The sequence below is a fragment of the Amphibacillus marinus genome (assembly GCF_900110345.1).
In the GTDB taxonomy this organism is placed as follows: Bacteria; Bacillota; Bacilli; order Bacillales; family Amphibacillaceae; genus Amphibacillus_D; species Amphibacillus_D marinus.
Window position 1 is genome coordinate 57,672 of the sequence record NZ_FODJ01000012.1, and the last position, 56,559, is coordinate 114,230.

The window sequence follows — 56,559 nt, forward strand, 5'->3', positions numbered from 1 at the left end:
AAGACAAAGACAACAAAGCAAAAGATCATCACGATCTTTGCTCTGGGATCGAGACGATGAACGACCGAGTTTGCCGGAACATATTGCCCGATAATAATACTACTCATCCGTCGGTTCCTCCTTCCTCAGGAGCTTGTTAATCTCTTCAGCCAGCTCTTGCTCAGTTTGGCCTTGATAGCTCAGATTTTGCTTAAACAGCTCATTGAAATCCTGAATAAATTGAATCACTTCTGGCACATCAAGCTGAACCTTCTGGAGCGCTTCATTTTGAACAAAAATCTCGCTTGGTTTGCCTTCCATATATTTTTCACCATGATCCAGAATAATAACATGATCAGCGTATTTAAGCGCGTCCTCCATACTATGGGTAACAAGGATGGTTGTTAGACCTTTCCGCTTATGTAAATCAAGAAACATGTCCATTACTTCCTGTTGCCCACGCGGGTCTAGCCCGGCGGTTGGTTCATCCAGCACAAGCACTTTCGGGTCCATCGCGAGTACACCTGCAATCGCAACACGACGCATTTGACCCCCACTCAGATCAAAGGGTGAACGCTCGAGTAAATCAGGTGAAAGATTAACGGCTTTTAACACGTCAGGAATGCGCCTTTCAATCTCCTCATCACTTACACCGAAATTTCTTGGACCAAAGGCAATATCTTTCTTAATCGTTTCTTCAAATAATTGGTGTTCGGGATATTGAAAAACAACCCCGACCTGCCTGCGTAAATCCTTGATATTTGCCGTTTTAGCGCCTGCTTGATGCTGAAAGCCACCAATCTTGATAGCACCAGCGGTTGGCCTTAACAGACCATTTAGATGCTGTATCAAGGTGGACTTACCTGAACCCGTGTGTCCGACAATCGCCACATAAGATCCCGATTTAATTGAGAATGAAAGGTTTTTTAAGGCTTGGTGAGAGAATGGGCTATTTGGTTGATAAGTATAACTTACTTCGTTGAATTGTATGTCCATAATGCATCCAATAGCTCCTTCTGATTTAATGGCTCCTGCGACCATGCTTGGTCAACCAGCTGCAATTGATTAGCTAGCTTAGCAACGAACGGTACGTCTAAGCCAATTTCTCTTAGTACATTTTCCCGGGTAAACAGATCACGTGGCTCGGTTTCTAACCAGACCTGCCCCTCATTCATAACAATGACCCGATCAGCTTGGATAATCTCATTTAAATCATGTGTGATGGTGACAAGATTAAGGTCATGCTCAGCTCTAACATCATTTACCGTCGCCATGATCTCTTTGCGCCCCTTTGGATCAAGCATCGCCGTTGCCTCATCTAAAATAATCACATCTGGCTGAATGACCAGTACGCCCGCAATGGCAACACGTTGCTTTTGCCCGCCTGAAAGACGATGTGGCTCATGCAATGTATATTCGGACATGCGCACTGATTTAAGACTATTCGCTATGCGCTCAACCATTACCTCGCGTGGTTCGCCCCGATTTTCTAAACCAAAGGCAACATCATCCCTTACTGTGGTCCCAACAAATTGGTTATCTGGGTTTTGAAATACCATCCCGACCTTTTTCCGTACATCCCAAACTGTCTCTGCATTGACTGTTATCCCATGAACAACAATTTCGCCTTGATCGGGAAATAATAAGCCATTAATTAGCTTCGCGATTGTTGATTTACCAGACCCGTTATGACCAATAATCGCTACCCATTGGTCGGAGTCAATGGTGAAACTAACATCCTTCAACACCCACGGTTCATCATCCGCATAACGGAATGATACATTATTAAACACTATTTGCTGCCTAGACATCATTATTCCCCCATCAAGCGACATTTTATTTCCCAGGAAATGAATGCTCTGAAATAAAATAGCTTTAGTACTTATCTAAATGCTTATTTTACCACATCTTATTGTAATTCAACAGGAAACAACGTCTTAATATCATCAGATTATTCTCCACTTCTAGATAGCTCTCCCAAAATGGCGTATTGCCTTTTGTTTTCTTGACGATTATCCGTACCTAAGTCTTGTTGCTCCTTCAAAAAAGCAACATTGTTTATGCGTTATGTTCCTATAAAGTTACAGAAAGCTTTTAACGACAGTGTAATATAGCTACTAGAAACGATAGACTATGCCCCTTCATAAGAATAGCTCAAAATTAAAGTAATCCGTTTCCTTGACTTAAAGTTATCTATATAGGTTAAAATGGTAGAGTGCGATCCGTAGAGGTACGAGGAGGGGTGACTTGAAAGCATTAAAAGGTTTGTTAGTTCTACTTATTATTACGGGGCTGTTATGGTACGTCTATGAAGAGGATTATCATAATAGTGGTATGGCAGGTGTATGGGGAGAAGTGAAACAAGACGCTCAAAATATTCGTAACAGTGAACCTGTCCAAGCCTCTATTACTTTTATATCAAATTCAATGGCATTTATGACTGATTTCCTTTCCGGATCCTCTAGTGAGGAATACGAAGCACCAAGCATCCCTAGTCCAGATTTAGCTGAACCGAATAATCAATCGTTCTCAGTTCACAATATTGAAATAACCGATAGTATAGAGGATGTAGAAGAAGTAGTTGGTGAACTACCTGCTAGGGTTATCCAAAATGAATACGAAACAGAGTGGCACATCTATCATCAACAGTATCAGAATTTTTTCATGGTTGCCTATGACGATAATGATCAGGTCTTTGGTTTGTATACGAATCAAGACTTACTAAGGTCAAATGAAGGGATATCTATTGAAGCAACCAAGTCTGAGGTTAGAGCAGTATATGGTGACCCTATTGACTTTATTCAGAAAGGAAATATTCGTTATCAAGTGAATAACGATCAAGAATATGACACTTTCAAACTAGATAACAACTATGTGACGTTCTTCTATGATCTACATCAAAACGAACAGATCACTGCTGTACAAATTATTTCTAAAGAAATGGAGCATCGTAAACAGGGATTTTTTGGCGAGAAGAGTGATGAACTGGTTGAGGGTTTAGCCTATCAATTATTCGATTTAACTAATGCTACCCGTGCTAAATTTGAACTACCACTGCTCGATTGGCATCAACCTGCTCAGACTACCGTCCGTCAGCATAGTTTAGATATGGCCGAGAACAATTATTTTAGCCATACCAACTTAGCAGGCCTTTCGCCGTTCGACAGACTAGCTCGTGATGACGTTTCTTATAAAATGGCAGGCGAAAATATAGCAACAGGGCAGCCTAGCAGTGTTTATGCGCATCATGGTTTAATGAATTCTGAAGGACACCGCCAAAATATTCTCAATAGTGATTTTCGCTTAATGACTGTCGGCGTTGCCGTCAGACAAGATGGCCAGCCTTTTTATACAGAAAATTATATTACCCAATAATTGAGCGGGAATGACGGTGCAGTCATTCCCCGTAATCTCAATCGCAATACCCTACTGTGATTACACAATTTCTCCATTTGACTATTCAAATATCGCATGTGGTTATTCAGCACTCGTATTTCGACAATTAGCAGAATTATTAATTATAATCATATAGACCAACAAATTGCGAGATAATATCTTTTTCGCTATCAGCAATTAATAAATTAAAACCAGAGATATGCTCTTCAATCAGTTCCACATCGCTTCTCGCTAAGTCTATCAGTTGAGTAAAAGTAACCTGATATTTTGTATTATAGTCTGATGGTTTTTCAGCAATAATTGCATCACTATGTGTTTCCCTAAGCGTTTCTACAACATTTTCATGATACTCAAGGATAAAATGCATCTCTTGATTACCAGTTGTTAGTATCTCATAAATTTCTGTGTCAATCTCATAATTCATATCAAAAAAGAGCTGACTCTTTTCTTTTGAATAATTCATATTAAAATTTGTAATAATGAATTTGGGCGGTACCAGTTTTTCCTCTAATGAAATAGTTTGGAGTGTTAATTCTTCGTTCCCCTGATTTGTGTTTAACTGATCCTTACCCTCAATTTCATTTAGGTCACTTCCATTGTTTGAATTACAGCCAGTTAAAACTAAACTAATTAGAAATAGTGTTATCACAATACGCTTTCTCATTATCTTCTCCTTTAGAAAGGTAAATAAGCTAGTAAGCCCTCCTCAGTGATTGTTATTCAATAAATTAAGTTAACAAGACCAAGCTTAGGACATGATCACGGTGTAATGAGGTCACGCTTAACACTTCCTTTGCAATTAATGCACTAATTCTATATGTAAGAATATTAAAAGTAAATAAGTTTCAATCGACAAATACTTACAAATGCAGATGACTCTTTTCTTTCGTAAATATGTAAAAACGATATAGAGCCGATACGTATTATAATCTATCTAATGCATTTAAAATTATTTTTTTGCATTTAGACAACAAAAAAAGGGCTTGGATTCACCTCTATAGAGAGACTTGATCCTGCCCTTCATTCTATTTAATTATTAAGTTAGACTAACTCAATAATCGCCATCTTAGCTCCGTCACCACGACGTGGTCCAAGCTTTAAGACACGTGTGTAACCACCTTGGCGGTCTTCATAACGTGTAGCGATATCGTTGAAAAGTTTTTGAACTGCATCTTCTGTTTCGCTAGCTTCTTTTCTGTAAAGAAATGCTGCTGCTTGACGGCGAGCATGAAGGTCACCACGTTTACCTAGTGTAATCATTTTCTCAACTGAAGAACGTAAGTCCTTAGCTTTTGCTTCAGTTGTTTCTAAGCGTTCATGAATAATCAAGTCAGTTGCAAGGTTTCTTAACAATGCGTTACGAGCATCTGTTGTTCTTCCTAGTTTTCTAGCCATCGATTATCCCTCCTTTTCCATAAATCTCTCAAGGTATGCACGACTAATCTTCTTTACGTAAACCAAGTCCTAAATCAATAAGCTTGTGCTTTACTTCTTCAAGCGATTTGCGACCTAGATTACGTACTTTCATCATGTCGTCTTCTGATTTATTTGCTAGCTCTTGTACGGTATTAATACCAGCACGCTTTAAGCAATTATAAGAGCGTACAGATAAATCAAGTTCTTCTATTGTCATTTCTAATACTTTTTCTTTTTGGTCTTCTTCTTTCTCAATCATGATTTCAGCATTTTGTGCTTCATCAGTTAGACCAACAAAGATGTTTAAGTGCTCAGTAAAAATTTTCGCACCTAAAGAAGCAGCTTCTTCTGGGCGAATACTTCCATCTGTCCAAACATCAAAGGTTAGTTTATCAAAGTTTGTCATTTGACCTACACGTGTATTCTCCACTTGGAAGGTAGCACGTGATACTGGTGTGAAGATCGAATCAACTGGAATAACACCAATTGGTTGATCATCATGATTATTAGCGTCGGCTGGACGGTAACCACGACCACGCTCAGCAGTCATTTTCATACGTAATGTAGCGTTGCTTCCTAATGTGGCGATATGTAAATCCGGATTAAGGATCTCCACATCACTATCATAAGTAATATCCGCAGCGGTAACAACACCCTCACCTTGAACATCAATTTCTAGCGTTTTCTCTTCTTCGGAATAGATTTTCAACGCTAGTTTCTTAAGGTTCAAAATAATGTTGGTTACATCTTCAACAACGCCTTTAATTGTCGAGAACTCATGAAGTGCGCCATCAATTTGTACAGATGTTACAGCAGCACCAGGAAGTGAGGATAATAGAATACGACGCAAGGAGTTTCCTAGTGTAGTCCCATATCCACGTTCTAGTGGTTCTACTACGAACTTTCCAAAAGTAGCATCATCATTGATTTCTACAATTTCGATCTTCGGCTTTTCAATTTCGATCATTTATAAACCCTCCTTTGAACGTCGAAACCCCGGCTAGACTCTTGTCTAACCGAAATTCCTCAGGTAGGCAGTTCCCGTTCTGCACTATCTTCTATTCGTATAATTATTGTCTGTCTGTTTCGATGCTGGTTCTAGAATGGTTAACATAAGGCCTTGAATCACTCTACCTTAAAACGTTCTACTTTAAGCGATCATCATCCATTATAGACATGCTGACAAATTCTATACGGATAAAATTATACACGACGACGTTTTGGTGGGCGACAGCCATTGTGAGGAACTGGTGTCACATCAACAATAGCAGTAACTTCTAAGCCAGTTGCCTGTAGTGAACGAATCGCAGCTTCACGACCAGCACCAGGACCTTTTACCGTTACTTCTAATGTTTTCAAACCATGCTCTTGTGCACTTTTAGCTGCTGCTTCCGCGGCCATTTGCGCTGCAAAAGGCGTTGATTTACGTGAACCCTTGAAACCAAGTGATCCAGCACTGCTCCAGCTAATCGCATTACCTTGAACATCAGTAATGGTTACAATTGTATTGTTAAATGTTGAGCGGATATGTGCAATACCCGTGTCTATATTCTTTTTCACACGTTTTTTACGTGTATTCGTTTTACGAGCCATTAGAATCATAAACCTCCTTTAATGCTTATTTCTTTTTATTAGCGATTGTTTTACTTGGGCCTTTACGTGTCCGCGCGTTGTTCTTGGTTTTTTGACCACGAACTGGTAAACCGCGACGGTGACGCAAGCCTCTGTATGAACCAATCTCAATTAAGCGTTTAATGTTAAGTGATACTTCACGACGAAGATCACCTTCAGTATTGTACTGATCAACTGCTGTACGAATGCGACCTAATTCATCTTCCGTTAAGTCACGCACACGTGTATCTTCAGAAACTCCAGCTTCTTTAAGAATTTCCTGAGCACTTGCCTTACCAATACCGTAGATATACGTTAAAGAAATAACTACACGCTTCTCACGTGGAACATCAATACCTGCTATACGTGCCATGTTAGCCATGCACCTCCTTATTGATTAGCCTTGTTTTTGTTTATGCTTAGGGTTTTCGCAAATTACCATAACTTTACCGTTACGACGAATAACCTTACATTTTTCGCATATTGGTTTTACAGATGGTCTTACCTTCATCATCCATACCTCCTCTGTTATCGGAGCTTATCATTATTTATAACGGTACGTAATACGACCTCTTGTTAAATCATAAGGAGAAAGTTCAACCGTTACTTTGTCTCCAGGCAGAATTCGAATGAAGTGCATACGAATTTTCCCTGAAACATGTGCGAGTACGGTGTGACCATTCTCTAATTCAACTTTGAACATTGCATTCGGTAACGTGTCAGTAACAGTACCTTCTACTTCAATTGCATCGTCTTTCGCCATCGAGTTGATCTCCCTTCTTTAAATTAGTCACTACTTCATTGACAAATTTAGATATAGCAAAACGCAGCTTACCATTTGTAACGCGACCAGTTTCTAGAAGGCTATTTTGAACTTCTGGAGAAATATATGGCGTCGGGTTAATATGATTGAAGCTTTTTTGCTTCGGTTGATCATACTTCCGTTTCTCTCCATCTGCAAGCAGAACAAAACGATCATCGACAATTCTTATAACGATGGCATATTGGCCTGCTTCTCGTCCTTGCAAGATTTGAACAACTTGACCTATCGCGGGACGCGAATCCTTATCATTCAAACATGATCACCTTCATTTAAGCTTTTGTTATCTATCAGCATAACCAAAAAACGTTTAATAAAATCATTTTTTACAAGCTTATATTATACCATGTTTGGTGACAACAGTCCAATCATCCGCAAATAGCTCATGTTTATCCATCATTGCTAGGTACGATACACGACGCCTCATTAACGGGTTACCCAGTTAATTAATTACGTGATCTATTGGAAAGGTGTTCACCTTGTTTTGCTTTAGTGAGACTTGCATGAGATCTAGCCTCGCCACAACCATACGCGATGGTTGCTATATCATTGGTGCAAATACTACCACGAAAAGAAAAACAGCAAAGCTTTCTTAATCGTGGCAAAACTTCGCACAATATTAAATTATTCTAAAGTTTGAAGCTTCTGATCAATATCTTCAAACACTTGCTTAATATCTTGATCACCGTCTACTTTGACAAGGTAGCCTTTATCATGATAGAAATCAAGTAACGGCTGTGCTTGCTTGACGTTAACTTCTAGACGTTTCGAAACTGTTTCTGGACGATCATCTTCACGTTGAATTAATTCTGCACCATCATGATCACATTTTCCTTCAACCTTAGGTGGGTTAAAAATGACATGGTAGGTTGCACCGCAGTCTGGACAAATGCGCCGTCCGGTTAATCGGTCGACTAATTTCTCCTGTGGAACGTCAACATGTAAAACAAATTGTAGTGGTGCATTTAATTCCTGTAACAGGCCTTCTAATGCATCTGCTTGCGCAATTGTTCTTGGGAAACCATCTAACAAGTAGCCATTTTGACAATCTGATTTACTTAATCGTTCGCGTACAATTCCAATTGTTACTTCGTCAGGAACAAGTTCGCCTTGATCCATAAACGATTTTGCCTTTTTACCAAGCTCAGTTCCATCCTTGATTGCGGAACGGAACATATCACCAGTTGAAATATGAGGGATCTGATATTTTTCTACAATCTTTTCAGCCTGAGTACCTTTTCCGGCACCAGGAAGACCCATAAGAATTAAGTTCACTGCAATTCCCCTCGCTCTCAGTTCATTTCAGTCTAACTGTCATCAAATGAATTATTTGATGAAACCTTTATAATGACGTTTAACGAGCTGACTTTCTAGCTGTTTCATCGTCTGTAATGCAACACCAACAACGATCAAGATACTCGTACCACCAATCTGAACCGATTGGGGCAGATTCGCAATGCTACCCAATAGAATTGGGAGAACCGCTACCGCAGCTAAGAATAACGCTCCTACAAAAGTCAGGCGATTTAATACGCGAGTTAAGTAAGTTTCGGTTTTCTTACCTGGACGAATACCTGGAATGTAACCACCTTGCTTCTGTAAATTCTCCGCCATTTGTTCAGGATTTGATTGAACAAATGTATAGAAGAATGAGAAAGCAATAATAAGTGCTACATAAATAACCATGCCAATTGGTTGGGTATAATCAAAAATTGCTTCAATGGTATTGGCAAAGCCACCGTCAAAGAATCCAGCTACCGTTCTTGGTGCCATAATGAACGAAACCGAGAAGATAACAGGGATAACACCAGCTGTATTTACCTTTAATGGTAAATGCGTAGATTGACCACCAACTGTTGAACGATTAACTAATCGCTTTGCATATTGAACAGGGATTTTTCGCGTTGCCTGTTGAATGAATATAACCCCAACTGTGACCGCTAAGACGACAAGTATAATTAACGTAACGATTACAACATTGATAAATAATTCATCACCAACATTGCCACCGAAATATTGCTCATATACTTGGTTAATTGTATTAGGGATGGCAGCGACAATACCTGCAAAGATAATAACTGAAATACCGTTCCCAACACCGTGTGCCGTAATTTGTTCACCTAACCACATTAAGAAAGCCGTTCCCGCTGTCAAAACAATTGCGATGATAATATACTTATCCACGCCAGGATCGGTAATTAGCATGCCGCCAGCCATGGCATTAAAGCCAATTGACATCATGGTCGCTTGAACAAGCGCCAAACCAATTGTAGCATAACGTGTGACTTGAGCTAATTTACGACGTCCTACTTCACCTTGTTTTTTCCACTCGGCAAATTTAGGCACAATGTCCATCTGCAATAACTGCATGATAATTGAGGCGGTAATGTAGGGCATGATTCCCATTGCAAGAATGGAGAAATTCTGTAATGCCCCACCTCCAAATGTGTTCAGAAATCCAAACACATTTTGTTGATCATTCATAAAGCCAATTGCGGTCCGATCAGTAAACGGTACTGGAATGTACGTCCCAATTCGGAAGACAATTAGCATGAGTAATGTAAAAACAATTTTGTTTCGGATGTCCTTTACACGAAAAAAGTTGGAGATTGTCTGGAACATTAGATCACCTCAGTTTGACCGCCCGCTGCCTCAATTGCTTCTTTAGCTGAAGCAGAGAACTTGTGAGCTTTTACAGTAAGTTTCTTTTCAATCGAACCATTGCCAAGAACTTTAATGCCGGCTTTTAACTTGCTAACAAGACCTGTTTCAAGTAAAAGCTCAGGTGTTACTTCTGTACCTTCTTCAAATTTGTTTAATGCTGAAAGGTTGATAACAGCAAATTCTTTACGGTGAATATTTGTAAAACCACGTTTCGGTAATCGTTGGAATAGAGGCATTTGTCCACCTTCGAAGCCTAAACGAACACCACCACCTGAACGTGAATTTTGACCACCGTGGCCACGTCCAGCTGTCTTACCGTTACCAGACGACATTCCACGACCGACACGATTTCGCTCCTTACGAGCTTGTGCTGGTTTCAATTCATGAAGTTTCATGCGAGCACCTCCTCTTTGCGCTAATGTAATTATAATTCTTTAACCGTTACTAAGTGTGACACTTTGTTAATGATACCTCTTACCGCAGGTGTATCTTCACGGACAACGGTTTGATTCATTTTGTTTAAGCCTAATGCTTTAACAGTCTGCTTTTGCGTTTCTGGTCTACCAATAACACTGCGCGTGAGGGTAATTTCTAACTGATTAGCCATTTGATTTCCCTCCTTATCCTAACAGTTCTTCTACTGATTTACCGCGTAATTTTGCAACTTCTTCAGCAGGCTTTAATTCTTTTAAGCCTTGAACCGTTGCACGTACCATGTTAATTGGGTTGTTTGATCCTAATGACTTAGACAGAATATCACCAACACCAGCTAATTCAAGTACAGCACGAACTGGACCGCCAGCGATAACTCCTGTACCTTCTACAGCTGGTTTAATTAAGATGCTACCAGCACCGAAGCGACCTGTAACTTGGTGTGGAACTGTTGTTCCAACAAGTGGTACTTCGATTAAATTCTTCTTAGCGTCATCGATGGCCTTTTTAATCGCATCTGGAACCTCTTGAGCTTTTCCAGTACCGAAACCAACGTGACCATTCTTATCTCCTACGACAACTAAGGCAGCAAAACGGAAGCGACGTCCACCTTTAACTACTTTAGCGACACGGTTAATTGTAACTACGCGTTCTTCTAAATCTAACTTATTCGGGTCGATATGTGTACGCAATCTATGTCCCTCCTTTTACAATTAAAATTCAAGACCTGCCTCACGGGCAGCATCTGCTAATGCTTTAACACGTCCGTGATAGAGGTAACCTCCACGGTCGAACACCACATTCTTGTGGCCATTATCTATTGCACGCTTTGCGATTAATGCTCCAACAACTTTAGCTGCTTCAGTATTTCCAGTGCCTTCTGCGCTGAATTCCTTGTCAACTGTTGATGCGCTTGCTAATGTAACACCATTTACATCATCAATTAATTGTGCGTAAATGTGCTTGCTTGAACGGAATACGTTAAGACGTGGGCGCTCTGCAGTTCCGAAAAGGTTCTTACGGACGCGTAAATGTCTCTTCTTACGTACCACATTTTTATCTGGCTTTGTGATCATCTAGGTCACTCCTTTCTATTCCCCAACTATGCTTGCTTAGTTAAAGATTAACCTACCTTACTTCGCAGTCTTACCTTCTTTACGACGAACATGTTCGCCCTCATAACGGATACCTTTACCTTTGTAAGGCTCTGGTTTACGGATTGCACGGATATTAGCAGCAATAGCACCTACTAATTCTTTATCAATTCCTTTTACCACTACTTTTGTGTTAGCTGGTACTTCAATTTCAATACCTGCTGGTTGTTCGATTTCGACAGGATGTGAATAACCTGCACTAACAATAAGCTTATTACCTTGTTTTTGAGCACGGTAACCAACACCTTGGATTTCGAGTGCTTTTTCATAGCCTTTGTGTACACCTTCAACCATATTTGCGATCAGGCTGCGCGTTGTACCGTGTAAAGCTTTGTGTAATTTATTATCAGACGGTCTAGAAACCGTTACTTCATTACCATCGATGTTAACTGTCATGTCCACGTGAAGTTGACGTGTTAATTCACCTTTCGGCCCTTTAACTGTCACTTTGTTGTTATCATTCTTGATCTCAACACCTTCAGGGATTTCAATAACCTTAAGACCTATACGTGACATCTACATGGCACCTCCTATCTTAATTAAAAATGATTACCAAACGTAAGCAAGAACTTCGCCACCAATAGCTTGTTCGCGTGCTTCTTTGTCCGATAGAATACCTTTAGAAGTTGATACGATTGCGATTCCTAAGCCGTTAAGTACACGTGGTAACTCGCCAGCTTTCGCATATACACGTAATCCTGGTTTACTAATACGTTTTAATCCAGTAATAACACGCTCTTCGTTCACACCATACTTCAAGAAAATACGTAGTACACCTTGTTTATTATCTTCAACGAATTCATAATCGCGAACAAAGCCCTCACGCTTTAAAATATCTGCAATCTCCTTCTTAACTGTTGATGCAGGAAGCTCTAGCTTCTCATGGCGGACCATATTTGCGTTACGAATGCGTGTTAACATATCTGCAATTGGATCTGTCATAACCATTAAATATTACCTCCTTCCCTAATCGGGGTTTACCAGCTTGCTTTTTTGACACCAGGAATCTGACCTTTATAGGCAAGTTCTCGGAAACAAATACGGCAAAGTTTAAATTTACGTATTACAGAGTGTGGACGACCACAACGCTCACAACGTGTGTATTCTTGGACTTTATGTTTTGGTGTCCGTTTTTGCTTTGCAATCATAGATTTTTTAGCCACTATTTTCCCTCCTTGTTTAGCTCTCGCTTATTTTTGGAAAGGCATACCAAGTTGTGTTAATAATTCACGAGCTTCTTCATCAGTGTTAGCAGTTGTAACGATGACGATATCCATACCGCGAACCTTAGTTACTTGGTCGTAATCTACTTCTGGGAAAATCAATTGTTCTTTCACGCCTAATGTATAGTTTCCACGTCCATCAAAGGCTTTGTTTGAAATACCACGGAAATCACGTACACGTGGAAGCGATACATCAACAAGCTTTTGTAAGAATTCATACATACGCTCACCACGAAGGGTTACTTTCGCACCAATTGGCATACCCTCACGTAAACGGAAGCCCGCAATTGATTTCTTAGCCTTCGTAATCAGTGGTTGTTGACCAGAGATAAGCTTCAATTCATCTACAGCACTGTCTAATGCTTTAGAATTTTGAACAGCATCACCAACACCCATATTAATAACAATTTTCTCTACTTTAGGTACTTGCATTACTGAATCATAATTAAATTTTTCTACTAATGATGACACGATGTCATTTTGGTATTTACTCTTTAGAGCGTTCATCTGAGTAGCCCTCCTTTCGTCGCTAATTATTTATCTAACGCTTCACCGGATTTTTTAGCGATACGAACTTTCTTTCCGTCACGTTCTTCAAAACCTACGCGAGTTGGCTCGCCAGATTTCGGATCAATCGGTAATACATTAGAAACATGGATTGGCGCTTCTTGTTCAAGAATACCGCCCTGTGGATTATCTTGAGAAGGCTTCTGGTGTTTCTTAACGATATTAATGCCCTCAACAAGTACACGATCTTTTTTAGGGTAAGCGGCAAGAATGACTCCCTGCTTACCTTTATCTTTTCCAGATAAAACTTGTACTTTGTCACCTTTTTTTACATGCATGCTAGACGCACCTCCTTACAAGGCTTTTCAATTCATACGATATTTTTAAGCGCTAAATGTCTTAGCTGCTTTACACTCTCAAAAAGTAAAACTAGAGTACCTCTGGAGCTAATGAAACAATCTTCATAAACTTAGCATCACGTAATTCACGCGCTACCGGACCAAAGATACGGGTTCCTCTTGGGCTTTTATCGTCACGGATAATAACCGCTGCATTTTCATCAAAGCGAATATATGAACCATCTTTACGACGAACACCAGTTTTGGTGCGTACGATAACAGCTTTAACAACTTCACCTTTTTTGACAACGCCACCAGGTGTTGCTTGTTTCACCGTACATACAATTACGTCACCGATATTAGCAGTTTTACGACCACTTCCGCCTAGAACTTTAATCGTTAAGACTTCACGTGCGCCAGAATTGTCTGCTACTTTTAAACGACTCTCTTGCTGAATCATACTGTTGTTACCTCCCTTCGGAATCAATCCGAGCGAACTTTGCTTTTAAATTAAATAATTACTGCTTCTTCCACTACTTCAACAAGACGGAAGCGTTTTGTTGCTGATAATGGACGAGTTTCCATAATAGATACGATATCACCTGTTTTAGCTGTGTTGTTTTCGTCATGTGCCTTGAATTTCTTAGAGTACTTAACACGCTTACCATATAACGGGTGGAATTTATACGTTTCAACTAATACTGTAATCGTTTTGTCCATTTTGTCAGATACAACGCGACCAGTATAAAGCTTACGGTTATTACGTTCTGTCATTTGAGGCTAACCTCCTCTCGAGTTTACTAGTTATTAACGCTAAGCTCTCTTTCACGAACGACAGTTTTCATACGGGCGATGGATTTACGAACTTCACGAAGACGTGCAGTGTTTTCCAATTGACCTGTAGCTAACTGAAAACGTAGATTGAAAAGCTCTTCTTTTAATGACTTAACTTTCTGTTCAATTTCGGCAGTGGTTAGTTCTCTGATTTCATTAGCCTTCATTGATTTCACCACCAATTTCTTCACGTTTTACAAACTTAGTTTTCACTGGAAGCTTGTGTGATGCAAGACGAAGTGCCTCTCTCGCTACTTCCTCTGGAACTCCAGCGATTTCAAACATAATCTTTCCTGGTTTGACAACGGCTACCCATCCTTCAGGAGCACCTTTACCAGAACCCATCCGAACTTCTAAAGGTTTCTTTGTAAATGGTTTATCAGGGAAGATTTTAATCCAAACTTTCCCACCACGCTTCATGTAACGCGTCATAGCGATACGCGCAGACTCAATTTGACGACTGGTAATCCAAGCAGCTTCTAGAGCTTGCAATCCGAATTCACCGAATGCAACTTCTGTGCCACCTTTTGCTTTACCTTTTAAACTAGTACGGTGTTGCTTACGATGTTTTACACGTTTAGGCATTAACATAATATGTGCCCCCTTCCTTACTTTTTGTTTTTAGTTGGAAGGACTTCTCCACGGTAGATCCACACTTTAACACCAAGTTTACCGTAAGTAGTATCTGCTTCAGCAGTACCATAATCGATATCAGCGCGAAGTGTGTGTAGTGGTACAGTTCCTTCACTATAGCTTTCCGAACGTGCCATATCCGCGCCACCAAGACGACCAGATACTTGTGTACGAATACCTTTTGCTCCTGCACGCATTGCTCGTTGAATAACTTGCTTTTGCGCACGACGGAATGAAATACGTCCTTCTAATTGACGTGCAATATTTTCTGCTACTAATTTAGCATCAATATCAGGCTTTTTAATTTCCACAATGTTAATGTGAACTTTTTTGCCAGTTAATTCATTCAATGATTTACGAAGTGCTTCAACTTCTGAACCACCTTTACCAATAACCATACCTGGCTTAGCAGTTGAAATTGAGATGTTAACACGGTTTGCAGCGCGCTCGATTTCTACTTTAGAAACAGCAGCGTCTTTTAAGCGTGTCTCGATATAATCACGAATCTTAATATCTTCATGTAATAAGTCTGCATAATCTTTGCCCGCGTACCATTTTGAATCCCAGTCACGGATAACGCCGACTCGGAGTCCTATCGGATTGACTTTTTGACCCACAGATTATCCCTCCTTCTTTTCTGATACAACTACAGTAATGTGACTTGTTCTTTTGTTAATTTGGCTAGCACGACCTTGTGCACGTGGGCGGAAACGTTTAAGTGTTACGCCTTCGTTCACAAATGCTTCTGAAACGTAAAGGTTCTCTACGTCCATCTCATAGTTGTGCTCTGCATTTGCGATCGCAGAGTTTAATACTTTCTCAACAACTGGGCTTGCACCGCGTTGTGTATGCTTTAAAATAGCAATTGCTTCTCCAACATTCTTGCCTCGAATTAAATCTACGACTAAACGAACTTTACGAGGAGCAATTCTAACAGTATTTGCAACAGCTTTAGCTTGCATCAAGAGTGCCTCCTCTCCTATTAGCGTTTTGTTTTCTTGTCATCGCCCGCATGCCCTTTGAATGTGCGTGTCGGTGCGAATTCACCTAATTTATGTCCAACCATATCTTCTGTTACATAAACCGGAACGTGTTTACGTCCGTCATAAACAGCGATAGTGTGTCCTACAAAGTTAGGGAAAATAGTAGAACGACGTGACCAAGATTTCACAACCTGTTTCTTGTCGTCTGAATTTAACTTCTCAATCTTGCTCATTAAATGATCATCTACAAAAGGTCCCTTTTTTAAGCTACGACCCATACATAAGCCTCCCTTCGTGATTGGCGGACGGGTGTATATGCCCGTCGTTCAATCCCGTTATTTTTTACGCTTACGAACGATAAATTTATCAGATGCTTTATTACGTTTACGTGTTTTCTTACCAAGTGTTGGTTTACCCCATGGTGACATTGGTGATTTACGACCAATTGGCGCGCGACCTTCACCACCACCGTGTGGGTGATCATTAGGGTTCATTACGGAACCACGAACTGTTGGACGGATACCTTTCCAACGAGAACGACCAGCTTTACCGACACGAATCAATTCATGCTCTAAGTTACCAACCTGACCGATTGTAGCGCGACAAGTCCCTAGAACAAGGCGAACCTCACCTGAAGCTAAACGTACAAGTACGTATTTCTCTTCACGGCCTAAGATTTGAGCTTGTGAACCTGCAGAACGAGCAAGCTGTCCTCCGCGACCTGGTTTTAATTCGATGTTATGAATGATGGTACCAACTGGGATACTCATAAGTTGTAAAGCGTTACCCACTTTAATATCAGAGCCTTCTCCAGAGAAGATTTCCTGACCTACTTGAATGCCTTTTGGAGCAAGGATGTAGCGTTTTTCTCCATCAGCATAGTGAATTAAAGCAATGTTTGCTGAACGGTTTGGATCATACTCTATTGTAGCAACGCGACCTGGTATACCATCTTTGTCACGTTTGAAATCAATCACACGGTATTGGCGCTTATGCCCACCGCCTTGATGACGAACCGTTAACTTACCTTGGTTGTTACGACCACCACGTTTAGATAGTGGTTGTAGAAGTGATTTCTCAGGCTTGTTTGTTGTTAATTCAGCAAAGTCAGAGCCTGACATATTACGTCTACCGTTAGAAGTTGGTTTATACTTCTTAATCGCCATCTTGTTTCCCTCCTTCTCTTGTTACGTTTTATTCTACACCTTCAAAGAAATCTAGTTCTTTACTGTCTTCAGATAACTGAACAATCGCTTTTTTGCGATTTGGACGGTAGCCACTATGACGACCCATACGCTTGAGTTTACCTTTAATGTTTGAAGTGTTGATTTTGACAACTTTCACACCAAAGATTTCTTCAACTGCAGACTTAATCTCAGTTTTGTTTGCTTTCGTGTTAACTTCAAATGTGTATTTTTTATCAACCATTTGGTCGGCAGAGTGTTCCGTAATAATTGGGCGCTTAATGATATCGCGTGGATCTTTCATTATGCAAGCACCTCCCCTGCTTTTTCCGCTGCATCTTTCGTGATGATCAGCTTGTCATGAGTAAGTAAATCAAGTACGTTGATTAGACTTACAGATAGTACTTTTACGTTTGGTAAGTTACTTGCACTCTTTGCAACAACTTCGTCTTTATCAGCTGTAACAATAAGTACTTTTTCCGTTACCTTTAACGCAGATAAAAGCGTAACAACTTCTTTTGTTTTTGGTTTTTCAATTGCTAAACCTTCTAAAACAACTAAGCTATCTTCTTTCACTTTAGAAGAAAGTGCTGATTTAAGTGCTAATCGACGAACTTTCTTTGGTAACTTATAGCTATAGCTACGTGGTGTTGGACCAAACACAACGCCACCACCAACCCATTGTGGTGATCGGATTGAACCTTGACGGGCACGACCTGTACCTTTTTGACGCCATGGTTTACGGCCTCCGCCGCTTACTGCTGAACGATTTTTAACAGCGTGTGTTCCTTGACGGCGTGATGCTTGTTGCATAACTACAGCGTCGTGTAACACAGGCTCATTTGGCTCAATGCCAAATACTGCATCGTTTAATTCTACATCCCCTACTTGAGAACCGCTTTGGTTAAATAGTGCTACTTTAGGCATGACATATCCTCCCTTCGAATTATATTAGTTAGCCTTTATTGCACTCGTAATTTTCACGAATGATTTTTTTGATCCTGGCACGTTACCTTTAATTAATAAAAGATTACGCTCTGCATCAACTTTAACAACTTCAAGGTTTTGAACAGTAGTTGTCTCACTACCCATGTGTCCAGGTAATTTCTTACCTTTCATTACACGCGCTGGTTCAGCTGCTGCTCCCATTGAACCTGGCCCTCTGTGGTAATGTGAACCGTGACTCATTGGACCACGTTGTTGATTGTGGCGCTTAATTGAACCTTGGAACCCTTTACCCTTTGAAGTACCTGTTGCATCAATAACATCTCCAGCTTGGAAAACCTCTACGCTTAGCTCTTGACCGACTTCATACTCGTCAAGGTTTACGTTACGGAATTCACGAATGAAGCGCTTAGGAGTAGTGCTCGCTTTTGCAGCATGTCCTTTTGATGGTTTGTTAGCATTTACTTCTTTTTGATCAGCAAATCCAACTTGAATCGCTTCATACCCGTCGTTTTCTAGTGTTCTTTTTTGAAGAACAACGTTTGGTTCAGCTTGAACAACTGTTACTGGGATTAATTCGCCTGTTTCAGTGAAAATCTGTGTCATGCCGACTTTACGACCTAAGATTCCTTTCGTCATCCGTTACACCTCCTAAAAAATTTAAATTATAGTTTGATTTCAATATCTACACCAGATGGTAAGTCAAGACGCATAAGTGCATCAACTGTTTGTGGTGTAGGACTTACAATATCAATTAGACGCTTGTGAGTACGCATTTCAAACTGCTCACGAGAGTCTTTGTATTTGTGTACCGCACGTAATACTGTATAGATCGACTTTTCAGTTGGTAACGGAATTGGACCCGAAACCCCTGCTCCTGAACGCTTTGCAGTGCTCACGATTTTTTCAGCTGACTGATCAAGAATACGGTGATCATAAGCCTTTAAACGAATTCTAATCTTTTCTTTTGCCATTATTTTCCCTCCTTCTCGCCCATTTTATAATAGACATTCTCCGCGAAAATTTCTTTAGCCACCGAACCCATGGCAAAGGGGCCGTGTGTGCCAACAACCTTCCGCATCATCGCCTTTAAATGACCAACATTTCATATTATATATAAAATAGCCTTTCATTGCAAGGTTTATTAGAAAAAAATCGCGTTTTTTTTAGGATGATTCTTTTCACGACAAAAATCGTGATAATTATACGGATAATCAATTAATTCAACTGGTCAATGCAGCTAATTAATACTGCTATCCTTAAACCAACTTAGAAGTTGATCAATAATTTGATCCTGTTGCTCCTGAGCCGTAATGGTAGCATCATTATCTCCCTTTTGCGGACCGTATAAACCAAATTGCGCATGGTTTCCACCAGATATCTGATTGAATTGTGCTTGCTCCGAAAGTAACGCCTCACGTTCTAGCACCTTTTCTGGCGTTGATAACCCATCTAGCTCAGCGTAGATTGAAAGCATTGGTAGATCAAGAGCTGAGAAATCATTTGTTGGATAGGAGGCAAGAAAGAATAGCCCTGCAATCTGGTTTAAGTGCTCGAAGGTATAGCTCGCTGCTGCAACCCCACCTAACGAGTGCCCACCAAGATACCAGTTCTCAATAGCCGGGTATTCTTCAATGATCTCATTAGCTTTGTTAATATCCAATATCGCAAAATTTAGTCTCACTTCAGGAATAACAACTAAATAACCCTGATCGCTAAGCTTGAGGGCAAGGTAACTATAAGCTTCCGGCTCTACCTTGGCACCCGGATACAAGATGATCCCTTCTATACTCTGTTCCTCTGGTTCAAAAACAACCCAATCATTGACTCTAGGAATAGCTTCGACATGTTGATGAAGGAACTCACTTGCTTGGTAGGTTTGTTGGGACCAGACGTAAAAGCCAAGTAGACTTACAATTAACATTACTATTACGGGGATAATGCCATATTTAATAATTTTCTTCCACACTAAACATCATCCTTCTCAATTATCTACATGTTGCTGCCTAGTTATTATATTATATAGAAGGAATAGCATTCAAATACTTTAGGGGATTTTATTTAGCAAGCTTTATCTCATTAAAATAACCGCTAACTGTTAAATTAGCGGTTATTACATATTTATAGAGTTAAAGAAAATAAGCTTTTTAACATCCCGTTAGTCACTATTAGCAAAACCTTCGCTTAGTGTAAATTCATAATAAAAAATTTCTCCATCAATCTCAAATGCAAAATAAATCTTTTCCCCTTTGGATTCTAGATATTCCCTTGCATCATCTTGAAGGTTTTCTGGATGTTGAACTAATATTGAGGCTGTGTGCTCCCAATCGAAGTTTTTTTCGAAAATTCTCTTGTCTGATTCAAAACTATTGCGACTAAGATAATACTGCTCTAACTCTTCAGGTAAAAAACCTATATATTTAAAATCTATATCCATATTAGTTAGATTTTTAATTAGAAAGGTGAACTCTAATCTCCTCTCGAAATCATTTTCGTCTTCAATTTGATAATCTGTAATTTCAATGCTTAACTTGTCAAACAATGGATTTTCTTCGCCCTCAAGTTTCTCGATTTCTTCAATAACTTGCTCATAAGCTAAATCCTCAAAGTCAATTGCGTTTGCACTTTTATTTGAACAAGCGGTAAGTAACAATACTATCCCTAATAACAAACATAATTTTCTATGCATATTAACCCCCTACAACTAATAGCTCTCCGAATACTTTCCTGTGCCATTTCTCCATCGACCTTGGATAATCTCAGCTAGCCTCTTTTTATTCATGTAATTAGGAGCCTTGGAAATGACACTTGGTTTATCTTTTAATTTTGAATAATCGTAATCGGCAACCTTAACTTTATCACTTCCTTTAGGAATATAAGAGACAACCACATGTTCATACCAATAACGACTAAGGCTATAGCCATAATCTTGCCAGCGACCTCCATTATAGACGTATAACCAATGGTAGAAGTAACGATCTGAATATTGTGTGCTAACAGTTACACTTTTACCAGTGCCACTACCTATATCCTTCTTTACTTTTTTTAGTGAATTCCAAATCGAATTACCAGTCTGAATCCACGATCCAACAACAGGTATTTTAGTCGCAATAGTAATTGATGCGCTTTTAAACGTTTCCATTGACTTAAAATCTCTTGTTCTTCTATCTCTCAATCCATTTAGTTTAGTGAGCTCATCACTAATCTTTGTAGCTCCATTACCCGGGTTAACTGCAAACGGTCTAATTAGCCCTTCTTCTACTTCTGGAAAGAAAATTTCAGTATTAATAACTGTTGTCTCTGAAGGAGAGTGTGGTGGCTCTATATATTGAAATGTATCAATATTACTTCCCTGTGCAGATACAATAGGTGAATAATTAAAAATTAGTAAAGTAAAAAGCAATACAACTACAAATAATTTTTTAAATGTCCCCAATAAAATCACTCCTAATATACTAGCATAACAATAAAAAAAGTAAACAATTTTTGTAATTTTTTTGTTTTTTATTCTTTTTTTTACCAATAAGTTAAAAAAGTTTTGACATTATGATGTTTCAACTAAACACTTAAACTTATTAGGATGCTCAGCAAGCAATGAGACATCTTCAGAAATCACAATAAGCTTATCTTTTGCAGTATTTTATATAAAATAACAGCCTTGTAAGATAACGAAAAACTATCGTTTCATCTCAACAACTCGTCACATGATACTTTTTTTGTGATCAAGATCAGTTAAAGTAAACCAAAAAAAATCCGATCCCCAAACGGGAATCGGATTTTCACTTAAAGCATTTGTATGCTATAAATTATTTTTCAATTTTAGCAACAACGCCAGCGCCTACTGTACGGCCACCCTCACGGATTGAGAACTTAGTTCCATCTTCAATCGCGATTGGAGAGATCAAGTCTACAGTCATCTCAACGTTATCACCAGGCATAACCATTTCTACGCCTTCAGGAAGCTTGATAATACCAGTTACGTCAGTTGTACGGAAGTAGAACTGAGGACGGTAGTTATCGAAGAATGGCGTATGACGGCCACCTTCTTCTTTAGATAAAACATAAACTTCTGCTTTGAAAGTCGTGTGTGGAGTAATTGTACCTGGCTTAGCAAGTACTTGTCCACGGTTGATATCTTCACGAGATACACCACGTAGAAGCGCTCCAATGTTATCGCCAGCTTCAGCATAGTCAAGAAGCTTACGGAACATTTCAACACCTGTTACAGTTGTTTTGCTTGGCTCTTCAGTAAGACCGATGATCTCAATTTCGTCACCAACTTTAACAACACCACGCTCAACACGTCCTGTAGCAACTGTACCACGACCAGTGATTGAGAATACATCCTCAACTGGCATCATGAATGCTTTTTCAATGTCACGGTCTGGACGAGGAATATACTCATCTACCGCATCCATTAATTCATAGATTGCATTTACATATTGCTCTTCGCCTTCAAGTGCTTTAAGAGCTGAACCTTTGATTACTGGTACATCATCACCTGGGAAGTCATACTCAGAAAGAAGGTCACGAACTTCCATTTCTACTAATTCAAGAAGCTCTTCGTCATCTACCATATCACATTTGTTTAAGAATACAACAATTGCAGGTACACCTACTTGACGAGAAAGTAAGATGTGCTCACGTGTTTGTGGCATTGGACCATCAGCAGCAGATACTACTAAGATCGCGCCGTCCATTTGTGCAGCACCAGTGATCATGTTTTTAACATAGTCAGCGTGACCTGGGCAGTCAACGTGTGCATAGTGACGTGTATCCGTTTCGTACTCAACGTGTGCAGTTGAGATCGTAATCCCACGCTCACGCTCTTCTGGCGCACCATCAATTTGATCGTATGCCATTGCTACACCAGTACCAGATTTCTTGTGTAGTACTGTTGTAATTGCTGCAGTTAAAGTTGTTTTACCGTGGTCAACGTGGCCAATTGTTCCAACGTTAACGTGGTCTTTGGACCGGTCGAATTTCTCTTTACCCATTATATAGTTCCTCCTTTAAATAAATAAAAGTAATTTTTTATATGACATGTATGTGTGCTTAGAAGCCAGTTACAACTAACTAAGCTCACAATACAAGTTATACTTTAATTTCAACAAAAAATCAATTATGCACCAGCATTTTTCTTAATAATTTCTTCAGAAACGCTCTTTGGTACTTCTTCATAATGATCAAACACCATTGTATAAGTACCGCGACCTTGCGTATTAGAACGCAATGCAGTTGCATAACCAAACATTTCAGCAAGTGGAACGAACGCTTTAACAACTTGTGCATTTCCACGAGCTTCCATACCATCAACGCGACCACGACGAGCAGTAACGTCTCCCATAATATCTCCCATATATTCTTCAGGGATAACAACCTCTACCTTCATCATTGGCTCAAGTAGAACTGGGCTACATTTGCTTTTCGCATTTTTAAGCGCCATTGAAGCCGCTACTCTAAACGCTGTCTCATTCGAGTCAACATCATGATAGCTACCATCATAAAGTGTTGCTTTTACGTCGATTAATGGGTATCCCGCAATAACACCGTTTTCCATTGATTCCTTAATACCAGCTTCAACAGATGGAATATATTCACGAGGTACAGTTCCCCCAACAATCTTGTTAATAAATTCGTAACCTGCACCTTCTTCGTTAGGTTCGAATTTAACCCAAACGTGACCATATTGTCCACGACCACCTGATTGGCGAACGAATTTACCTTCGACTTCAGCAGATCCGCGGAATGTCTCACGATAAGATACTTGTGGAGCACCAACGTTAGCTTCAACTTTAAATTCACGTCTCATCCGATCAACAATGATATCAAGGTGAAGCTCACCCATACCAGAGATAATCGTTTGACCCGTTTCAGGGTTTGTTTCAGTTCTAAAGGTTGGATCCTCTTCAGCTAATTTACCTAACGCAACTGACATTTTATCTTGGTCAGCTTTTGATTTTGGCTCAATAGCTACAGAGATTACTGGTTCTGGGAAATCCATTGACTCAAGGATTACGAGATTTTTCTCATCACATAAAGTATCCCCTGTTCCAGTGTCTTTCAAACCTACAGCACCAGCGATGTCTCCTGCGTATACTTGGTCAATCTCTTCACGAGAATTGGCATGCATTTGTAGGATACGACCGACACGCTCACGTTTACCTTTTGTTGAATTCTGGACGTAAGAGCCAGAGCTCAATGTACCAGAGTAAACACGGAAAAAGGTTAATTTACCAACAAATGGATCAGTTGCTACTTTAAACGCTAACGCTGAGAACGGCTCGTTATCACTAGCTTTACGTGAAACTTCTTCCTCAGTTTCTGGAACATGTCCTTGAATTGCAGGAATGTCAGTTGGTGCTGGCAAGTAATCGACTACACCATCAATAAGAAGCTGAACACCTTTGTTTTTAAAGGCTGATCCACAGAATACTGGATAGAATTCTACACTTAAAGTAGCTGTACGAACCGCTTGCTTTAATTCTTCATTAGAGATCTCTTCGCCTTCTAAGTAACGCATCATTAAATCTTCATCTAATTCAGCGACAGCTTCTATTAAGCGGACACGCAGCTCGTCTGCTTTCTCTTTTAGATCAGCTGGAATTTCTCTTGATTCACTTCGTGTACCAAGATCATCTTCATAATAGTAAGCTTCCATGGTAATTAAATCAATGATCCCCTCAAAATCATCTTCAGCACCAATTGGGTACTGAACAGGGTGTGCATTTGCACCTAATCGATCATCTAATGTACCAACAGAGTACATGAAGTCAGCACCTGTTTTGTCCATCTTGTTAACAAACACAATACGAGGTACACCGTAAGTCGTTGCTTGGCGCCAAACTGTCTCAGTTTGTGGTTCTACACCTGATTGTGCATCAAGAACTGTTACCGCACCATCTAATACACGTAATGACCGCTCAACTTCTACTGTGAAGTCTACGTGTCCTGGTGTATCAATAATGTTGATACGGTGGCCTTTCCACTGAGCTGTTGTTGCTGCTGATGTAATGGTGATACCACGCTCTTGCTCTTGCTCCATCCAGTCCATCTGAGATGCACCTTCATGCGTTTCACCGATTTTATGAATTCTTCCTGTGTAGAAAAGAATACGCTCTGTTGCAGTTGTTTTACCTGCATCAATGTGAGCCATAATACCGATATTACGTGTTTTCTCCAAGGAGAACTCTCTAGGCATATGTCTTTCTCCTTCCTAATTCATGATCATATTTACGTCTTAGCAGGTAGGCAACAAAGCCTTGGATACTACCAGCGGTAGTGTGCAAATGCTTTGTTGGCTTCTGCCATTTTGTGCATATCTTCGCGTTTCTTAACAGCCGCACCTGTGTTATTCGATGCATCAAGAATTTCATTAGCAAGACGCTCTTCCATTGTTTTCTCTCCGCGTAGGCGTGAGTAATTTACAATGTAACGAAGACCTAATGCCTGACGACGCTCTGGACGCACTTCAACTGGCACTTGGTAGTTTGAACCACCAACACGGCGAGCACGAACCTCAAGTACTGGCATAACATTTTTCATTGCTTGCTCAAATACATCAATAGCAGGCTGATCACTACGTTGTTGAACAAGTTCAAACGCACTATAAAGAATTTTTTGAGCTTTACCTCTTTTTCCATCAACCATAATTTGGTTGATCAACCGAGTCACTAGCTTTGAGTTATATAACGGATCTGGCAAGACATCACGTTTAGTTACAGGACCTTTACGTGGCATAGTCTAACCTCCTTTCACTGAAGTCAATCATAAAATTTTTAAACGTTATTTCTTTTTAGGACGCTTTGTTCCATATTTAGAACGACCTTGCATACGGCCATCAACACCAGCTGTATCAAGCGCACCACGAACAATATGGTAACGCACACCCGGTAAATCCTTTACACGACCTCCACGGATAAGAACAACACTGTGCTCTTGAAGATTGTGACCAATTCCAGGGATATAAGCAGTTACCTCAATACCGTTTGTTAAACGAACACGAGCATATTTACGTAAAGCCGAGTTCGGTTTCTTAGGTGTTAAAGTACCAACACGCGTACATACACCACGTTTTTGTGGAGATGATTGGTCAGTCAAAGATTTCTTGAAGCTGTTGTACCCTTTATTTAAAGCAGGTGAGTCAGATTTTTTTGTCTTGCTCACACGCCCTTTGCGAACTAGTTGATTAATAGTTGGCATAGTTTTTTCCTCCTCTCATTCCTTAGTTGTAATACCACACATCCAGGTGGTTCATTTATAAGCAAAAAACAAAGTCTTCATGAATCAACGCTTGTTAATTCATCAAAACTCTATTGCTTTATCGCTACTGCTGCTGTTCCAACCTCAATCCCACAGGCTTTTCCTAATGTTTTCTTAGAATCAACCATTTGATATGGAATATTCATTTCATCAGCGAGCTTAGATAGCTTAGTTATCATGCCAAGATCAATATCTTCAGCAATAATAACCTCCTTCACCTCTAAGCCTTTCATCGCTTTAATCGTCTGTTTTGTACCAATAATTAAGCGATCCTTTGCTTGAATTACTTTTTCATAAGACATATACATATCCTCCAAAGCATTAAGGTAACAGAAGCACCTTGAATATAGTACCACCCTCACCGATTAATGTCAACTTAAAATCGAGATTTTTCAGTGAAGGGGTACAATACTTTTTTAGGTTGTTAAACCATTTCTTTAATTAACTGTTTGCTCGTCTTCTGGCAATTCTTCAACAACATTCTCAACCGGAAGCTCTGTCTGTGCTTCAATTTTGCGATACCGTTGCATACCTGTTCCAGCTGGGACAAGCTTACCAATAATGACGTTCTCTTTAAGACCTAACAACTCATCACGCTTACCTTTAATAGCAGCATCAGTAAGAACACGTGTTGTCTCTTGGAATGATGCAGCAGATAAGAATGAATCTGTCTCAAGAGATGCCTTGGTAATTCCTAGTAATACCGGACGACCAACGGCAGGCTCTCTACTGTCAAGAAGCGCTTTTTTGTTTGCTTCACGGAATTGGTGAATTTCAAGCAATGAACCTGGTAACACATCTGTATCTCCAGAGTCGGCAATACGTACTTTACGAAGCATCTGTCTTACCATAACCTCCACGTGCTTATCACCAATTTCCACACCTTGCATCCGGTATACTTTTTGTACTTCTTTGAGAAGATAAGATTGAACACCATCCACACCTTGGAACTTCAAGAGCTCTTTCGGGTCAATAGAACCTTCAGTTAATGGCTGACCAGCTACTACCTCGTCACCTATTGCTACTTTCACTCGCGATCCGTATGGAACAGTGTATGTTCTTGTTTCAATTGAGCACTGTACGACTACCTCTTGTTTTTCTTTCACTTCGGTAATGTCTTGAACAGTTCCATTGATCTCACTAATAACAGCTTGCCCTTTTGGATTACGCGCTTCAAAAATCTCTTGGATACGCGGTAAACCTTGGGTAATATCACTTCCTGCAACCCCACCTGTGTGGAAGGTACGCATCGTCAACTGTGTACCCGGCTCACCAATTGATTGAGCAGCAATGATACCTACAGCTTCTCCAACTTCAACCTCTTCACCAGTCGCTAAGTTTCGGCCATAGCATTTTTTACAGACGCCATGCTTTGTATTACAAGTGAATACACTGCGAATCGTAACTTCAGAAATATCTGCGTCAACAATTGCTTTTGCTATATCCTCATTAATAAAAGCGTCCTTTTCAACCAGAACCTCATTTGTTTGTGGATGACGGACAGTACGGAACGCCGTCCGACCAATCAAACGATCAATGAGCGGTTCAATAATCTCGGAACCTTCTGTGATAGCCTGAACAGTTAATCCTTTATCAGTGTGACAGTCATCGTCACGAATAATCACATCTTGAGCAACATCAACAAGACGTCTGGTTAGGTAACCCGAGTCTGCTGTTTTCAAGGCAGTATCAGCTAGACCTTTACGCGCACCGTGCGTTGAGATAAAGTACTCAAGAACCGTTAAACCTTCACGGAAACTCGATTTAATTGGCAACTCAATAATTCGTCCGGCCGGGTTGGCCATTAGACCACGCATCCCCGCTAACTGGGTAAAGTTAGATGCGTTACCACGCGCTCCCGAATCACTCATCATAAAGATTGGGTTTCTGTGGCTTAATGACTTCATTAGTTTTTCTTGAATAACGTCTTTCGCCTTAGACCAAATTGAAATAACGCGCTCATAGCGTTCATCCTCAGTAATTAAACCACGTCTGAACTGTTTTAATACTTTATCTACCTTCGTTTGTGCTTCTTCTAGAATCTGCTCTTTTTCAGCTAACACGACAATGTCGGCCACACCAACAGTAATTCCAGCTTTTGTCGAGTATTTAAAGCCCAAGTCCTTCATTCTATCAAGCATTTTCGAGGTTTCACTAATCTTGAATTTCTTAAACACCTCGGCAATGATATCACCTAAGATCCCTTTTTTGAATGGTAGGATTAAATCACGTTTAGCCAATTCTTCTTTTACATTTGCACCTTTTGGCACAAAGTACTTAGCAGGTGTCTCTACCTCTAGATTGGTTTGAGTTGGCTCATTCATATACGGGAATGACGGTGGTAAGATATCGTTAAAGATTAGCTTACCAATTGTCGTTAGCAACAATTGTCCTTGTTGCTCTTCGGTAAAATTGTCTTTTCCTAATGATGACACTTGAACCGCTACCCGCGTGTGCAAGTGGGCATAACCTGTTTGATAAGCAATAATCGCTTCGTTTAAATCTTTAATAACTAACCCTTCACCAATAGCACCTTTGCGCTCCATTGTTAGGTAATAGTTACCCAATACCATATCCTGTGATGGTGTAACAACTGGTTTACCATCTTTCGGATTTAGAATGTTTTGGGCGGCAAGCATGAGAATACGCGCTTCTGCTTGTGCCTCTGCTGATAACGGCACGTGAACCGCCATCTGATCCCCATCAAAGTCAGCGTTATATGCTGTACATACGAGTGGGTGGAGACGGATCGCCCGCCCCTCAACTAATGTTGGTTCAAAAGCTTGAATACCTAGACGGTGTAAAGTCGGGGCACGGTTTAATAGAACCGGGTGCTCCCTAATCACATCTTCAAGCACTTCCCAGACTTCAGCATGAAGGCGTTCGATTTTACGCTTAGCAGATTTAATATTATGCGCTAAGCCACGTTCAACAAGTTCCTTCATTATAAATGGTTTAAAGAGTTCTACTGCCATCTCCTTTGGTAAGCCACATTGATACATTTTCAAGTTCGGACCTACAACAATAACGGAACGACCTGAATAGTCAACACGTTTACCAAGTAAGTTTTGACGGAAACGACCTTGCTTACCTTTTAGCATATGTGATAGTGATTTTAATGGGCGGTTACCTGGACCGGTAACTGGACGACCACGGCGACCATTATCAATAAGGGCATCAACAGCCTCTTGTAGCATCCGCTTTTCATTTTGAACGATAATACTTGGTGCACCAAGATCTAATAGACGCTTTAAACGATTATTACGGTTAATCACGCGACGATAGAGATCGTTTAGATCTGATGTCGCAAAACGTCCACCATCTAATTGAACCATTGGCCGTAATTCTGGTGGAATAATTGGCAACACATCAAGGATCATCCATGAAGGCGCATTACCCGAATGTCTGAAAGCCTCGATAACTTCAAGTCGCTTAATCGCACGGGTACGACGTTGACCCTGTGCTGATTTCAACTCTTCTCTTAGCATTTCAACCTCTTTTTCAAGGTCAATGTCATCTAATATTTTCTTAATTGCTTCTGCACCCATCTGAGCCTGGAAGCCTTGGCCGTATTTATCGCGATAAGCACGATATTCTTTTTCAGATAATAACTGCTTCTTCTCAAGAGCCGTCTCACCTGAATCGGTCACGATGTATGCTGCAAAATAGATAACTTCCTCTAAGGCACGTGGTGACATGTCTAAAACAAGACCCATTCGACTTGGAATCCCTTTAAAGTACCATATGTGAGAAACCGGTGCTGCTAGCTCAATATGACCCATCCGTTCACGGCGCACCTTTGATTTCGTAACTTCGACACCACATCGGTCACAAACGACACCTTTATAACGGACACGCTTGTATTTTCCGCAATGACATTCCCAATCCTTCTGTGGACCAAAAATTCTTTCACAAAATAGACCATCTTTCTCGGGCTTTAATGTACGGTAATTAATTGTTTCAGGCTTTTTCACTTCCCCATGAGACCACGAACGAATCTTGTCGGGTGATGCTAGGCCTATTTTCATATATTCAAAATTATTTACATCTAGCAAGGGGTCTACCTCCCTTTAGTATGTGTTAGCAATTCAAGGCAAAAGCGCTCTAATAATCACCTTGAATTGCCACCTTTAAACGGTTTAACCAATGCGGTTACTTTTCTTCAAGTTCTAAATTAAATTGCTCTGCCGATGGTTGATCATCATCCTCAATATCTCTAAGTTCGATCTCTTCTTCATCAGCCGAAAGCATCTTCACATCCATACCTAAACTCTGTAACTCTTTAATTAATACTTTAAACGATTCAGGGATACCTGGCTCTGGAATGTTCTCACCCTTAACAATTGCTTCGTAGGTTTTAACACGACCAACAACATCATCGGATTTTACTGTTAGAATCTCCTGTAACGTGTAGGCAGCACCGTAAGCCTCAAGTGCCCACACTTCCATCTCACCAAAACGTTGACCACCAAATTGCGCTTTACCACCAAGTGGTTGCTGGGTAACAAGCGAGTATGGTCCAGTCGAACGAGCGTGAAGCTTATCATCAACCATGTGCGCCAGCTTAATCATATACATGACTCCAACAGATACACGGTTATCAAATGGTTCTCCGGAACGGCCATCGTAAAGGACAGTCTTAGCATCCCGTGCCATGCCAGCTTCTTCAATCGTTTCCCAAACATCTTCCTCATTGGCACCATCAAATACTGGTGATGCAACGTGAATGCCCAAATGTCTAGCAGCCATTCCTAAATGCAATTCCAGTACCTGACCGATGTTCATCCGTGAAGGTACCCCTAATGGGTTAAGCATAATATCAATTGGCGTTCCATCAGGTAAAAATGGCATATCTTCTTCAGGAAGAATTTTTGAAATAACACCTTTATTACCATGACGACCAGCCATTTTATCGCCTTCATGGATCTTACGCTTCTGCACGATGTAGACGCGAACCAACTGGTTAACACCTGGCGGTAGCTCATCGCCATCTTCACGATTGAAAATTTTCACATCGAGGACAATTCCGCCGGCACCGTGTGGCACACGCAATGATGTATCACGAACCTCACGCGCCTTCTCACCAAAGATTGCGTGTAATAAACGCTCCTCCGCTGATAATTCTGTTACTCCTTTTGGTGTAACCTTACCAACTAGTAAATCACCATCTTCAACCTCGGCACCAACACGGATAATCCCACGTTCGTCTAAATCGCGTAATGCATCTTCCCCAACGTTCGGAATATCACGAGTAATTTCTTCAGGACCGAGCTTGGTGTCACGTGCTTCAGATTCATATTCTTCAATATGAATTGATGTATAGACATCTTCTTTAACAAGGCGCTCACTCATAATGATGGCATCCTCGTAGTTATAACCATCCCAAGTCATGAAACCGACTAAAACGTTTTGACCAAGGGCAAGCTCACCATCTTCCATTGAAGGACCATCAGCTAGAATCTCCCCTTTAGTCACTCTGTCGCCAACGCGAACAATTGGACGCTGGTTGTAGCAAGTACCTTGATTAGAACGAATAAATTTTTGTAATTTGTAGCGATCAAGATCTCCCTGTGTCTCGTTACCATCAACTACGGCAATACGACGTACATGGACAGCTTTAGCTTCAACACGCTCAACAATCCCCTCGTGTCGACAAATAACAGATGCTCCTGAGTCTTTACCAGAGACATATTCCATACCAGTACCCACAATTGGAGCACGTGGCTCAATTAACGGTACCGCTTGTCTCTGCATGTTCGCTCCCATTAGCGCACGGTTAGAGTCATCATTTTCTAAGAAAGGAATACAAGCCGTTGCTGGCGATACAACCTGTTTCGGCGATACATCCATATAATCAATGCGTGCTCGTGGCACAACAACGTTCTCATCACGGAAACGCGCAATAACTTCTTCATCAATAAAGGAGCCATCGTCAGCTAGACGTGCATTTGCTTGTGCAACAACAAAATTATCCTGTTCATCTGCAGTTAAATAGTCATAGTGACTTGTTACCTTACCTGTTTCAGGATCAACTCGACGATAAGGCGTCTCAATAAAGCCAAACTTATTTACTTTAGCGTATGAGGATAGTGAGTTAATTAACCCAATGTTAGGTCCCTCTGGTGTTTCAATTGGACACATCCGGCCATAATGCGAATAGTGAACGTCACGCACTTCAAATCCAGCACGTTCACGCGTCAGACCACCAGGACCTAATGCAGATAAACGACGCTTATGCGTTAACTCAGTAAGTGGATTGGTTTGGTCCATAAACTGAGATAGCTGAGAGCTACCAAAAAATTCTTTAATTGACGCAATAACCGGGCGAATATTAATCAGTTGTTGCGGCGTAATTGCTGACGTATCTTGGATTGACATCCGCTCACGTACAACCCGTTCCATTCTTGATAAACCAATTCTAAATTGGTTTTGCAATAGCTCCCCGACAGAACGTAAACGACGATTACCAAGGTGATCAATATCATCTGTATCGCCAACTTGATGTAAAATATTAAAGAAATAGCTAACTGAAGCAAGAATATCAGCAGGCGCAATATTTTTAATACTCGCATCAACTAAGCTATTACCAATTACATTTAAAGTACGCTCACCCTCTGAATCAGTTGGGTCAACAATTTTAATAGCTTGCAAACGAATTTGATCTTCTATTACCCCATCGTTTGGCTCAATGCCATACTCACCAATACGTCCTTCTTCTTGGTCTAAGTGCGGTAAAATCTTATCAAGTAAGCGACGATCTAATCTCGCACCCTTCTCAGCTAATACTTCTCCAGTTTCATGGTCTACTAGAGTTTCTGCTAGCGTTTGATTAAATAATCGGTTTTTTATATGAAGTTTTTTATTAATCTTATAACGCCCTACATGTGCTAAGTCATAGCGCTTAGGGTCAAAAAAGCGTGAAATAATCAGGCTTTTCGCATTTTCAACAGTAGGTGGCTCTCCCGGACGTAAACGTTCGTAAATTTCAAGCAGAGCTTTCTCACTTGTTTCGGTATTATCCTTATCTAATGTGTTACGTAAGTATTCATTATCACCAATTAAATCAATGATCTCTTGGTCGGAGCTAAACCCTAACGCACGTAATAGCACCGTAATTGGTAGCTTTCGAGTCCGATCAATTCTGACATGTACAACATCTTTAGCATCGGTTTCAAATTCGAGCCAAGCTCCACGGTTTGGAATCACAGTTGCGGTGTAACCGCGCTTCCCATTCTTATCAATTTTCTCACTGAAATAAACACTAGGGGAACGAACAAGCTGGGATACGATAACACGCTCAGCTCCATTAATAATAAATGTCCCTGTATCTGTCATCAGCGGGAAATCACCCATAAACACTTCCTGCTCTTTCACTTCACCAGTCTCGTTGTTTAATAACCGGACCTTCACACGAAGTGGCGCATTGTAAGTTACATCTCTTTCTTTTGATTCATCAACAGAATACTTTGGCTCACCTAAGCTGTAATCGACGAACTCAAGTGATAAATTCCCTTGGAAATCTTCGATTGGAGAAATATCTTTAAACATTTCTCGCAAACCTTCCTCTAAGAACCAATCATAAGAAGCTGTCTGAATTTCAATTAGATTCGGTAACTCTAGTACCTCACTAATACGTGCATAGCTTCTGCGCTGGCGGTGTCGTCCGTACTGAACTAGTTGACCTGTCAACTGCTTCACCCCTCAAATCAAGAATAAAAACAAAAAAGCTTAAACGATACTTCTCTTGTTAAGCTTATACACCTAATCCCAACTCATCACCTATTGACTTATTGGATAGAATAGGTATAATTTAATTCAGAATATTGTGTTCGACTACTAGCGAACACAAAAGACTCGTCAAATAACTACAAGTCTCATTATGCTAACATCTACTTTAATAAAGCAGACGATACAAACATGATTTAGACAAAGCGTATCACGGCATAATTAAAAAAAGGATTACTTCTTGACCACGTGCATCAAACCTTCTAATCCTCTTTCTTTTCGTTCTCACCATCTTGTCCATTTACCATTAAAAATATACACTTTATACATGCGTTTAATAAGCGAATTCGAGTAATCAAGCAGGTTTTAAAACCTAGTAAAATTTAAATTTTACCAAAGCGAAAAAAAAGCTTGACAAAAAAATTCTCTATTGGCATTTTTCTATATTACCACAACGACATAATGCAGTCAATCTATTTTCCTAAACTTATCGTACTTATTTCACCATTAACTAGTTATTAGCAAGGGCCTTCTTCTAGTACTAGAGAGAAGTAGACAAGCCCTAAGATTTACTTTATCGCTCGAATAATATGATAGCCTTTGTTCTTTGTTATCGTATCAACCTGTGCGAAATAAGTTTCCAACTTCTTAACAGCTGATGGCGCACCCTGCTTCTTCTGAATGACAACCCACAGTTCCCCACCCACCTGTAAACGATCATAGCTATCGATAAACATTTGGTGCACAACAGCCTTCCCCGCTCGAATTGGCGGATTAGTTAGTACAGCAGCAAAGCTTTGGTCAGGTATATTAGTAAATCGATCGCTAACATAGAGCGAAATATTATTTAGCTGATTCTGCTTGGCATTCTGTTCAGCAAGCTTCACCGCCCGTTCATTAACATCACTCATCACCAAATGTCGATCTGGAAATGCCTTAGCAAGCGACAAGCCAATTGGCCCGTATCCACAACCCAAGTCAAGAATAGCCCCCTCTATCTCGGGCGGTACAAATGCATCAATTAGCGTTCTTGAACCGAAATCCACTTCATTTTTGGAAAAAACACCAATATCACTTGTGAAAGTGAAGGTATGGCCGCGCAAGACGAAGGTCCATGTTCTGGGGTTACTTTCTGATTGGGGCTGCTCGGTAAAGTATTGCTCAGTCATTCTACTAGCACCTACTTTTTTCTTAGATTAATGGTTCTTCATCAGATAGCGTTAGTTAAGCAAACATTTGTATTGCCCCAGCAAAAAAAGAGCCACTTTCTTGTGGGGTCTTCAGGTACGTACTATTCCCGCAGGAGTCGGCTCTTTTTTTGCCGGATCCTAATCTTGGGAAATTATCTTACCAACGCCATTTAATATACAACCAGATTATTTAAATGGAAACTTATAATCTAATTATCAACATCATTCAAGAAACAAATGAAAGCTCGTCTAGTTTAGACGAGCTTTCATGCAAATGACTACTACTTCAATTCTACGCTAGCGCCTGCTTCTTCAAGCTTAGCTTTCATTTCTTCAGCTTCTTCTTTAGTAACGCCTTCTTTGATTGCTCCAGGAGCGTTATCTACAAGGTCTTTCGCGTCTTTAAGACCAAGACCAGTGATTTCACGAACAGCTTTAACAACTTTGATCTTAGATGCACCAGCTGATTCTAATACGACGTCAAATTCAGTTTGCTCAGCAGCAGCTTCGCCACCAGCAGCACCAGCAGCTGCTACAGGAGCAGCTGCAGTTACACCAAATTCTTCTTCAATTGCTTTTACTAAATCATTTAACTCAAGAACAGACATTTCTTTGATTGCTTCGATAATTTGCTCTTTAGACATTCTTATTTCCTCCTAAGAAAAATATTGTTTTATGGTTAATCGTTCATTTCTTACATTAACAAGCTACGCCCATTAAGCACCTTGTTCTTCTTTTTGCTCTGCAATTGCTTTTGTAGCGTACGCAAAGTTGCGGACTGGTGCTTGAAGCACGCTGAGTAGCATAGAAAGTAAGCCCTCGTAATTCGGTAGATCAGCAAGTTCCTTGATCTGATCAAGCGTTGCAACATTACCTTGAATAACGCCACCCTTAATTTCTAATGCTTCATGATTCTTAGCAAAGTTATTTAGAACTTTTGCAGGTGCAATGACGTCCTCATTACTGAACGCGATAGCAGTTGGCCCTACTAATACTTCATTTAACTCAGAAAGCTCTGCTTGTTCTGCAGCACGGCGAGACAACGTGTTTTTATACACTTTGAACTCAACACCCGCTTCACGTAATTGCTTACGTAGTTCCGTCACTTCAGCCACATCTAGACCACGGTAGTCAACTAAAATAGTTGATTGACTATCTTGGAATTTTGATGCGATTTCAGATACGACTTGCTGTTTCTTTTCAATAACCTTTGACATTGTTCCACCTCCTACCAGACTAAACATCATACCGACAGTCAAGTTTCTTAAAATTGGCGAACCAATAAGAAATCCCTCACATCTAATCATGTAGACGTGAGGGAGATTGCGTGAATGTAAGGACAAGCTTATTAAGCGCTCATCTGTTATTATCCAACACCTCGGCAGGAAATTAAGCTAACGAGTAGCTCCTGCTGTCTACGGTATAACGTATTATTTTAAACCTTAATCATTATAGCTGACCGTTTTAATGAAGTCAAGCAATTATTTTACAAAAGTAGCTGGATCAATCTTCACACCAGGGCCCATTGTTGATGTTACAGCAACATTACGTACGTAAGTCCCTTTTGAAGATTGAGGCTTTACTTTAACTAATGTATTAGCAAGTGCTTCGAAGTTCTCTATAAGCTTCTCTAAATCAAAAGATGCTTTACCAATTGGCACGTGAATGTTTGATTGACGATCAACACGGTATTCTACTTTACCAGCCTTAATCTCTTCAATAGCCTTCGTTACATCAAACGTAACTGTACCCGTCTTAGGGTTCGGCATTAAACCTTTTGGCCCAAGAACACGACCAAGCTTCCCAACTTCAGCCATCATGTCAGGTGTTGCAACAATAACATCAAAATCAAACCAACCTTGGTTAATTTTAGCGATTAATTCTGCATCTCCAACATAATCAGCACCAGCTGCTTCAGCTTCTTTTGCTTTCTCACCCTTAGCGAAAACAAGAACAGTTTGTGTTTTACCAGTACCATGTGGTAATACCATAGCGCCACGAATTTGTTGGTCAGCTTTCTTAGGATCTACCCCTAAGCGGAAGGCTGCTTCAACAGTCTCGTCAAACTTTGCAGTTGCGTTCTCTTTCACTAATTTAAGCGCTTCTTCAATACCGTATTGTTTCGTACGGTCTACTAATTTCAAAGCCTCTTGTTGTTTTTTCGTTTTTTTAGCCATTTCTATTTCCTCCTTGAATGTGGTTTTAACGGTTATACCTCCCACTTAAAAAAAGCGGACCCCGCTTATTATAGCTAAGCGGAAAACTAGTTGACTATGCCGCTAGTTCATCAGCCTACAAAAAGGTTGCAAGTACAGGCTCGTCCGCCAACTCACAACCTTCTCCTCCAAAAAAACGCATCTAAGAATTAGTCTTCAATAACAATTCCCATACTGCGCGCAGTACCTTCAACCATACGCATAGCCGCTTCTACATCAGCTGCGTTTAAATCAGGCATTTTTGTTTCTGCGATCTCTTTTACTTTGTCACGCTTCAACGTCGCAACCTTGTTGCGATTTGGTTCACCTGATGCAGTTTCGATACCCGCTGCTTTTTTAAGCAATACAGCAGCCGGTGGAGTTTTTGTAATAAATGTAAATGAACGGTCTTCAAAAACCGTAATTTCTACCGGAATAATCAAACCAGCTTGCTCTTGCGTACGCGCATTGAATTCCTTACAGAATCCCATGATGTTAACACCGGCTTGACCTAATGCAGGTCCAACTGGCGGTGCAGGGTTCGCCTTACCCGCTGGAATTTGAAGCTTTACTACTTTAATTACTTTTTTAGCCACGAGACACACCTCCTTAAGTCCGTGATGTGGTAATAGGGCAATGCCCTCCCACTCCAATTCGTATGCAAAAATTAAACCTTATACGCGAGGCATAAAGAACATTAAAATTTTAGCATGTTCAATACAATAATGCAAGGGCTGATCTTGAATTCTTGCAACAAACTTATGATAATCTTCTAATTTGTGAAAAATCCAATTCTACTGGCGTTTCACGCCCAAACATGTTTACGTGAACCTTTACTTTGTGACGATCAAGATCAATATGCTCAATTGCACCAGTAAAGTTGGCAAACGGACCTTCTGTTACAGTCACTGTTTCACCAGTTTCAAAATCGATCTCCACAGGCGCTTCTTTCATGCCCATCCGTTTTAAGACGCTATCCACTTCTTCTGGCAGTAAAGGGGTCGGCTTTGAACCCGATCCTGCCGAGCCAACGAACCCTGTTACGCCAGGGGTATTACGCACAACATACCAAGAATCATCTGTCATAATCATTTCTGCTAACACATAGCCAGGAAAGACCTTTTTCTTAGAAACCTTCTTTTTACCATCTTTAATTTCTGTTTCTTCATCTTCCGGCACTAAAATACGAAAAATCTTATCCTCCATCCCCATTGAAGCCAAACGCTTCTCTAGGTTTGTCTTCACCTTATTTTCATATCCAGAATACGTATGGACAACGAACCACTGCTTTTCCATCCTTAACAACCTCCTTAGATGCTTCATTTATTTTTTCCAATTTAAAAAACCCGTAAGGACGGGTTTTTAATTTAATGAAATAGCGCTCTCACAAACCATTATAGCATATAAATCCTAATTCTAATCAAACAAAAGATTTAGAATTTGCGTAATTCCCATATCAACGATCGTAAAGAAGATTGCAATAAATGCTACAGTAGCGACAACCGTTAATGTATAACGGAAAAGTTCCTCTCTACCTGGCCATGATACTTTCTTCATTTCTCGCGCAACATTTTTTAAAAATGTAACTGGCTTCACTTGGTTGTTCCTCCAAACTAGAAAAATTTCTAATAAAACAGGGGCGCTCGTCCTCATTAAGGCCAAGCAGTAAAATATGCTTCCAAAATACTTACTTAATTTAAGAATAAAAGAAATAAGTGCTTACTTCGTTTCGCGGTGAAGTGTGTGTGTCTGACACTTCTTACAGAACTTCTTTAGCTCTAATCGCTCTGTAGCCGCTGCATTTTTATCTGAATGATAATTTCGACTTAAACACACTGAACAGGCAAGAATTATCTTCTTCATGACAACCATCCTATCTATGCACGTTCATCTTCACTAATGTAGCATGCTTATTAAAGCCTGTCAACGCCCCACCGCAATTGATTTCACGGTATTTATAGTTTTATCCCTGCTATATCTAAATATCTTTCTAGCTTTTTCTTAACACGTTGAAGGGCGTTATCAATCGATTTAATATGCCGATTTAATTCAACTGAAATTTCTTGATACGTTCTACCATCTAAGTAAAGGGTGAGCACCTCTCGTTCTAAACCACTTAGCATCTTAACAAGCTCACCTTCAACCTGCCCTTGATCTTCTCGATTGATTAGCAATTCCTGCGGGTCATCAATCGCTTCAACATTTGCAATCACATCCATTAAGGTCCGTTCGGATTCTTCTTCAAACATTGGCTTGTCCAAAGATATATAAGAGTTTAACGGGATGTGCTTTTGTCTGGTCGCAGTCTTGATTGCTGTAATGATCTGCCTTGTGACACAAAGGTCTGCAAAAGCGCGAAAGGAAGAGCGACGGTCGTTTTTAAAATCACGAATTGCCTTATAAAGTCCGATCATACCCTCCTGCACAATATCTTCATGATCTGCTCCAACTAAAAAATAAGTCCCTGCTTTTGCTCTCACAAAACCACGGTATTTCCGAATTAAAAAATCCAAAGCTTGACTATCACCTTGATGAACACACGTAATCATTTCGTTATCATCAAGCTGTTCGTAATCCATTCGTTCTTCTTCAATACCAAGGTGCTGTCTGCGCAAGCTGAACTCCTCCCTGACCTCTATATAGAAATATTATACAGTAAGCGTTTAAGGACCGTCAATACAAGGTTTAGTACCTGCCACGCCTCATTTTCTCCAACTTCTCCATAATTTCGTCATTAAACAAGCTATTTCGACTTTTTTTCTTCAATTCAAACGCTTTTACCTCGTCATTTATCTCTTTCTTTATTTGCTTGTATTCAATTTCTAATTCTCTTGCTGATTTCCGATAGGCACCTTGCTGAAAAATCGTGCGTTGCTCCGTATAATCTGAGGTCGCAACGTAAACTTTTGTTTTGACATTCTTTAGTTGCTTAACAAGGCGTTCAATACATTGATCAGCCGTCTCTTTTTCCTTAGTATAGATAACTTCAACCTGAAATGGCGTCTCTTTTGATTCTAATCCTTTTACGCCATAAGCATCGAATACGATAATAACACGGTAACCTCGATAGGCCTGATATTCGGCTAATCTGTCAATTAAAAGCTTCCTTGCTTGCTCTAAATCAAGATCCTTTAATCGCTTGAGCTCGTCCCAATCACCAATGATGTTATAACCATCTACTAATAAAACATCCATTAAATTAGTCTCCCAATAAATGGCGTTTTCGGTACACTTCGTACATTAATAGGCTTGCCGCTACGGACGCATTTAAAGATGAAACATGCCCTTTCATTGCTAAACTAACTGTCCAATCACATTTCTCACGAACCAATCGACTAATCCCTTTGCCTTCATTCCCAATGACAATTGCTATTGGTAAGTCACCTTCAAGCTCGCGATAATCCTGAGTTGCCTCAGCTTCAGTACCAACTACCCATACCCGCTGACTTTTAAGAAAATCGACTGTTTGAGCCATATTTGTTACGCGTGCTACTGGCACATATTCAATTGCGCCTGCTGATGTTTTGGCTACTGTACTCGTTAAGCCCACAGCACGTCTTTTCGGAATAATAACACCATGTGCACCCACTGCATCAGCAGTTCGCAAAATAGACCCTAGGTTATGTGGGTCCTCGATCTCATCTAATAAAATGAGAAAAGGTAGCTCTCCTTTATCTTCAGCAGCTTTAAGTAAATCTTCAACCTCTACATATTGGTAAGCAGCAACGGCCGCAGCAATGCCTTGGTGGTTCCCCTCAACTAGTTGATCAAGCTTTTTCTTTGGTACCTGCTTAACCACGACACCACTTTCCTTTGCTAGTCTTTGGATTTGTTGGGTGGTTTTCTGATTTAATTGATCCGCAATAAATAATTTGTTAATTGAGCGCCCTGACTTTAATGCTTCGCTAACTGGGTTTTTTCCAATAATCCACTCATCTGTCACTCTTATTCACTCCTTTCTCACTATAATCAACTGCTTGTTGCATAAGTTCATTTAAACGATCGGCCTGTCCTAGAAAATAGTGAAAACCCAAAAGCGCTTCAAAAGCCGTGCTATACCGATAAGTTATCACATCAGTATTCTTAGGGATTGAGCCGGATTTTGCATTTCGTCCGCGCTTAATTACCGCTAACTCTTCCTCGTTAAAATACGTTTGCTCTAACCAATGCCGTAAAACTTTGGCCTGAGCCTTAGCAGAAACAAACTGGATCGCTGCTTTATGGAGCTGGTTTACCTTTGCCTTTCCAGAGCAGATCAAGTAATCTCTTACAAACACTTCGTACAGGGCATCACCCATATAGGCAAGTGCTAAGCTCTTCATCTGCTTAACTTCTATAAGTTGCATTGCTTAACCTCTTTTCCATCGTGTGCCTTGAGCTGTATCTTCAAGAATAATTGCATTATCTTTGAGCTGGTCACGGATCTCATCTGCTCGGGCAAAATTCCGATCCAGCCGTGCCTGATCTCGCTCCTTAATTAGGGCGTCTATTTCAGCATCTAGCAATTCTTCAGCTCCTTGCAGCTTTAAGCCAAGCACTTCAAAGAATGTAGCAAAGACTTGTTGAAATGCATGTAAGGTTTGCTGATTCGTTTGCTTCTGCGTTAAGTAAAGATTGGCCTCTTTTGTTAGGTCGAATAAGACAGCAATAGCATTAGCCGTATTAAAATCATCGTCCATTGCCTCGCTAAAACGCGCTTCTATCTGCTGTAGCTTCTCTACGTATACTTCAGTATCTGCCACTATGTTTAAGCTGGCTTCTGCCCGATGACTTAAATTTTGATAAACATTTTTTATCCGATCAAACCCACCTTGCGTCTGCTCTAATAGCGCTTCGCTAAAATTAATTGGATTACGATAGTGCACACTTAAAATAAAAAACCGCAATAATTCTGGTGGGTATTTTTCAATTAAATCATGAGCTAAGACAAAGTTGCCCGTTGATTTAGACATTTTTTCATTGTCAATGGTAATATAGCCATTATGAATCCAATAGTTAGCGAATGTCTTACCGGTGCATGCCTCTGACTGGGCAATTTCGTTTTCGTGATGCGGAAATGCAAGGTCTTGTCCGCCTGCATGAATATCAATGGTTTCGCCAAGATACTTCTTGGCCATAGCAGAGCACTCAATATGCCAGCCTGGTCGACCATCCCCCCATGGTGAAGACCACGATATCTCACCCTGTTTCGCTTGTTTCCAAAGTGCGAAATCGAGTGGGTCTTCCTTTTTCTCGCCAACTTGAATTCTTGCTCCTGAACGCAGGTCATCAATTGATTGATGCGATAGCTTACCATAGCCCTCAAATGCCCGTGTTTTAAAATAAACATCTCCCTCTGATTCGTATGCATAGCCTTTTTCAACTAAGGTTGCAATTAAGCTGATAATTTCAGCCATTGATTCAGTAACACGTGGGTGAATAGACGCTTCCTTGACACCTAAGGCACGAACATCCTCCTTGTAGGCCCGAATATAGCGTTCCGCAAGTTCCACTACCGCTTCACCATTTTCATTTGCCACCCTGATCAGCTTGTCATCAACATCGGTAAAATTGAGCACATAATTGACTTCATAACCACGGTATTCAAGATACCGCCTGACCGTATCAAAGACAATGGCGGGACGAGCGTTGCCAATGTGAATATAATTATAGACGGTGGGTCCACACACATACATTTTGACCTTGCCAGGCTCAATCGGGTTAAATGCTTCTTTCTTTCTGGTTAATGTGTTGTACAGCTTAATGGTCATCTTTGTTCTCTCCTTCTATAGCCGCTAACTGTTGCTTTACTTTTTCTAGCTCTATTTGTATTGCTGTTATACTCTCGTCAATTGGGTCAGGGAGCTTGTTATGATCAAGATCTCTTTTAACGCGTTCACCATTTTGAACAACAACATGGCCAGGGATGCCAACTACAGTCGAATAGTCAGGCACATCATCTAGCACAACTGACCCTGCCCCAACCTTCGAATGCACACCAATGGTAATAGATCCGAGCACCTTTGCTCCTGAAGCAATAAGGGCATGATCCTTAATGGTTGGGTGTCGTTTCCCTTTTTCTTTCCCTGTCCCACCAAGTGTTACACCTTGAAAGATTGTGACATTGTCGCCAATTTCACACGTTTCGCCAATTACAACACCCATACCATGATCAATAAAAAAGCGATGACCGATTTGAGCACCTGGATGAATTTCGATGCCGGTAAGAAGGCGACTAATTTGTGAGATTAATCTTGCAATGAAAAAAAACTTTTGCCGATAAAAGAAATGCGCGATACGATGTGACCAAATAGCATGCAAACCTGAGTACGTCAAAATAACCTCGACATACGAACGGGCAGCTGGGTCCTGATCAAAGATAACTTCAACGTCTTCCTTCATCCGCTTATATACTCCCACCGTTAGCCACCTCCAGATTAAATATAATTACAAAATATGCGCAAAAAACGTCCCCGTGTATCGTTATCCGTATACACAGAGACGCCTTTTGCGCGGTTCCACTCTGTTTAGGTCAATCACGATCGTTGCTCTTCATGACCTCAGCTCAATCTCATAACGGGAGATACCGGCTCTACTTACTGAACTGCATTCAGTAAAGCACTCCGAGGGGCATTCGATTAAACGGATTATAACCACTTTCAGCCAATGGTGGTTTTCTCTACACTAATTCGGATTTTAATCGCTTTCCTCATCAACACTTTTAGTATATTATATGACATTCTTTATTTATAGGTGATTAAAAGCTAGCCAATAGGGTTTCTAGTCTGGTCACGACCACTTCTTTCCCTAACAATTGAATAGCATTCGGTAACTCTGGTCCATGCATTTGTCCAGTAGTCGCAACTCGGATCGGCATAAATAACTGCTTACCCTTTTGCTTGGTTTCCTTTTGTGTTGCTTTAATGCCTTGCTTTATCTCATCAGCAGTCCAAATGTCGAGCTCAACAAGCTTTTGTTTAAATGTCTCAATGACTACCGGGACCTGCTCACCAGCCAACACTTGCTGTGCCTCCTCATTATAACTGATCTCTGTCTGGAAAAAAAGCTTTGTTAATTCAACAATTTCAGCACCAAAGCTCAGCTGATCCTTATACAATAAAATGATTTGTCTAGCCCAGTGCTCTGTTTCTTCCTTCATAGCCGTCGGAAGTTGACCTGCTTCGATTAAGTGCGGCAACGCTAGTTCCACGATCTCATCCTCAGTAAGCGACTTAATATATTGATTATTCATCCATTTTAACTTTTGTGGATCAAATATGGCCGCAGAGGTTGATAAGCGATCAGGATCAAACATACTAATGAATTGAGCCTGGGTAAAGATTTCTTCTTCACCAACTGGAGACCAACCAAGTAAGGCAATAAAATTAAACATTGCTTCAGGAAGATAACCAAGGTTTTTATATTGCTCAATAAATTGTAGGATATGCTGGTCCCGCTTACTTAACTTTTTACGTTCTTCATTTAGAATAAGCGTCATGTGCCCATATTGTGGTGCTTGCCAATCAAACGCATTGAAAATCATTAATTGCTTCGGCGTATTAGAAATATGCTCTTCTCCACGTAACACATGCGAGATTTTCATTAAATGGTCATCAACGGCTACCGCAAAATTATAGGTAGGAATACCATTCTTCTTAACCATGACCCAATCGCCAAAATCACTTGCTTCAAAGGTAATTGACCCACGTACAATGTCCTCAAACGTATAAGTCACACTGCTAGGCACACGAAAGCGAATACTCGCCTGACGACCCTCTGCTTCGAATTGTGCCACCTCTGCATCGGTAAGGTTACGATGGGCACCAGAGTATTTCGGAACTTGTCCATTCGCCTTTTGTTGTTCACGTTCTTGCTCAAGTTCTTCCTCGGTCATGTAACAGCGATAGGCTAAACCACGCTCTAACAAGTCATCAGCATAGGACTTATATAGATCTAACCGTTCTGTTTGGCGATACGGGCCATAATCGCCACCAATATCCGCCCCCTCATCCCAAACAATTCCAAGCCACTTAAGAAAATTAAGCTGGCTTTCTTCGCCACCTTCAACATTTCGCTTCTCATCAGTATCCTCGGTACGAATGATGAATTGACCACCTAAGTGCTTTGCATATAAATAATTAAAAAGCGCTGTCCTAGCATTACCAATGTGCAAATGGCCTGTTGGGCTAGGTGCATAGCGCACACGTAAATCTGTTGTCATGTCTTTGTTCCCCTTTCAATCATCTCAAACTGTCTTATCTCATTTTAGCATGTTTACTTTACTTTGTCTGATTAGGCTTTTCAATCAGGACAACTGCTTGTGCAGCTATGCCCTCTTCTCTACCTGTGAAGCCTAATGCTTCTGTTGTCGTTGCTTTAACATTAATTTGGTCCACATCCACGCTCAGTATACCTGCAATACTTGCCCGTATTGTTTCTATGTATGGTGCCAACTTAGGACGCTGGGCAATGACGGTGCAATCTAGATTTCCCAATTGATATCCCTGTCGTTGAATCATTTGCCACACATGTGCTAATAATATTTTTGAATCAGCATCTTTATAGGCTGGATCAGTATCCGGAAAATGTTTACCAATATCACCGGCTCCAATTGCCCCTAACAACGCATCTGCAATCGTATGTAACAATACGTCCGCATCTGAATGACCAAGCAAGCCTTTCTCGTGTGGGATGGTCACACCACCGATAACACAAGGTCGATCCGGTGAAAAGGCATGTACATCAAAGCCCTGTCCGATTCGAAACATTTTTGTCTTCCTCCTCTTTTACACGCAGACTTAAAATAAAAGCGGCCTGCTCAAGATCATCTGGTGTGGTTATTTTTATATTTGTGCTTTCTCCTTCAACAAGTTGAACATGTTGGTTAAGGCGCTCAACGAGGGATGCATCATCGGTACCGTAATAACCGGCCTTACAGGCATCAGCATGGGCATGCTTTATCATCTGCAAGTCAAATGCTTGCGGTGTTTGAGCCAAGTATAGTGTACTTCGATCTAATGTTATTAAGTGATCGTTTTCAGCTCTCAGTTGCTTAACGGTATCCTTAACTGGCACAGCAAGGATAGCCGCTCCATGTTCTGACACTGATCTATTCAACCGCTGTAACGCATTTATCGAAATAAAAGGGCGCGCACCATCATGAATAAATACTAAGGGTGAACGATCTTTAATGGCACATAACCCTGCATACACAGAGTCTTGCCTTTCTTGCCCGCCATAGACAAACTGATAAGGTTTTTTAAGCGATGCCATCGCTACCATTTCCTTAACCTGTTCTTCTTCCGCTTTACGTACGACAATATAAAATTTGTTGCAATTCCGATCCCGTTCAAAGGCTTCCAAAGTATGATTCAATAACGGCTTGCCTTCGAGGTGGATAAACTGCTTGTTATAGCCTAGCCCCATCCGCTTGCCTAGACCAGCTGCTAGTATAATAACATTATAAGGTTTCATGCTTCACATCTTTTCTAAAATAAGTCGTCGCGTTGCTAATATCCAAAATCCTTTTGAACACTAATAAAAAGTGATAACGTCTGTTATCACTTTTTATCTTCTTAATCTGTTATACCCTTTTTACTGTGCTTTTTCAAGTGCTTTTGGTTTAGCAAATATCATTCTACCGGCAGAGGTTTGCAGAACACTTGTTATGATAACCTCAATTGTATCACCAATATAGTTACGACCCTCTTCAACAACGATCATGGTGCCATCATCTAGATAAGCAACCCCTTGATTTTGTTCCTTACCATCCTTAATGACTTGAACGACAAGTTGTTCACCAGGTAATACAACAGGCTTCACGGCATTAGCCAAATCATTAATATTCAAAACTTGAACATTTTGAAATTCACAAACCTTGTTTAAGTTAAAATCATTTGTTACCACAATACCATCCATTACCTTTGCAAGCTTGACAAGCTTGCTATCTACTTCTTGAATATCATCAAAGTCACCATCATACATTTCAACGTTAATCGGAATATCCTTTTGTAATCGGTTAAGAACATCTAATCCCCGCCTTCCTCTATTACGCTTAAGTGCGTCGGAGGAGTCTGCGATATGTTGAAGCTCATCTAAAACAAATTGCGGAATAATAAGTGTCCCTTCTAAAAAGTATGTCTGACAAATATCAGCAATACGTCCATCAATAATAACGCTTGTATCAAGTAATTTAGGCTTTGGCAGGACCTGCTCTGCTGCCGCTTCTTCACTACCGTTTTTACCATTTTTATCTTTCTTAGCAAGGGTAAGAAAACTCAGAAATTCATCCCGACGCTTAAACCCGACCTGAAAACCTAAATAACCAAGCAAACTCATGATAAACAAAGGAACAACCTGTGACAATATAAGAATCTGTATATCCTGAATGGGTTGATTAATAATAAAAGCAATGAATAAGCCTAAAATAAGTCCTATACTCCCAAAAAACAAATCTGCTAATGGTGCTTTAAGTAATATCCCTTCAAGAAACTTAATAAATTGAACGATATGATCCACCAGCCAGAATGACAATAAATAGAGAATAATTGCCCCAACTACCAACCCTATATATGGCGCAATATATGGATGATCAATCCACGTATTTCCCGTAAACCCCATCACCGTGACCAATAATGGAAAATAAATAAACCCAGCAGTACCTCCAGCTAAAATAATAAATAATTGAACAATTCTTTTTAGCACTACCGTCACCTCCTATCTTTTAGTGTCCCCAATTTTTTCTCTCTTTAACCCTATTGTTTTTAATCTGCCAGCCTATAAATTAAACAAAATAAATGCATTAAGATAAGAGGAGAATGCTAGCTTAATCAAAGGTTACCTTCATCGCCTCTTGAATAGACTGTACACCAATAATCTCAATTTGCTTAGGCGCCTTCCAACCATCTAAATTACGAGAAGGTATAATCGCACGTTTAAAGCCTAGCTTAGCAGCCTCTTGGACACGTTGTTCTATCCTTGACACTCGGCGAATCTCCCCTGTTAAGCCAACTTCACCAATAAGAACATCGTTTGGGCGACATGCCTTATCCTTAAAGCTAGAAGCAATACTAATTGCAACAGCTAAATCGATCGCAGGCTCATCAAGCTTAACTCCACCCGCAACTTTAACATAGGCATCTTGATTCTGCATCATCAGACCAACACGCTTCTCTAATACAGCCATTAGCAATGGAACGCGATTATGGTCTATCCCCGTCGCCATCCGCCGTGCTTGTCCAAAGCTTGTTGGTGAAATTAACGATTGGATCTCAACAAGCACCGGTCGGGTCCCTTCCATTGATGCCACTACAGTAGAACCGGCAACACCTTGAGATCGTTCTTCTAAGAAGATTTCAGAAGGATTTAAAACTTCTTTCAGTCCTTCTTCCTTCATTTCAAAAATACCCATCTCATGCGTACTACCGAAACGATTCTTCACACCACGTAAGATTCTAAACGTATGATGCCGTTCACCCTCGAAGTATAATACAGCATCGACCATATGTTCTAAAAGTCTTGGACCAGCTATCGAGCCTTCCTTTGTGACATGTCCAACAATAAAAATTGGCACGTGGTTAGTCTTCGCAATGCGCATCAATTCACCGGTACATTCTCTAACCTGCGAGACACTGCCGGGTGCACTAGTCACCTCATCCTTAAAAATCGTTTGAATCGAATCGATAACAATGAAGTCAGGCTTTAATTGATCAATTTGATTAGAAATAAGGTGTAAGTTTGTCTCCGACAGAACAAATAGTTGATCTGATGTTACACCTAACCGATCCGCTCGCAGCTTTGTTTGCCGTGTCGACTCTTCCCCAGAAATATAGAGGACCGCCACATCCTTATTGGCCAATTGATTAGAAATTTGTAAAAGTAAGGTTGACTTCCCAATGCCTGGATCGCCACCAATAAGCACCAATGAGCCTGGAACAATACCGCCTCCTAGTACTCGATTAAACTCGGGCATATCAGTTGTAATTCTTGGCTCTTGCTTTGTCTTTATCGCTGTAATCTTCTCAGGGACTTGACGACTATCCTGCCCAATTCCAGTATGCTTAGGATTATCCTTAATTTCTAGTTCTTCAACCAACGTATTAAATTGATTACAACTTGGACATTTCCCCATCCACTTAGGAGAATGATACCCACACTCTTGACAGACGAAACGTGTTTTTGTTTTAGCCAAAATTGGAAAACCTCTCTTTCATTATAACGCAAACGGACTGGTTAAAGATTACATATCAATTAATTCTTTGTGTAAAAACCATGTAATTCAGATTGCAAACAGACTGCGTGGATAATGACTATATGTAAATAAAAAGCACTTTTCTCTATTTTAACATTTTTTGTTACAAAAAACTTCCTTGACCATTGGCTTTAGCAAAAAAAGATTATAAATATGCCAAATGACTTAATTAATCGCATTATAATTAGCCCTTTTGGGTTTTAAGATAATAACAAAGCAAATGAAATGATAAAGCACCTGAAACATACATAACCCTGAGCGTCTACAGTTAATGACGTCTCAACTAAGGTTACGTATTTCCAGATGCTTAATGGGAAGCTATAAATAGCTACCTGACTGTTAATCTAGAATAATGAATTTCCCTTTGCTACTCAAGCCGATCCGGACTAGGTTGCCCTTTTGAATATCTTCTCGAAGTAACGCTTCAGATAATAAATCCTCAATATTTTTTTGAATGGATCTTCTTAACGGCCTTGCACCATATTCTGGATCAAAGCCCTCATCAGCTATTTTTTCCACCGCTTTTTCTGAAAGGGTAAAGTCTAACCCTTGTGCACTTAAGCGTTTTTGAAGCTGATCAAGCATGAGCGATACAATATCCTTCATGTGTTTCTTCTCTAGCGAATGGAACACAATGGTCTCATCGATTCGGTTTAAGAACTCCGGACGAAATGCCTTTTTAAGTTCTTCGGTAACTTTAACCTTCATATCACGGTAATCGGCTTTTTCATCCTCTAAGGCAAAACCAACATATTTATTTTGCTTTAGTTCGCTTGCACCAACATTAGATGTCATAATAAGCACTGTATTTCTAAAGTCGACTAGGCGGCCTTTAGAATCTGTTAATCGACCATCCTCAAGGACTTGTAGCAAGATATTAAAGACCTCTGGATGCGCTTTTTCAATCTCGTCAAGTAAGACAACTGAATATGGCTTACGTCTTACCTTCTCTGTTAATTGGCCACCTTCTTCATGGCCGACATAGCCTGGTGGGGACCCAACTAAGCGTGAGGTTGTGTGCTTTTCCATGTATTCAGACATATCAACACGAATCATCGCATCTTCATCACCAAACATTGCCTCCGCTAAGGCCCGTGCTAATTCCGTTTTCCCTACTCCGGTTGGGCCTAAGAATATGAATGATCCAATCGGTCGCTTTGGATCCTTGAGACCTGCCCGGGCACGGCGAATAGCTTTAGAAACAGCATCTACCGCCTCTTCTTGGCCGATAACACGATTGTGCAAAATGTTCTCAAGATTTAAAAGTCGCGTGCTTTCATCCTTAGTAAGTGAGGAGACAGGGACACCGGTCCATGTTGATACGACTGAAGCAATATCATCCACTACCACTTCACTGTTTTCTTGACCCTGCTGCTCTTTCCATTTCTCTTTAGTTGTATCTAATTTTTTTCGTAATTTCTGTTCCTTATCTCGAAGTGAAGCTGCTTTTTCAAATTCTTGACTTTGAACAGCCGCATCTTTCTCTTTCTTAATTTCAGTAAGGTTGTTCTCAAGCTCTTTTAAATTAGGTGGGGCTGTATATGAGCGTAGACGGACTTTTGAAGCCGCTTCGTCAATTAAATCTATTGCCTTATCAGGCAAGAAACGATCGGTAATATAGCGATTTGATAATTGTACCGCTGCATCAATCGCTTCATCTGTAATCGTAACACGGTGATGTGCTTCATAGCGATCACGAAGCCCTTTTAGGATTTGGATAGACTGTTCAACTGTTGGTTCATCAACCTGAATGGGTTGGAATCGGCGTTCTAATGCAGCATCCTTTTCAATGTATTTACGGTATTCGTCCAAGGTCGTTGCACCTATACATTGCAATTCACCTCTTGCCAGCGACGGCTTTAAAATATTAGAGGCATCAATTGCCCCCTCTGCACCACCAGCACCAATTAAGGTATGAAGTTCATCAATAAAAAGAATGACATTCCCTGCATGTCTAATTTCTTCCATAACCTTCTTTAAACGATCTTCAAATTCTCCACGATATTTAGTACCAGCGACAACTGTTCCCATATCTAATGTCATGACCCGCTTATCACGCAAAGTCTCTGGAACTTCATTATCAACGATTTGCTGCGCTAATCCTTCTGCAACAGCAGTTTTTCCTACTCCCGGCTCGCCAATTAACACAGGGTTGTTTTTAGTTCGGCGGCTTAGCACCTGAATGACACGCTCGATTTCTTTACCTCTACCAATGACTGGATCAATATTACCTTCCTTGGCAATTACCGTTAAATCACGCGCTAACGAATCTAAGGTTGGTGTGCTTGCTGGGCTATTTTGCGTTTGGCGCCCTTGCCCCTTTCGAACCGTTTCATTACTTCCTAAAAGCTGAAGAACCTGCTGACGCGCTCGATTAAGGCTAACATCTAAATTATTTAAAACCCGAGCTGCGACACCCTCACCCTCACGAATTAATCCTAATAAAATATGCTCTGTGCCAACATAAGTATGTCCCAGCTTACGGGCTTCATCCATTGACAACTCTATTACTTTTTTTGCACGCGGTGTGTAATGAATGGTTTGAGAGCTTTTCTTACCAACACCAATGAGTGCCTCAACCTCTTCTTGAATTTTCTTTGTTTCTAAGCCAAGTGAGCTAAGTGCTTTGGCAGCAATACCCTCTCCTTCACTAACAAGACCTAGCAAAATGTGCTCTGTACCAATATTATTATGTCCAAGACGAATGGCCTCCTCCTGAGAAAGTGCCAATACCTTTTGTGCGCGTTCTGTAAATCTTCCAAACATCATTACTTATTCCTCCTTCACGACTTCTCCAGGCCTAACCGTTCCCGAATAATAGTAGCGCGCTTAATATCCCGCTGTTGAGCAGTCAACGCCTGTTGTGCATACTGTTGTAAAAACGCGGGCTGCGTAAGTACCATAAGTTCATTAAGAATTGATGTAGACAAATGCTTAATATAACCAACATCTATTCCTAAGCGTAGATCTGATAAGCATTTAGCAGCTTCCTTAGATTCAATTATCCGACTATATTTCAGTACACCATATGATCGAAAAACTCTATCCTCAAGTCTAAGCTCAGATTGCTCTACAAGCACCTTTCGAGCATAGCGCTCTCGCTCGATTAATTTTTCAACCACACTATGCAAATCCTCAATTATATCGGACTCCGATCGTCCTAGCGTAACTTGATTAGAAATCTGATAAATATTACCGACTGCTTCACTGCCTTCACCATAAATACCCCGAACTACCAATCCCAATTGATTAATAGCAGGAATCATTTTCCCTATTTTTCTAGTTAGAGTTAAGGCTGGTAAATGCATCATAACGGATGCACGTAACCCAGTCCCAACATTTGTCGGGCAGCTGGTCAAGTAACCCCTTTGCTCATCAAAAGCATAATCAATCTTGTCCTCTAGCCAATCATCTAATTTGAAAGCTTCCTCTAGGCCTGCTTCTAACTGCAAGCCAGGGAAGTATAGCTGTAATCGTATATGATCCTCTTCATTAATCATAATCGAAAGTTGTTCGTTTTTAGAGAGCAAGACACCACTTTCCTTTTCCCGCTCCACTAAGTATGGGCTAATTAAATGTTTTTCAACTAAAGCTTTTTTCTGTAACGATTGAAGCCCTTCCATTGAAATATAATCTAGTTCTTGATAGCTTGAAAAGGACTGTTTATCAAAATGCTCTTTAATCCAATTTGAGACTTGCTTTAGCTTTTCAGCCTCCGCCCGGACTGGGAATGGCACGTTGGTAAAATTACGAGCAAGTCTTATTCGCGTGCTTAGGACAATGTCATGGTCTGGCCCCTCTTCTTGCATCCATGGGCTAATTGCTTTATTTATAAACGTTTGTAGTGACATTACTCTCCTTCCTCCTTTCGGATTGAGGACGCATGCTTTTGCTCAATTTCTTTAATTTTATCTCTAACTACAGCAGCTTCTTCAAATTTTTCCGCATCAATCAACTGCTTCATCTGCTCACGATAATCATTAATATAACGCTTTTGTTGTAACCGATCATGCTGTCGCTTAGGAATCTTACCAGTATGAGCCATATTACCACTGTGTACACGTTTAAAGATAGGATTTAAATGTTTACCAAAGCTTTCGTAGCAGTGTGAACAACCAAATTTACCCGTTTTAACAAATTCATGGTAACTTAAGTTGCAAGAAGAACATTTATCTTCCTTCTCTAGTACTTGACTTGGCTCAGCTTGTGGAGCAAATGATGAGTTAAAATTGAAGAGTCCACTTAGTAGATCCTGAATGCTATAAGATGATTCATCTTCGCTATCAATATAGCCATTTTCCAATGCACATTGCTGACAGACATGAATTTCTGTTTTTTGACCATTAATGTAATTCGTCAAGTGTAGGGTTGCTTGTCGTTTTTGACACTTCTGACATTCCATTATTACCCTCCTAACACCTTTATAACATTTTTAATATTTCAAAGTCATTAACATTGCTACTAATATCCGTGACCTTAGCTCATCTCTTATTGGAACTTGAAATGCTAGTACCTCTCTTGTTAGGGCACTAACCATAATCTTTGCTTCACGCTCAGAAATGTAGTCATCCTCTAACAATCGTTCAATTACCGCGATTGCGATCTGCTGTGTCACTTCCGGCCTAACTAACCTAATTAATTCATCAACTAAAGCTGTTTTGTCATTGTTAGTCATCCTCTGTATCCTAATATAGCCGCCCCCACCACGTTTACTCTCCACTACATATCCTCGCTCTGGTGTAAAGCGTGTATTAATGACATAGTTGATTTGAGAAGGGACGCAAGAAAAACGATCTGCAATTTCACTTCGCTTAATTTCTATGCTATTATGCTGATTTTTTTCAATTATTTTTTTCAAATGCGCTTCAATAATATCCGATATATTACGCATTCACCTTCCTCCTCATTGACTTTGACTATATTTGACTTTAACTATATTCTATAACGGCTCTCTCTGATATGCAAACAATATCTCTACAATTCCTTAACTTGGACAACTTCATCTAGTTTAAGTAGCTGATAGAAGACATCGTTCATTTTTGTACCTTTACCGAATTCAACTTCAGTTGTTAGCTTAGCCTCCATTTCAGCTACTGTTTGAATATCTACATGTTTAACAACAATATTAAATTGATTAAACTTTGAAAAGATATTTTCAATACCTGTAATATCATTTAATTTCACTTCTAACTTCACTAATGTTTGTGCCCTAATAATAAAACGGTTAAAGTTATTTAACAGGATTAAGCTTAATAGAATAATTAGCGTGGTCAGAATTGCCATCTCGTACATACCAATACCGATCACAAGCCCCAAACCTGCTACTGCCCAAATCGATGCTGCTGTTGTCAGTCCTCTAACAGTCATACCATTTACTATAATTGTACCCGCCCCAAGGAAACCTATTCCACTAATTACATAAGACGGAATTCGAGCAGGATCGAAGCGAACATAGTCAGGATATGCTTCTACATACTCTTGAAAACCGTACAAGGACATCATCATCATTAGACAGGAGCTAACACCAACAAGAATATGGGTTCTGAACCCTGCTGAATGCTTATTCATCTCTCGCTCAAACCCAATTACACCAGATAAGATAAAAGCTAAGAAAATACGCATCGCCATAGTAGCGAACAATTCACTAAAAATAGTATCGAACAATATAAAACAACTCCTTTTAATAAATCAATTTCACATTTAATAAACTGCTTATAAACTAGAGATCTTAATAATTTATGTTAGGTAATAAAAATAGATCACCAGATTGGCGATCTATAAAAAAAGTTTAGACTATTCCTTTAACCAAGCTATCGCCATTGTTCCATAGCCAGTATGGACACCAGCTACTGGCACTAATGGCTCGACCTTTATTTTTAAGTGCTCATAAAGATTCTTAAGCTCTTCTTTCCATTGCTGAGCTTGCTCTAGTGCACCGGCATGCATAATCCCAAGTTCTTTGAGCTCTCCTCTTTGGTAGGTATCCTCAATTTTCTGAAATAAATGTCTAATTGCTTTTTTCTTACTTCTAATTTTATCTTCTACAACAACCTTGCCATTTTCAAATTTCAAAATTAAATTAATATTAAGGAGATTTGCAAATACGGTCTGCGTCGTACTCACTCTTCCACTTCTTTTTAGCTGCTCCAAGCTTTGCGGTAACAAGAACATTTCAGCGAGATTAGGCAGTAACTTTATCTTCTTTACAATCTCTTCATATGTCTTTCCCTCTTGCTCCATTTTTAAACCTTTTGAAATCATTCTACCTAGAGCATAGGAGCCAATTTTAGAATCAATCACTTCTACAGGGAATTCTTGCATTTCTGACGCGCTAATTGAACTTTGGTAAGTACCTGTTAAAGCACTTGAGGCATGTATGGCAATGCCATAATCATACTCTGTCTTTAATTTTTTATAAAGCTCAACAAATTCACCATATGGTGGTTGGCTTGTTTTAGCACCTTCTCCATGTTGTTTTAGCAGTGTGTATACTTCATCTTTCGTAATATCAATATCTTCACGATAAGAGATGTTATTTATATTTACAACCATCGGTAGTACGTGAATGTTATGTTTTTTAATAAAATCTTGCGATAATCCACATGTACTATCAGTAATCCAAGCAATTTTTTTCATGTTTAAATTCCTTTCAATGGTAACGTAATTTATTACTTATTATTAGTACTAACTATAACATATATAAACCAATACTCCTAGCCATATCTATTAGTAGTTTTATAATATGCAAATGAAAAAAGCCATTGAATTTATAAATTCAATGGCTTTTAAATGCTTAGCGACGTCCTACTCTCGCGGGGCTTAGACCCAACTACCATCGG

The 56,559-nt window shown here is 40.2% G+C and carries 70 protein-coding genes and 2 other annotated features (1 of these 72 cut by a window edge); of the genes, 1 reads left to right on the forward strand and 69 read right to left on the reverse strand.

What is annotated here, in order from left to right:
- The 3 genes in view from BM000_RS14075 to BM000_RS14085 are tightly spaced (each overlapping or abutting the next) and all read right to left on the reverse strand, a layout consistent with a single transcriptional unit that may run on beyond the window.
- Positions 1-107: the 5' portion of an energy-coupling factor transporter transmembrane component T family protein gene (locus BM000_RS14075; RefSeq protein ID WP_091499702.1), read on the reverse strand. It extends 688 nt beyond the left edge of the window; the window shows 107 of its 795 coding nt (coding positions 1-107); it begins with the start codon at positions 105-107; its stop codon lies off the left edge, out of view.
- The gene (locus BM000_RS14080) at positions 100-975 is read right to left on the reverse strand and encodes an energy-coupling factor ABC transporter ATP-binding protein (protein WP_091499703.1); all 876 of its coding nucleotides are present in this window, start codon (positions 973-975) and stop codon (positions 100-102) included. The genes BM000_RS14075 and BM000_RS14080 overlap by 8 nt, the downstream gene beginning before the upstream one ends.
- Complete coding sequence (locus tag BM000_RS14085) at positions 951-1,790, reverse strand: energy-coupling factor ABC transporter ATP-binding protein (protein ID WP_091499705.1); 840 nt, start codon at positions 1,788-1,790, stop codon at positions 951-953. The genes BM000_RS14080 and BM000_RS14085 overlap by 25 nt, the downstream gene beginning before the upstream one ends.
- A gap of 436 nt (positions 1,791-2,226) precedes the next feature.
- On the opposite strand from BM000_RS14085, the gene BM000_RS14090 reads away from it, so the two are divergent.
- Positions 2,227-3,354: a CAP domain-containing protein gene (locus BM000_RS14090; protein WP_091499707.1), complete on the forward strand. Its 1,128-nt coding sequence runs from the start codon at positions 2,227-2,229 to the stop codon at positions 3,352-3,354.
- Positions 3,355-3,493: 139 nt separating this feature from the next.
- Here the strand turns inward: BM000_RS14090 and BM000_RS14095 are convergent, their stop codons facing one another.
- From BM000_RS14095 to BM000_RS14420, 66 genes are all read right to left on the reverse strand, one after another.
- Positions 3,494-4,039, reverse strand: a complete 546-nt coding sequence (locus tag BM000_RS14095) for a hypothetical protein (RefSeq protein ID WP_091499708.1) — start codon at positions 4,037-4,039, stop codon at positions 3,494-3,496.
- A gap of 377 nt (positions 4,040-4,416) precedes the next feature.
- Positions 4,417-4,770 (reverse strand): 50S ribosomal protein L17, encoded by a 354-nt coding sequence (gene rplQ, locus BM000_RS14100; RefSeq protein ID WP_091499710.1) that lies wholly within the window; start codon positions 4,768-4,770, stop codon positions 4,417-4,419.
- A 43-nt stretch (positions 4,771-4,813) separates the two neighbouring features.
- Positions 4,814-5,758: a DNA-directed RNA polymerase subunit alpha gene (locus BM000_RS14105; protein ID WP_091499712.1), complete on the reverse strand. Its 945-nt coding sequence runs from the start codon at positions 5,756-5,758 to the stop codon at positions 4,814-4,816.
- 236 nt (positions 5,759-5,994) lie between these two features.
- On the reverse strand, positions 5,995-6,384 hold the full coding sequence (gene rpsK, locus BM000_RS14110) for a 30S ribosomal protein S11 (protein WP_091499713.1): 390 nt from the start codon (positions 6,382-6,384) through the stop codon (positions 5,995-5,997).
- A gap of 25 nt (positions 6,385-6,409) precedes the next feature.
- Positions 6,410-6,775, reverse strand: coding sequence for a 30S ribosomal protein S13 (rpsM, locus tag BM000_RS14115; RefSeq protein WP_091499715.1), 366 nt, complete (start codon positions 6,773-6,775; stop codon positions 6,410-6,412).
- A 24-nt stretch (positions 6,776-6,799) separates the two neighbouring features.
- On the reverse strand, positions 6,800-6,913 hold the full coding sequence (gene rpmJ / locus BM000_RS14120; RefSeq protein ID WP_017473641.1) for a 50S ribosomal protein L36: 114 nt from the start codon (positions 6,911-6,913) through the stop codon (positions 6,800-6,802).
- Positions 6,914-6,946: 33 nt separating this feature from the next.
- On the reverse strand, positions 6,947-7,165 hold the full coding sequence (infA, locus tag BM000_RS14125) for a translation initiation factor IF-1 (RefSeq protein WP_003464670.1): 219 nt from the start codon (positions 7,163-7,165) through the stop codon (positions 6,947-6,949).
- Positions 7,143-7,478, reverse strand: a complete 336-nt coding sequence (locus BM000_RS14130; RefSeq protein WP_091499717.1) for a KOW domain-containing RNA-binding protein — start codon at positions 7,476-7,478, stop codon at positions 7,143-7,145. The genes infA and BM000_RS14130 overlap by 23 nt, the downstream gene beginning before the upstream one ends.
- 368 nt (positions 7,479-7,846) lie before the next feature.
- Complete coding sequence (locus tag BM000_RS14135; protein ID WP_091499719.1) at positions 7,847-8,497, reverse strand: adenylate kinase; 651 nt, start codon at positions 8,495-8,497, stop codon at positions 7,847-7,849.
- A 51-nt stretch (positions 8,498-8,548) separates the two neighbouring features.
- Positions 8,549-9,844 (reverse strand): preprotein translocase subunit SecY, encoded by a 1,296-nt coding sequence (secY, locus tag BM000_RS14140; RefSeq protein ID WP_091499720.1) that lies wholly within the window; start codon positions 9,842-9,844, stop codon positions 8,549-8,551.
- The gene (rplO, locus tag BM000_RS14145) at positions 9,844-10,281 is read right to left on the reverse strand and encodes a 50S ribosomal protein L15 (protein WP_091499722.1); all 438 of its coding nucleotides are present in this window, start codon (positions 10,279-10,281) and stop codon (positions 9,844-9,846) included. The genes secY and rplO overlap by 1 nt, the downstream gene beginning before the upstream one ends.
- A gap of 29 nt (positions 10,282-10,310) precedes the next feature.
- The gene (gene rpmD / locus BM000_RS14150; protein WP_091499723.1) at positions 10,311-10,493 is read right to left on the reverse strand and encodes a 50S ribosomal protein L30; all 183 of its coding nucleotides are present in this window, start codon (positions 10,491-10,493) and stop codon (positions 10,311-10,313) included.
- Between the two features lie 13 nt (positions 10,494-10,506).
- Positions 10,507-11,010 (reverse strand): 30S ribosomal protein S5, encoded by a 504-nt coding sequence (gene rpsE / locus BM000_RS14155; protein WP_091499725.1) that lies wholly within the window; start codon positions 11,008-11,010, stop codon positions 10,507-10,509.
- Positions 11,011-11,031: 21 nt separating this feature from the next.
- Positions 11,032-11,394 carry a 50S ribosomal protein L18 gene (gene rplR / locus BM000_RS14160; RefSeq protein ID WP_091499726.1) on the reverse strand — a complete coding sequence of 121 codons (363 nt, stop codon included), beginning with the start codon at positions 11,392-11,394 and terminating at the stop codon, positions 11,032-11,034.
- Positions 11,395-11,451: 57 nt separating this feature from the next.
- Complete coding sequence (gene rplF, locus BM000_RS14165; protein WP_091499728.1) at positions 11,452-11,988, reverse strand: 50S ribosomal protein L6; 537 nt, start codon at positions 11,986-11,988, stop codon at positions 11,452-11,454.
- Positions 11,989-12,021: 33 nt separating this feature from the next.
- The gene (gene rpsH, locus BM000_RS14170; protein ID WP_091499730.1) at positions 12,022-12,420 is read right to left on the reverse strand and encodes a 30S ribosomal protein S8; all 399 of its coding nucleotides are present in this window, start codon (positions 12,418-12,420) and stop codon (positions 12,022-12,024) included.
- A gap of 29 nt (positions 12,421-12,449) precedes the next feature.
- Complete coding sequence (rpsN, locus tag BM000_RS14175; RefSeq protein ID WP_091499731.1) at positions 12,450-12,635, reverse strand: 30S ribosomal protein S14; 186 nt, start codon at positions 12,633-12,635, stop codon at positions 12,450-12,452.
- Between the two features lie 27 nt (positions 12,636-12,662).
- Positions 12,663-13,202, reverse strand: coding sequence for a 50S ribosomal protein L5 (gene rplE, locus BM000_RS14180; RefSeq protein ID WP_091499733.1), 540 nt, complete (start codon positions 13,200-13,202; stop codon positions 12,663-12,665).
- Positions 13,203-13,228: 26 nt separating this feature from the next.
- Positions 13,229-13,540, reverse strand: a complete 312-nt coding sequence (rplX, locus tag BM000_RS14185; RefSeq protein WP_091499735.1) for a 50S ribosomal protein L24 — start codon at positions 13,538-13,540, stop codon at positions 13,229-13,231.
- A 91-nt stretch (positions 13,541-13,631) separates the two neighbouring features.
- Positions 13,632-14,000, reverse strand: coding sequence for a 50S ribosomal protein L14 (gene rplN, locus BM000_RS14190; RefSeq protein ID WP_067842452.1), 369 nt, complete (start codon positions 13,998-14,000; stop codon positions 13,632-13,634).
- A gap of 50 nt (positions 14,001-14,050) precedes the next feature.
- Positions 14,051-14,314, reverse strand: a complete 264-nt coding sequence (gene rpsQ, locus BM000_RS14195) for a 30S ribosomal protein S17 (RefSeq protein WP_091499736.1) — start codon at positions 14,312-14,314, stop codon at positions 14,051-14,053.
- A gap of 26 nt (positions 14,315-14,340) precedes the next feature.
- Complete coding sequence (gene rpmC / locus BM000_RS14200; protein ID WP_017473656.1) at positions 14,341-14,541, reverse strand: 50S ribosomal protein L29; 201 nt, start codon at positions 14,539-14,541, stop codon at positions 14,341-14,343.
- Complete coding sequence (rplP, locus tag BM000_RS14205) at positions 14,531-14,965, reverse strand: 50S ribosomal protein L16 (protein WP_091499738.1); 435 nt, start codon at positions 14,963-14,965, stop codon at positions 14,531-14,533. The genes rpmC and rplP overlap by 11 nt, the downstream gene beginning before the upstream one ends.
- A 17-nt stretch (positions 14,966-14,982) precedes the next feature.
- A complete protein-coding gene (gene rpsC / locus BM000_RS14210; RefSeq protein ID WP_091499740.1) occupies positions 14,983-15,624 on the reverse strand; it encodes a 30S ribosomal protein S3 in 642 nt (213 codons plus the stop codon).
- 3 nt (positions 15,625-15,627) lie between these two features.
- Positions 15,628-15,969 carry a 50S ribosomal protein L22 gene (gene rplV / locus BM000_RS14215; RefSeq protein WP_091499741.1) on the reverse strand — a complete coding sequence of 114 codons (342 nt, stop codon included), beginning with the start codon at positions 15,967-15,969 and terminating at the stop codon, positions 15,628-15,630.
- A 20-nt stretch (positions 15,970-15,989) separates the two neighbouring features.
- On the reverse strand, positions 15,990-16,268 hold the full coding sequence (rpsS, locus tag BM000_RS14220) for a 30S ribosomal protein S19 (protein WP_091499743.1): 279 nt from the start codon (positions 16,266-16,268) through the stop codon (positions 15,990-15,992).
- Between the two features lie 57 nt (positions 16,269-16,325).
- A complete protein-coding gene (rplB, locus tag BM000_RS14225; protein WP_091499745.1) occupies positions 16,326-17,156 on the reverse strand; it encodes a 50S ribosomal protein L2 in 831 nt (276 codons plus the stop codon).
- Between the two features lie 28 nt (positions 17,157-17,184).
- Positions 17,185-17,478: a 50S ribosomal protein L23 gene (gene rplW / locus BM000_RS14230; RefSeq protein WP_091499746.1), complete on the reverse strand. Its 294-nt coding sequence runs from the start codon at positions 17,476-17,478 to the stop codon at positions 17,185-17,187.
- Positions 17,478-18,101: a 50S ribosomal protein L4 gene (gene rplD / locus BM000_RS14235; RefSeq protein WP_091499748.1), complete on the reverse strand. Its 624-nt coding sequence runs from the start codon at positions 18,099-18,101 to the stop codon at positions 17,478-17,480. Before rplD ends, rplW begins: the two co-directional genes overlap by 1 nt.
- Positions 18,102-18,125: 24 nt before the next feature.
- Positions 18,126-18,758, reverse strand: a complete 633-nt coding sequence (rplC, locus tag BM000_RS14240; protein WP_091499751.1) for a 50S ribosomal protein L3 — start codon at positions 18,756-18,758, stop codon at positions 18,126-18,128.
- 26 nt (positions 18,759-18,784) lie between these two features.
- On the reverse strand, positions 18,785-19,093 hold the full coding sequence (rpsJ, locus tag BM000_RS14245) for a 30S ribosomal protein S10 (RefSeq protein WP_017473665.1): 309 nt from the start codon (positions 19,091-19,093) through the stop codon (positions 18,785-18,787).
- A 266-nt stretch (positions 19,094-19,359) separates the two neighbouring features.
- On the reverse strand, positions 19,360-20,088 hold the full coding sequence (locus BM000_RS14250) for an alpha/beta hydrolase (protein ID WP_245751692.1): 729 nt from the start codon (positions 20,086-20,088) through the stop codon (positions 19,360-19,362).
- Positions 20,089-20,277: 189 nt separating this feature from the next.
- Complete coding sequence (locus BM000_RS14255) at positions 20,278-20,808, reverse strand: hypothetical protein (RefSeq protein WP_091499753.1); 531 nt, start codon at positions 20,806-20,808, stop codon at positions 20,278-20,280.
- Positions 20,809-20,823: 15 nt separating this feature from the next.
- Complete coding sequence (locus BM000_RS14260) at positions 20,824-21,555, reverse strand: hypothetical protein (RefSeq protein ID WP_091499754.1); 732 nt, start codon at positions 21,553-21,555, stop codon at positions 20,824-20,826.
- Between the two features lie 370 nt (positions 21,556-21,925).
- Positions 21,926-23,116, reverse strand: coding sequence for an elongation factor Tu (gene tuf / locus BM000_RS14265; protein WP_091499756.1), 1,191 nt, complete (start codon positions 23,114-23,116; stop codon positions 21,926-21,928).
- Between the two features lie 125 nt (positions 23,117-23,241).
- On the reverse strand, positions 23,242-25,320 hold the full coding sequence (gene fusA, locus BM000_RS14270; protein ID WP_091499758.1) for an elongation factor G: 2,079 nt from the start codon (positions 25,318-25,320) through the stop codon (positions 23,242-23,244).
- Positions 25,321-25,388: 68 nt separating this feature from the next.
- Positions 25,389-25,859, reverse strand: coding sequence for a 30S ribosomal protein S7 (rpsG, locus tag BM000_RS14275; protein WP_091499759.1), 471 nt, complete (start codon positions 25,857-25,859; stop codon positions 25,389-25,391).
- 45 nt (positions 25,860-25,904) lie between these two features.
- On the reverse strand, positions 25,905-26,321 hold the full coding sequence (gene rpsL, locus BM000_RS14280; RefSeq protein ID WP_091499761.1) for a 30S ribosomal protein S12: 417 nt from the start codon (positions 26,319-26,321) through the stop codon (positions 25,905-25,907).
- 110 nt (positions 26,322-26,431) lie between these two features.
- Complete coding sequence (locus BM000_RS14285; RefSeq protein ID WP_091499762.1) at positions 26,432-26,683, reverse strand: ribosomal L7Ae/L30e/S12e/Gadd45 family protein; 252 nt, start codon at positions 26,681-26,683, stop codon at positions 26,432-26,434.
- Between the two features lie 135 nt (positions 26,684-26,818).
- The gene (gene rpoC, locus BM000_RS14290; RefSeq protein WP_091499764.1) at positions 26,819-30,436 is read right to left on the reverse strand and encodes a DNA-directed RNA polymerase subunit beta'; all 3,618 of its coding nucleotides are present in this window, start codon (positions 30,434-30,436) and stop codon (positions 26,819-26,821) included.
- 97 nt (positions 30,437-30,533) lie between these two features.
- Complete coding sequence (gene rpoB / locus BM000_RS14295; RefSeq protein ID WP_177178310.1) at positions 30,534-34,079, reverse strand: DNA-directed RNA polymerase subunit beta; 3,546 nt, start codon at positions 34,077-34,079, stop codon at positions 30,534-30,536.
- A 596-nt stretch (positions 34,080-34,675) separates the two neighbouring features.
- The gene (locus tag BM000_RS14300) at positions 34,676-35,275 is read right to left on the reverse strand and encodes a class I SAM-dependent methyltransferase (protein WP_091499767.1); all 600 of its coding nucleotides are present in this window, start codon (positions 35,273-35,275) and stop codon (positions 34,676-34,678) included.
- Positions 35,276-35,577: 302 nt separating this feature from the next.
- Positions 35,578-35,940, reverse strand: a complete 363-nt coding sequence (gene rplL / locus BM000_RS14305) for a 50S ribosomal protein L7/L12 (protein WP_091499768.1) — start codon at positions 35,938-35,940, stop codon at positions 35,578-35,580.
- A 72-nt stretch (positions 35,941-36,012) separates the two neighbouring features.
- On the reverse strand, positions 36,013-36,513 hold the full coding sequence (rplJ, locus tag BM000_RS14310; RefSeq protein WP_091499770.1) for a 50S ribosomal protein L10: 501 nt from the start codon (positions 36,511-36,513) through the stop codon (positions 36,013-36,015).
- 58 nt (positions 36,514-36,571) lie between these two features.
- Positions 36,572-36,735, reverse strand: a sequence feature (ribosomal protein L10 leader region).
- A 42-nt stretch (positions 36,736-36,777) separates the two neighbouring features.
- On the reverse strand, positions 36,778-37,518 hold the full coding sequence (rplA, locus tag BM000_RS14315) for a 50S ribosomal protein L1 (RefSeq protein ID WP_091499772.1): 741 nt from the start codon (positions 37,516-37,518) through the stop codon (positions 36,778-36,780).
- Between the two features lie 143 nt (positions 37,519-37,661).
- Positions 37,662-38,087, reverse strand: a complete 426-nt coding sequence (gene rplK / locus BM000_RS14320) for a 50S ribosomal protein L11 (protein ID WP_017473682.1) — start codon at positions 38,085-38,087, stop codon at positions 37,662-37,664.
- A 163-nt stretch (positions 38,088-38,250) separates the two neighbouring features.
- Entirely contained in the window at positions 38,251-38,787 is a 537-nt protein-coding gene (gene nusG / locus BM000_RS14325) for a transcription termination/antitermination protein NusG (protein WP_091499775.1), read from the reverse strand.
- A gap of 120 nt (positions 38,788-38,907) precedes the next feature.
- A complete protein-coding gene (gene secE / locus BM000_RS14330) occupies positions 38,908-39,087 on the reverse strand; it encodes a preprotein translocase subunit SecE (protein ID WP_091499777.1) in 180 nt (59 codons plus the stop codon).
- Positions 39,088-39,210: 123 nt separating this feature from the next.
- Positions 39,211-39,354, reverse strand: a complete 144-nt coding sequence (gene rpmG, locus BM000_RS14335) for a 50S ribosomal protein L33 (protein WP_425425185.1) — start codon at positions 39,352-39,354, stop codon at positions 39,211-39,213.
- Between the two features lie 92 nt (positions 39,355-39,446).
- Complete coding sequence (gene sigH / locus BM000_RS14340; RefSeq protein WP_281246005.1) at positions 39,447-40,106, reverse strand: RNA polymerase sporulation sigma factor SigH; 660 nt, start codon at positions 40,104-40,106, stop codon at positions 39,447-39,449.
- A 70-nt stretch (positions 40,107-40,176) separates the two neighbouring features.
- A complete protein-coding gene (locus BM000_RS14345) occupies positions 40,177-40,686 on the reverse strand; it encodes an NYN domain-containing protein (RefSeq protein WP_091499780.1) in 510 nt (169 codons plus the stop codon).
- Positions 40,687-40,690: 4 nt separating this feature from the next.
- A complete protein-coding gene (gene rlmB / locus BM000_RS14350; RefSeq protein ID WP_091499781.1) occupies positions 40,691-41,434 on the reverse strand; it encodes a 23S rRNA (guanosine(2251)-2'-O)-methyltransferase RlmB in 744 nt (247 codons plus the stop codon).
- On the reverse strand, positions 41,424-41,837 hold the full coding sequence (locus BM000_RS14355) for a Mini-ribonuclease 3 (protein WP_091499783.1): 414 nt from the start codon (positions 41,835-41,837) through the stop codon (positions 41,424-41,426). Before BM000_RS14355 ends, rlmB begins: the two co-directional genes overlap by 11 nt.
- A 3-nt stretch (positions 41,838-41,840) precedes the next feature.
- Positions 41,841-43,241, reverse strand: a complete 1,401-nt coding sequence (cysS, locus tag BM000_RS14360; protein WP_091499785.1) for a cysteine--tRNA ligase — start codon at positions 43,239-43,241, stop codon at positions 41,841-41,843.
- A complete protein-coding gene (gene cysE / locus BM000_RS14365; RefSeq protein WP_091499810.1) occupies positions 43,231-43,872 on the reverse strand; it encodes a serine O-acetyltransferase in 642 nt (213 codons plus the stop codon). Before cysE ends, cysS begins: the two co-directional genes overlap by 11 nt.
- A 92-nt stretch (positions 43,873-43,964) precedes the next feature.
- Positions 43,965-44,195 (reverse strand) — a binding site (T-box leader).
- Positions 44,196-44,227: 32 nt separating this feature from the next.
- Positions 44,228-45,691: a glutamate--tRNA ligase gene (gltX, locus tag BM000_RS14370; protein ID WP_091499787.1), complete on the reverse strand. Its 1,464-nt coding sequence runs from the start codon at positions 45,689-45,691 to the stop codon at positions 44,228-44,230.
- 58 nt (positions 45,692-45,749) lie between these two features.
- Positions 45,750-46,238, reverse strand: a complete 489-nt coding sequence (gene ispF, locus BM000_RS14375) for a 2-C-methyl-D-erythritol 2,4-cyclodiphosphate synthase (RefSeq protein ID WP_091499789.1) — start codon at positions 46,236-46,238, stop codon at positions 45,750-45,752.
- Complete coding sequence (gene ispD, locus BM000_RS14380; protein ID WP_091499791.1) at positions 46,213-46,944, reverse strand: 2-C-methyl-D-erythritol 4-phosphate cytidylyltransferase; 732 nt, start codon at positions 46,942-46,944, stop codon at positions 46,213-46,215. Before ispD ends, ispF begins: the two co-directional genes overlap by 26 nt.
- Before the next feature lie 120 nt (positions 46,945-47,064).
- A complete protein-coding gene (locus BM000_RS14385) occupies positions 47,065-48,174 on the reverse strand; it encodes a PIN/TRAM domain-containing protein (protein WP_091499792.1) in 1,110 nt (369 codons plus the stop codon).
- 121 nt (positions 48,175-48,295) lie between these two features.
- Complete coding sequence (gene radA / locus BM000_RS14390) at positions 48,296-49,660, reverse strand: DNA repair protein RadA (protein WP_091499794.1); 1,365 nt, start codon at positions 49,658-49,660, stop codon at positions 48,296-48,298.
- Between the two features lie 399 nt (positions 49,661-50,059).
- Positions 50,060-52,489, reverse strand: coding sequence for an ATP-dependent protease ATP-binding subunit ClpC (gene clpC, locus BM000_RS14395; RefSeq protein ID WP_091499795.1), 2,430 nt, complete (start codon positions 52,487-52,489; stop codon positions 50,060-50,062).
- Between the two features lie 14 nt (positions 52,490-52,503).
- A complete protein-coding gene (gene mcsB, locus BM000_RS14400; protein WP_091499797.1) occupies positions 52,504-53,571 on the reverse strand; it encodes a protein-arginine kinase McsB in 1,068 nt (355 codons plus the stop codon).
- Complete coding sequence (mcsA, locus tag BM000_RS14405; protein WP_091499799.1) at positions 53,571-54,122, reverse strand: protein-arginine kinase activator protein McsA; 552 nt, start codon at positions 54,120-54,122, stop codon at positions 53,571-53,573. Before mcsA ends, mcsB begins: the two co-directional genes overlap by 1 nt.
- Before the next feature lie 30 nt (positions 54,123-54,152).
- Positions 54,153-54,611, reverse strand: coding sequence for a CtsR family transcriptional regulator (locus BM000_RS14410; RefSeq protein ID WP_091499800.1), 459 nt, complete (start codon positions 54,609-54,611; stop codon positions 54,153-54,155).
- Between the two features lie 83 nt (positions 54,612-54,694).
- Complete coding sequence (locus BM000_RS14415) at positions 54,695-55,348, reverse strand: MgtC/SapB family protein (protein ID WP_091499812.1); 654 nt, start codon at positions 55,346-55,348, stop codon at positions 54,695-54,697.
- A gap of 165 nt (positions 55,349-55,513) precedes the next feature.
- Complete coding sequence (locus BM000_RS14420) at positions 55,514-56,356, reverse strand: DegV family protein (protein WP_091499802.1); 843 nt, start codon at positions 56,354-56,356, stop codon at positions 55,514-55,516.
- Positions 56,357-56,559: the final 203 nt, after the last annotated feature.

Bases quoted from the DNA above. Each gene is read 5' to 3' on its own strand.
- rpmD (WP_091499723.1), bottom strand. From the start codon at position 10,493: ATGGCTAATCAGTTAGAAATTACCCTCACGCGCAGTGTTATTGGTAGA.
- rplV (WP_091499741.1), bottom strand. From the start codon at position 15,969: ATGCAAGCTAAAGCTGTTGCAAATACTGTTAGAATTGCTCCTCGTAAA.
- rplP (WP_091499738.1), bottom strand. From the start codon at position 14,965: ATGTTAATGCCTAAACGTGTAAAACATCGTAAGCAACACCGTACTAGT.
- clpC (WP_091499795.1), bottom strand. From the start codon at position 52,489: ATGATGTTTGGAAGATTTACAGAACGCGCACAAAAGGTATTGGCACTT.
- rpsM (WP_091499715.1), bottom strand. From the start codon at position 6,775: ATGGCACGTATAGCAGGTATTGATGTTCCACGTGAGAAGCGTGTAGTT.
- rpsQ (WP_091499736.1), bottom strand. From the start codon at position 14,314: ATGACAGAACGTAATAACCGTAAGCTTTATACTGGTCGCGTTGTATCT.
- BM000_RS14420 (WP_091499802.1), bottom strand. From the start codon at position 56,356: ATGAAAAAAATTGCTTGGATTACTGATAGTACATGTGGATTATCGCAA.
- infA (WP_003464670.1), bottom strand. From the start codon at position 7,165: ATGGCGAAAGACGATGCAATTGAAGTAGAAGGTACTGTTACTGACACG.
- BM000_RS14080 (WP_091499703.1), bottom strand. From the start codon at position 975: ATGGACATACAATTCAACGAAGTAAGTTATACTTATCAACCAAATAGC.
- rplD (WP_091499748.1), bottom strand. From the start codon at position 18,101: ATGCCTAAAGTAGCACTATTTAACCAAAGCGGTTCTCAAGTAGGGGAT.
- rpsK (WP_091499713.1), bottom strand. From the start codon at position 6,384: ATGGCTCGTAAAACGAATACACGTAAAAAACGTGTGAAAAAGAATATA.
- BM000_RS14410 (WP_091499800.1), bottom strand. From the start codon at position 54,611: ATGCGTAATATATCGGATATTATTGAAGCGCATTTGAAAAAAATAATT.
- ispD (WP_091499791.1), bottom strand. From the start codon at position 46,944: ATGAAACCTTATAATGTTATTATACTAGCAGCTGGTCTAGGCAAGCGG.
- rplN (WP_067842452.1), bottom strand. From the start codon at position 14,000: ATGATTCAGCAAGAGAGTCGTTTAAAAGTAGCAGACAATTCTGGCGCA.
- rplC (WP_091499751.1), bottom strand. From the start codon at position 18,758: ATGACGAAAGGAATCTTAGGTCGTAAAGTCGGCATGACACAGATTTTC.
- rplO (WP_091499722.1), bottom strand. From the start codon at position 10,281: ATGAAACTTCATGAATTGAAACCAGCACAAGCTCGTAAGGAGCGAAAT.
- rplQ (WP_091499710.1), bottom strand. From the start codon at position 4,770: ATGGCTAGAAAACTAGGAAGAACAACAGATGCTCGTAACGCATTGTTA.
- rplX (WP_091499735.1), bottom strand. From the start codon at position 13,540: ATGCATGTAAAAAAAGGTGACAAAGTACAAGTTTTATCTGGAAAAGAT.
- rplR (WP_091499726.1), bottom strand. From the start codon at position 11,394: ATGATCACAAAGCCAGATAAAAATGTGGTACGTAAGAAGAGACATTTA.
- rpmC (WP_017473656.1), bottom strand. From the start codon at position 14,541: ATGAAGGCTAATGAAATCAGAGAACTAACCACTGCCGAAATTGAACAG.
- BM000_RS14345 (WP_091499780.1), bottom strand. From the start codon at position 40,686: ATGGATGTTTTATTAGTAGATGGTTATAACATCATTGGTGATTGGGAC.
- rpsL (WP_091499761.1), bottom strand. From the start codon at position 26,321: ATGCCAACTATTAATCAACTAGTTCGCAAAGGGCGTGTGAGCAAGACA.
- rpsS (WP_091499743.1), bottom strand. From the start codon at position 16,268: ATGGGTCGTAGCTTAAAAAAGGGACCTTTTGTAGATGATCATTTAATG.
- BM000_RS14355 (WP_091499783.1), bottom strand. From the start codon at position 41,837: ATGCAACTTATAGAAGTTAAGCAGATGAAGAGCTTAGCACTTGCCTAT.
- BM000_RS14300 (WP_091499767.1), bottom strand. From the start codon at position 35,275: ATGACTGAGCAATACTTTACCGAGCAGCCCCAATCAGAAAGTAACCCC.
- rplL (WP_091499768.1), bottom strand. From the start codon at position 35,940: ATGTCTAAAGAGCAAATTATCGAAGCAATCAAAGAAATGTCTGTTCTT.
- BM000_RS14105 (WP_091499712.1), bottom strand. From the start codon at position 5,758: ATGATCGAAATTGAAAAGCCGAAGATCGAAATTGTAGAAATCAATGAT.
- rpsH (WP_091499730.1), bottom strand. From the start codon at position 12,420: ATGGTTATGACAGATCCAATTGCAGATATGTTAACACGCATTCGTAAC.
- rpmJ (WP_017473641.1), bottom strand. From the start codon at position 6,913: ATGAAGGTAAGACCATCTGTAAAACCAATATGCGAAAAATGTAAGGTT.
- BM000_RS14255 (WP_091499753.1), bottom strand. From the start codon at position 20,808: ATGCATAGAAAATTATGTTTGTTATTAGGGATAGTATTGTTACTTACC.
- gltX (WP_091499787.1), bottom strand. From the start codon at position 45,691: ATGACAACAGATTTACGTGTGCGCTATGCACCTAGCCCAACAGGCCAT.
- rplJ (WP_091499770.1), bottom strand. From the start codon at position 36,513: ATGTCAAAGGTTATTGAAAAGAAACAGCAAGTCGTATCTGAAATCGCA.
- tuf (WP_091499756.1), bottom strand. From the start codon at position 23,116: ATGGGTAAAGAGAAATTCGACCGGTCCAAAGACCACGTTAACGTTGGA.
- BM000_RS14415 (WP_091499812.1), bottom strand. From the start codon at position 55,348: ATGGCGATGCGTATTTTCTTAGCTTTTATCTTATCTGGTGTAATTGGG.
- rplW (WP_091499746.1), bottom strand. From the start codon at position 17,478: ATGAAAGATCCACGCGATATCATTAAGCGCCCAATTATTACGGAACAC.
- mcsB (WP_091499797.1), bottom strand. From the start codon at position 53,571: ATGTCACTACAAACGTTTATAAATAAAGCAATTAGCCCATGGATGCAA.
- rpmG (WP_425425185.1), bottom strand. From the start codon at position 39,354: ATGAAGAAGATAATTCTTGCCTGTTCAGTGTGTTTAAGTCGAAATTAT.
- cysS (WP_091499785.1), bottom strand. From the start codon at position 43,241: ATGACCATTAAGCTGTACAACACATTAACCAGAAAGAAAGAAGCATTT.
- rplE (WP_091499733.1), bottom strand. From the start codon at position 13,202: ATGAACGCTCTAAAGAGTAAATACCAAAATGACATCGTGTCATCATTA.
- nusG (WP_091499775.1), bottom strand. From the start codon at position 38,787: ATGGAAAAGCAGTGGTTCGTTGTCCATACGTATTCTGGATATGAAAAT.
- cysE (WP_091499810.1), bottom strand. From the start codon at position 43,872: ATGAAGGAAGACGTTGAAGTTATCTTTGATCAGGACCCAGCTGCCCGT.
- BM000_RS14285 (WP_091499762.1), bottom strand. From the start codon at position 26,683: ATGTCTTATGAAAAAGTAATTCAAGCAAAGGATCGCTTAATTATTGGT.
- BM000_RS14085 (WP_091499705.1), bottom strand. From the start codon at position 1,790: ATGTCTAGGCAGCAAATAGTGTTTAATAATGTATCATTCCGTTATGCG.
- fusA (WP_091499758.1), bottom strand. From the start codon at position 25,320: ATGCCTAGAGAGTTCTCCTTGGAGAAAACACGTAATATCGGTATTATG.
- rpsG (WP_091499759.1), bottom strand. From the start codon at position 25,859: ATGCCACGTAAAGGTCCTGTAACTAAACGTGATGTCTTGCCAGATCCG.
- mcsA (WP_091499799.1), bottom strand. From the start codon at position 54,122: ATGGAATGTCAGAAGTGTCAAAAACGACAAGCAACCCTACACTTGACG.
- rplF (WP_091499728.1), bottom strand. From the start codon at position 11,988: ATGTCACGTATAGGTCTTAAGGTTATTGAAATCCCTGAAGGTGTTGAG.
- BM000_RS14095 (WP_091499708.1), bottom strand. From the start codon at position 4,039: ATGAGAAAGCGTATTGTGATAACACTATTTCTAATTAGTTTAGTTTTA.
- secY (WP_091499720.1), bottom strand. From the start codon at position 9,844: ATGTTCCAGACAATCTCCAACTTTTTTCGTGTAAAGGACATCCGAAAC.
- rplB (WP_091499745.1), bottom strand. From the start codon at position 17,156: ATGGCGATTAAGAAGTATAAACCAACTTCTAACGGTAGACGTAATATG.
- ispF (WP_091499789.1), bottom strand. From the start codon at position 46,238: ATGTTTCGAATCGGACAGGGCTTTGATGTACATGCCTTTTCACCGGAT.
- rpsJ (WP_017473665.1), bottom strand. From the start codon at position 19,093: ATGGCAAAAGAAAAGATTAGAATTCGTTTAAAGGCTTATGATCACCGT.